Raw genomic sequence first — 57,183 nt, 5'->3', positions numbered from 1 at the left:
TCGCAGATGGTCATCACATGAGCGCCTGCATCCGATGCACCGAGGACGGTGGCGGGATGCTCGATCATCGGCTTGAGTTTATCCAGACCGCCGCCGACGTAATTGTTGATTGCAAGCAGCAGGCGCGGATGACGGCTGGTCTTCAGCATCATGTCGTACACGTATGACTGCGCAGTGGTGCCCGCAGCAGCGGCGAGGCCGGTGACGTTTACGCTGGCATCGGGTTCGTAGTTGGCCGTTTCCCCCAGATCGAAACAATTGTTCCAGTGCTGATTGAGGAACGCGCCGAAGGTACCTTCCGGGTCGGTCTCGCGCAGGATGCGCGCCTTGACCTGTGGGTCGGCAAGCGCTCCCAGCCACTTGTCGCGCGACAGGGTATCCTTCACCTCGCGAAAGCCCGGGCGCTCCATGAACGGGTGCGTGCCGAAGAAGCTGAGCAGCGCGCCGATACTGCGTCCGCTGACTTGCCCGAAAACGCGCGAGTGTCCGCCCGCGTTGATGCGGGCAGCCCAGTCGAGCTGTTCCTGCCAGTAGTCCGGATCGAGGTTGGGTTGCAGCAACAGCATGTGCAGGTCGACGCCGGTTTCCGCGACGATCCTGTCGAACATCGCCATCTCGGCTCGCAGGCCCTGTGGATCTTCACCGACTACGCCTGAGGGCGCGAACTCCATGACACCGCGATGCTGGGCGACGACACGGGCAATCGCCGTCAATTCCTCACGGTCTGCCTCGAAGTCGGGAGTCATGTCACCGTGTATGGTGCGGTGGACTGAAGTGCGCGAGCTGGATACCCCGAAGGCGCCGGCTTCCATTGCCTGGTCAACAAGTCCGGCCATGCGCGCGATCTCATCGGCATCGGCCTTGCGTCCGCAGCCAACCTTGTCGCCCAGCACGTATAGCCGCAGCGGCCCATGAGGCAGATAGCAGCCGATATCGAAACTGCGTGGCCTGGAGTCCAGAACGTCCAGATATTCGGGGAAGCTGGACCAATTCCACGCCAGACCGGCGTGGAGGGCACCTCCGGGTATTTCCTCCACTCCGTCCATGAGATCGATCAGGCGCCCCTCATCTCCTCGCGCGACCGGTGCGAAGCCGACACCGCAATTGCCCAGGATCGCGGTTGTCACGCCCGAACTGAATGACGGGTCGAGCAGCATGTCCCATGTAGCCTGGCCGTCGTAATGCGTGTGGATGTCCACCCAACCAGGGGTGACGAGCAGGCCAGTAGCGTCAATGGTCCGCCGGGCGGGGTCGGACACCTCTCCCACTGCGACGATGCGACCATCGACAATGCCAATGTCCGCCTCAAAACGCGGCCGCCCCGTACCGTCGACGACTTCGCCGCCCTTGATGAGTACGTCGAGCATAATCACATCTCCCGATTTTTTGAGGATCGTATGGCCTCTTGCCAGCCTGTCGCCCTATGCAAAGGGATAGTGACGCAGCGTGCAAACATGGCAGTCGTGACCTGGAATTGCGCCGATTGCCGCACATAGACGCCAGCGATCCGCAGCGGCGCGTTACCCAAGCCGCACGGCCGCAAGGCCCAGGAAGTCCTTCAGGCACATCTGACCGCGAACCAGGTTGAGAGCGATGGTTGCCATTTGTCGGAGTATTTGCTCTACAAACAGGTGCGAAATCAAATATGGAAAGATGAGGCATTCATGCCCGCAACCGATTTTTCAGGGCATTCGCGCCGCGATCTGCTCGTCAGCACAGGTCTTGCGGGGGCGACTGCGGGCCTTGCCACGATCCTGCCTGCGACAGCTCTTGCGGCGCAGAAGGCGGGAACGCAGGTCAAGCCCGCGCGGTTGGAACCGTTCGACCTGTCGGATGTGACCCTGGAGGAAGGGCCTTTCCTCCACGCCCAGCGCCTGACCGAAGCCTATCTGCTTCGCCTCCAGCCCGACCGGTTGCTGCATAATTTCAGAGTCAATGCGGGGCTTGCGCCAAGGGCAGCGGTCTACGGCGGATGGGAATCGGACGAGATCTGGGCCGACATCAACTGTCATGGCCATACCCTGGGGCATTACCTGTCGGCCTGCGCGCTGGCCTTTCGCTCGACGAACGACAGGCGCTTCAAACAGCGTGTCGATTATATTGCGAATGAGTTGGCCGCATGCCAGAAAGCGACCGGCTCGGGGCTTGTCTGCGCATTCCCGGATGGCCCGGCGCTTCTGGCAGCACACCTTCGTGGAGACAAGATCACCGGGGTCCCCTGGTACACGTTACACAAGGTTTACGCGGGCTTGCGCGACGGCGCGCTGCTTGCCGACAGCACGGTTTCCCGCGAGGTACTGATCCGACTGGCGGACTGGGGCGTGGTGGCCACACGGCCACTGACCGATGCGCAGTTCGAGACGATGCTGGCAACCGAACATGGCGGCATGAACGAAGTCTACGCCGATCTTTATGCCATGACCGGCAACGAGGATTACCGGGAACTGTCGCAGCGCTTCTCGCACAAGGCGGTCATGGACCCGCTAGTCCAGGGCCGTGACCTGCTCGACGGGATGCACGCCAACACACAAGTGCCCAAGATCGTCGGATTCCAGCGCGTCTACGAGATAACGGGCGACGACCGCTACGCGCAGGCGGCCAACTTCTTCTTCCGCACGGTAGCGCATACCCGCTCCTTCGCGACGGGCGGACATGGCGATAACGAGCATTTCTTCGCGATGGCCGATTTCGACAGGCACGTCTTCTCGGCCAAGGGCTCCGAAACGTGCTGCCAACATAACATGCTGAAGCTGGCGCGGCTGTTGTTCATGCAGGATCCGAACGCCGATTACGCAGACTATTACGAACGCACGCTTTACAACGGCATCCTTGCCTCGCAGGATCCGGACAGCGGCATGGTCACCTATTTCCAGGGCGCGCGGCCAGGCTACATGAAGCTCTATCACACGCCAGAGCACAGCTTCTGGTGCTGCACCGGAACGGGCATGGAGAACCATGTCAAATACCGGGACTCTATCTATTTCCACGACGAACGCTCGCTCTACGTGAACCTGTTCGTACCGTCCTCCGTCGCCTGGAAGGAGAAGGGTGCGGAACTGATCCAGCGCACGGCCTTCCCCGAAAAACCGACGACCGGCCTGCAATGGAAATTGCGCGCGCCTGCCAAGATCGCCTTGCAGTTGCGGCACCCGCGCTGGAGCCGAACGGCGGTGGTGCTGGTAAACGGGCAGGAGGTCGCGCGGTCGGCAACCGCAGGCAGCTATGTCGAGGTCGCGCGGACCTGGAAAGATGGCGACCGGGTCGAGCTGCAGCTGGAAATGGAGCCCACAGTGGAAAGCGCGCCGGCCGCGCCGGACATTGTCGCCTTTACATACGGCCCGATCGTGCTCGCGGGCGCACTGGGCCGCGAAGGATTGGCGCCGGAAGCTGACATCATCGTCAACGAGCGCAAGATCGGCGAATACAACAAGAGCGATGTGGCCGTCCCCATCATTGCAGGCGATCCCCACCTGGTGGCGCAGCGGCTGAGACCAGGAGCCGCGCCTCTCGAGTTCGCAATTGCGGCAGAGGATGGTTCGCCGATCCGGCTGATTCCCTATCACCGCATCGCGCACGAGCGTTATGCCACCTATTGGCGCGTGAAGCCTGCAGAGGCTTAGACTCCATGTTCGCCTGAGCTGACCCGCGCCTCCTGGGACCTTCTGCATTCGAGAGGGGCAACAGCACTGGCTGATTCCCCCATCAGGAATGGAAGACAGGCCGCATGCGCGCGAGCATGCCTGCCAACGGCTCCTCGCGTCAATTCAGGCGCTCCATCATGGTCAGTTGGTCTTGCGATAGTGAAGGGGATAGAGAGGCCGTTCGCTGTCGGCAGGCGTGCCGGGTCGCTGTGCCACGACCGCATCCATTGAGGAGGGAAGCTCGAACGGCAACGTGCCTTGCGCCTTGGTACGCCCGGCAAGAACGTCAAAAAGCGCGTCATCGCGAGCGCCGAAATCAGCGAGAAGCAGATTGGCCCTGCGCTTGAGCGGCGTCACGATGGCCGGCCGGTCCAGATAGATCGAAACGGCCAGCGGCAAACCTGGCGGAAGCGCCTCGATCGCGGCAATGTCCGGATCGCCCGGCGCGAAGGCAAGACTGCCTTCATGCTGCATCGAACCGAAGAAATAACCGGAATGAAGCATTTCGTGCGGTGCTGCCGTGCGCACCACCGCAAAGTCGGCCTTTGCCGGATCCGAGACCACCTCGTACCCGGCAGCCTTGGCAGCGGCCGGATCGACATTGCGCAGCCAAACGCGTCCGGAAGTTCTGCCCGCGATGTGACCGTCATCCTCCAGTCGCACCATCGCACGGCCCTGGGCGATGCGCGCAAGCTGCTTGTCATGCGGCGTTCCGGCGATCCTTTCGGCCTCTGCCGGATCTACGAAAGGGGCCTCGAACAGGCCCAGACGAAAGCTCTGGCGCAGAATGCGGCCCACGGCAGCGTCGACCTGAGACGGCGTGACAAGGCCGCTGCGAATGGCTTCGAGTAGCGGCCCGGTATCCATTACGCCACCGAACTGGTCGACCCCTACAGAGATCGCCCGCGCGAAGCGCTCGGGGCGGCTCAGGTCCTCTACGCCCCAGGCCATCGATATGCCTTCGAAGGTGGGGCGCTCACCCTTGGGAAATCCGTTACGGCAGATCTCGCCGCAGTCCGCAGTCACGCCCCAGTCGGTCAACACGACGCCGTCGAACCCGTAGCGGGTGCGCAGCAGATCATGGACCAGCACCTTGCTGTAAGCGGCACCGACCGGTTCTACCGCCTGCCCGTCTACCGTCAGTCCTTGCGCAATCGTATAGGCAGGCATCACCGCAGAGGGGTGCACCGCAAATGCCGCCTCGAACGGCTTGAGATGCTCTTTGAGTTCGGCTTCATCGACCGAAGCGAAACGCCCATAACGGTTATGCGCATCCCAACCGTCCCTGGCTGCCGCATAGCCGACGAAGTGCTTTGCCACGGTTGCGACGCCATCCCGGGTGAGACCGTCCGCGCTGCCTTGCAGGCCCTCCACCAGCACTGCCGCAAGCGGCGCCGCACTGGCCGGGCTCTCGCCAAGCGATCCGCTGATCCGCGCCCAGCGCGGCTCCGTTGCCAAATCAAGCTGCGGCCCCAGGAGCATTGAAATGCCCGTCGCGCGCAGATCCCGGCGAACGGTCGACGCAAACTGACTGGCAAGGGTCATATCGCCCAGACCGGCGAAGCCGGTCGTATCGGGCCATTCGCTGAAGCCGCCGCTTTGCACACCTGCGCCAATGGTGCTGGCAATATGATGGCGCGGATCAGTGGCGATGACGGCAGGAACACCGAGCCTGCCCTGTTCGGCCTCTTCCTGTATCGCGTTATTCGCCTGGGCGAACTGCGCCAGCGGCAGAACCAGCATCGAGTTGAGATGGGTAATACCCTGGGCGCGAACCATGTTCGTTACCATGCCCATGTCGTAACCGCTGGCCGGCTGCCCGAACGGTGCGTTCGAGAAAGCATTGGCGACTACCATCTGCCCGGCCTTCTCCTCGACGGTCATGCGTGACAAAAGATCGGCAGCACGCTCATCAGGCGAAAGACGCCAGTCTTCGTAAGCCGTGAGCACCCCGTTCCGGTCGAGATCGCGGAATTGCAGACCGTCCACCTCGATGACCGGAATGGACCGCGAGACGATCCGGGGCTGCGCGATCCGTTGCGCGCCAACAACTGGATGCTCGGCCACTGCAGCACAAGCTGCAAGGCTCAGTGCGACGCTGCATGAAATCGCCAAACTGGTAACGAAACGACGCAAGACTTTCATCTCCCGATCTTTCGGGAGAGTGGATCTCCCAACGTATTGCAATGCGACCCACGCGGCGAGCTGGCCGCGCGAGATGGAACAGGAACCCATACTGGCCATCTGCCATTTTCCAAACGCTTAGTTGTGATGGGTTCGGATCGGAAAAAGTTATAGTTGGGCAGCCAAGCCGGATGGCTGAACCCTCGCGGGACCGGCCTGCGCGCGGGCGAGAACGAGGCGAAGGCCCCCTCCGCCCTCCTGGTCGATCTTCGAGCAGGCGATGGCGAACCGGTCACCGCCATCCGCGAACGCGGTCAGGCGTATGTCATCGATCCTCGCTGCAAGTCTGCGATTTCCGGACATCCCTAGGCCATGATCCTGAGCTCTGCCCCGCTGGAGAAGCGCGTGCGATATTCACCGGGCGTAAGTCCCTGGATACGGCTGAAGATGCGGCGGAACGCGGCGGGGTCCTCATAACCTACCGACCAGGCGATCTGGTCGACTGTCCTGCGGGTGAACTCGAGCAGTTCGCGCGCCTTTCCCACGCGCAGGTGCTGGACATATTCGATCGGCTTGAGGCCGGTCGCGGACTTGAAGCGGCGCTGGAACGTACGCTCCTCAAGCTGGGCTTGGGCTGCCATGTCCGCCAGCGTCAGATGACGCACCGCCCGCGCTTGCAGCCAATGCTGGACCTTGAGGATCGGTTCGTCTCCGTGCGTCAGGCGGGGTGAGAAGCTGCTGAAGTGCCGCTGCTCGCGGCCAGCCGGGTCGATCAGCCAGAACTTGCCCGTCTCCACCATGATTGTGGGGCCGAGTACGCGGTCGATAAGGCGCAGCCCGAGGTCGGTCCAGGCCATGAGACCGGCTGCGGTGATGATGTCGCCGTCCTCGATCACGATCTTGTCGGCATCGACCAGGATTTCGGGGAAGCGGTCCCGTAACTGGTCGGCGAACAGCCAGTGTGTCGTAGCCCGCCGCCCCGAAAGCAGACCGGTCGCTGCCAGCAGGATGGCGCCGCCGCAATTCGAAGCCAGCGTGGTGCCCTGCGCATGGCGGTCGAGCAGCCAGCGCGCATAGGGCGCAGACTCGTCCGCATCGGGCGGTCCGGTCAGGCGGCCGGGAACGACCAGGATCGCAGGCTTCCCCGGCAGAGCCTCATGCGTGTCGAAGGTGCGCGAAAAGGTTCCATCGCGTGCTTTCGACCAGTGGCTGATCCGGATGATCGGCCCTCCGCGATCAGCGGAGAACGTCGAAGCCACGCCGAGCAGATCGGTCATCCCATGGACCATCGCGGCCTGGCAATGCTCGTAGAGTACGAGGCCGATTTCAGCTGCCACAGCATGAGCCACCATACGCCTTGCCCCTCGTCAGCTTCCACATGTCGGTTTCGGCCCCCTTTATGTCGCAACTGCCGATCCCGGGGGACAAGCGGTCAATCTATCTCCGAAGTCACGGCACGCAAAGAGCCGCGACACGAAACAACGCAAAGCCACGGAGCAGCACGATGACCACTATCACCACCGGCGACGGAACCCGGATTTTCTTCAAGGATTGGGGCGACAAGAACGCTCAGCCGATCGTCTTTTCCCATGGCTGGCCACTGTCGGCCGACGCCTGGGACGCACAGATGGTCTTTTTCGCCCAAGAAGGTTTCCGCACCATCGCTCACGATCGGCGCAGCCATGGCCGTTCAGACCAGGTCTGGGACGGAAACACGATGGACCAGTACGCCGACGACCTTGCGGAATTGATCGAGACGCTGGACCTGCACGACGTCATCCTCGTCGGTCATTCGACCGGTGGCGGCGAAGTCACCCGTTACATCGGCCGCCACGGAACGGGACGCGTGGCGAAAATCGCTCTGATCGGAGCGGTCCCGCCACTTATGCTGAAGACCGAGGCGAACCCTGGCGGGCTTCCCATCGCGGCCTTCGATGCAATCCGCGAGGGCACTTACGCAAATCGCAGCCAGTTCTTCCTGGACCTTACGGCGCCATTTTATGGTTTCAACCGCGAAGGCAAGACGATCAACGAGGGACTGCGTCAGGAATTCTGGCGCGAAGGCATGATGGGCGGGCTCAAGGGGCAGCTCGATTCGATCCGGGCTTTCTCCGCGAGCGACTTCCACGAAGACCTGGCCAGGTTCGACCGCCCAACCTTGGTAATCCATGGTGAAGACGACCAGATCGTCCCGATCGGCGCATCCGCGCTCGAGACGATCAAGATCGTCAAGGACGCCGTTCTCAAGCTCTACGAGGGCGCAGATCACGGTCTTGCCCAGACTCATCAGGACCGGTTCAACGCCGATCTCCTTGCCTTCATCCGCAACTGACGGGGCGCGGCGGCGAGCGGCCACCACGCCATCCCAACACGAAGGATCACGAACATGAACAAGGGTACTTATCTCATCACCGGAGCCTCCGACGGCATTGGCGCTGTTTATGCCGATCGCCTTGCACGGCGCGGACACGACCTCGTACTTGTCGCACGCCGCGGTGACAGGCTTGCCGACCTCGCCTCTCGCTTGAGTGCGAAGACCGGAATCCATGTCGAAATCATCGCCGCCGATCTGGCAGATCCCGATGGCCTAGCAACGGTGGAGGCGCGACTGCGCGATGACGAGACCATCATCGGGCTGGTCAACAATGCGGGAATTGCAGGCGAAACAACGCTGGTCGATGCCGATCCGGCTCATCTGACTTCGCTGGTGAACCTCAATGTCCTTGCCGTAACCCGGCTGACTGCGGCCATCGCACCGCGCCTATCAAGCGGGAAGTCGGGGACCATCATCAACATCACCTCCGTGACAGCGCTGATGCCCGACGGCTTTACGGCAGCCTATCCCGCCAGCAAGGCCTATGTGCTCGCCTTTACAGAGGCAGTTGCGGCAGAATTGACCCCAAAGGGCGTCCGGGTCCAGGCGGTGCTGCCCGGAATCACCCGCACGGCCATCTGGAGCGACGAGCAGATGGCGCATGTCGATCCCGAAATGGTGATGGACGTCGATGACATGGTCGATGCCGCTCTTGCCGGTCTCGACCTCGGCGAACGGATCACGATCCCGGCGTTACCCGACAATTCCGGCCTCGAGGCTTTCCTCGCTGCGCGGGGTGCACTGCGCCCGGGTCTTTCCCTGCGCGAGCCTGCCCCCCGCTACCGGCTCTGAACACCCCCAACAGGAGACATTGCCATGGGTACCTCCAAGCCGACCGGAACGATCGTACTCATCCACGGCGCCTGGCTGAATTCGCACAGCTGGGAAAGGGTGAAGACCCGTTACGAAGCCAAGGGCTTTACCGTCATTGCACCCGACTGGCCATTGGACGACCGCTCCCCGGAAGAACTTCGCGCGGCGCCATCCCCCGGGCTCGCCGAGCTAGGCCAGCGCCAGATCGTTGACCACTACGAGCGCATCATCAAGACTTTACCGGAGGCACCGATCCTGATCGGCCACTCGCTGGGCGGGGTCTTCGTGCAACATCTGCTCGATCGCGGCCTTGGCTCTGCGGGCGTGGCCATCGACCCTGCGCCCACCCCCGGGGTGCCGATCCACCTGCGCGCACTCGTCTCGGCTCTTCCGGTTTTCCTCGATCCGTTCAGTCGTTCGAAGGTCAAGACGATGTCCCGCCGGTTCTTTCGCAATCGGTTCGCGCAGACCGTAACTGCCGACAATGCAGACGCACTCTACGATCGCTACATCGTGCCGACCCCGGGGCGCGTCTACTGGGACGGGATCGTCAATCCGATGAGGATCGACTGGACCAACCCGGCAAGGCCCCCGTTGCTACTGATCAGCGGCGGCAAGGATCTCATCGCCGACGCCTCGATGACCCGGGCGATCTATCGCAAGCAACGCCGTGCACCGTCGCGAACGGAGTATGTGGAATTTCCCTTTCGGTCGCACTGGACGCTGCTCGACGAAGGATGGGAAGAGGTCGCCGATGCGGCGCTTGCCTGGGCGACGACAGCTTGATGCGCTGCCTGCAACCGCCCGATTGTCAGATACTTAGCGAAGCGTCATCAAGCGTGATTGCGACTGGTTTGTCCGGGTCATTTTCATAGTCATGCGTACACCGCCAGACCAATGGGCATGTTGCGCGTCGCTCGATGAGAGCAGGTCTCCCTCAAAGCCTCGCACGCAGGTCTGCTTCGGTGACGATCTCGATGCCAGCGCCAGCGTCGCGCAGCTTTTCGGCTTTGCGATGCTCAGCTTGCGCCGCTTCCCAGCGGCCGAAAGGCTGGTGCGTACTAATAACAAGCATCGTGGTGGTCGTTCCGACGCTGGAGACCACACGCGCACCATGGGCCGCCAGGAACTGTGCCAGAGCTTCGTCTCGCCGTTCTCCCAGGATCGCGATGCGATGACCTTTCAGCGGGCCGGTTTCAGCGGCGCGCGGCGCCTTTCCCGGCTTTGCGGGCTTGGCCAGCCAACCTGACAGGTCGATGCCGGTTTCCGCGATGGCCCTGACGATCACAGCGCCGGCCGCCCGCGCATCGCTGAGAGCATCGTGATGGCGGTGGCGGATTTTCAAATAGTCGGCGAGCGTATTCAGACGGTGATTGGGAAGCTGCGGCCACGCCTTCTTGGCCACGCGAACACTATCCAGCCACGTCGTTTCGATGAAAGGCAGATTGCCGATCCGGCAGGCAGCAGACAAGGCGCCCTTGTCAAACCCCGAATGGGCAACCGTCACACGGCCGGTCAGGTGCGCCGCGACGATCCCATGGATTGCACTGAAGGTCGGTTTCCCCGCCACATGTTCCGGTGAAATGCCATGAATGCCGACATTGAACGGAGAGAATTCATCTTTTGGATCGATCAGCGTTTCGTAAGCAAACACCTCGTTCCCGTCCCGAAAACCGACGATGCCGATCTGGCAGACACTGCTGACCCGCGCGCACGCTGTCTCGACGTCGACCACGACGAAGTCCGGCCTTTCGCCAGCGGAGCCAACCGGGACCGCATCCTGGCCGAAACCGTTCACGCGCGAGTAAACCGCCAGTTGTCTGCGCCGCTCGCCTCGGCATCAAAGCGGTAACCGTCGCTATCGAATCCGCGCATGTCATCGATGTTGGTGACGTGATGCTCGCACATCCAGCGTGCCATCATGCCCCGCGCGCGCTTGGCGCTGAAGCTGACGAAGCGGGGTCCATCCGGTCCCGGCTCACGGAAATCGACATCGATGACCCGAAGCCCCTTGAGCTTGCCCTTCACTGCCGCAAAGTATTCCTGGCTCGCAAGATTGAGCACCTCGCCGGATCCTTCCCGATTCACTTGCTCACAAAGCAGTTCGGCGATGCGATCGCCCCACCAGTCGGTCAGGCTCTTTCGACGCGGAGCCCAGCGTGTCCCCATTTCCAGGCGATAGGGCCGGATCGCATCCAGCGGCCGAAGGAGGCCATAGAGACCGGAGAGCATGCGCACGTGGTCCTGCGCAAAGATAACACCTGCTTCGTCAAGCGTGTGCGCTTCGAAGCCCGTGTAGACATCTCCGGCAAAGGCAAAGAGCGCCGGTCGCTCGGGCAGCGTTTCGAAGTTGTTGAAGCGATCCGCGTTCAGCTTGGCGAGGCGCGGCGAGATATGCATCAACTCGCTCAATCGCTTTTGCGACAGGTTGGCGGCTGACTTGGCGAGGCTGCCGGCTTCCTCGAGAAAATGCGGTTTCGTGGCACTCAATGGCGGCAGCGCACGCTCGAAATCGAGAGTTTTGGCGGGGGAGAGCAAGGCAATCATGCTGCGGTCCGTAACGCCTGCTTGGCGCCGCGTCAAAACGATGGTTCTCGACAGGTTTCCAGCCGCTCAAGGTTCAAGCCGGGGCAGTCAAAGGAATTACCGCCTCTGGCTGACGGTGCGCTCGGCACCGCTCCGTCAGCCAGTCGTCTTCGCAGCGTCGAAATCAGATACGGTTCAGCCCCATTTCGAGGTCTGCAATGATATCGTCGATATGCTCTATGCCGATCGATATGCGCACGACGTCAGGTCCCGCTCCTGCAGCTATGAGTTCGTCACCTTCAAGCTGGCTGTGTGTCGTCGAGGCCGGGTGGATGATGAGCGAGCGCGTATCGCCGATATTGGCGAGATGGCTGAAGAGCTTGACGCTGGAAACCAGTTTTACACCCGCCTCGAAGCCGCCTTTCAGCCCGAAGGTAAAGACCGCCCCTCCCCTGCCGCCGAGGTACTTGTCGGCAAGGGACTTGTAGCGATTGCCCTCCAGCGCTGCATAGGAAACCCATTCGACCTTTTCGTGCTGATCGAGCCATTTCGCGACCGCCAGGGCGTTATCACAGTGTCGCTCCATGCGCAGCGCCAGCGTCTCCATGCCGGTGAGCGCAAGCCACGCGTTCTGCGGCGCCAATGCAGGCCCCAAGTCGCGTAATCCAAGAACCCGGCAGGCGATTATGAAGGCAATCGGGCCGACCGGCGCCAGTGCATCGACGAGGATCGCCCCGTGATACGAGCCGTTCGGCTGCGTCAGGCTGGGAAACTTGTGCGCCTGCGCTTTCCAGTCGAACCGGCCGGAGTCGACGATCACGCCGCCCACGGAATTGCCATGGCCGTTGAGGAACTTGGTCGTCGAGTGGGTAACAATGTCCGCCCCATGTTCGAATGGACGGCACAGGATCGGACTGGCCATCGTATTGTCGACGATCAGGGGAACGCCGCCTTCATGGGCGATGTCTGCTATGGCCGCGATGTCGGTGACTACGCCGCCGGGATTGGCAAGGCTCTCGATGAAGACGCAGCGTGTCTTTTCGTCGATCGCTGCACGGACATTCTCGGGATCGTCGACATCGACGAAGCGGGTTTCCCAGCCGAACTTGCGAAATGCCTCGCCCATCTGGTTGAGCGAACCACCATAAAGCTTACGCGCGGCGACGATATTGCACCCCGGCTCCATCAAGGTGTGAAAGGCCACCAACTGCGCGGCGTGGCCGCTTGCCACGCCGAGCGCGCCGACACCACCCTCGAGTGCCGCGATCTTCTTCTCCAGCGCGTCGTTCGTGGGATTCATGATCCTCGAATAGATGTTGCCGAACTGCTTCAGCGCGAACAGATCCGCGGCATGCTCGGCACTGTCGAACACATAGCTTGCCGTCTGATAGATGGGCGTGATGCGAGCATTGGTCGTAGGATCGGGTTCGCACCCGGCATGCACGGTCATCGTTTCGAGCTTCAGGTCGGCCATCGCGTATCCAATCCGGTGTGTCATCGAGAAAGGCAGTAGCAGTTATCACGCCGCACTGACCACATCCATCTTTGGCATGCGTGGATGGGAGCTGGACAGATTCGAACCGAGGTTCCCGGAAAATCTGATCCGAGATCGTTGGCCTGAAGCCCGGCCCTTCAATAGTACTTGAGTGTCCCCCTCGAGTTGGCAGCACTTAGCATGCTCACCGATCCCGTTCGATTTTCGGCCGTGATCCGATCTCATCAAAAGCGGCTCTAACAGTGCAACGCGGCACGGTTGGCGCGGCTGCTCAGGCGGTTAGAAATCCGCTTGGCCCGTTGCCGCCGCCTCAGCGGCGCCAACGAGAGCCGGCTCGTCTTCGGGAACTTTAATTGAGTTCGCAGCTTATTCGTGAATAATCATAATTAGCGGAGAAGTGTGATGATCTGGACTATTGCTGTAATTCTCTTTGTCCTTTGGCTTCTGGGCTTCCTCGCATTCCATGTCGGTGGTGGGCTTATTCACATTCTGTTGGTCTTGGCCTTGATCGTTGTGGTCTATCAGCTTGTGACCGGACGGCGAGGGATCTAGTCGGCTCAATCCGACTTGCGGAATCCGTATCTCGTAGGTTCAGCGTGTGACCTCCGCAAGCCCAGGCGAACCTAGGCCCGCTTGGGCTTTTGCGTGGCAGCATTCAGCGCCACCGCTTCCCTGACCAGCGCCTTGAATGCCGAGCCGTCGACCACCGCTCCTTCGTGCAGGTCGATGGCCCGGCGCGTTGCGCCGTTGAATCCGGCATTGAACAATCCGGCGGGATCCTCAAGCGCCGCGCCCCGCGCGAAGGTCAGCTTGACGTAACTCTTGTAGACTTCGCCCGTGCAAATCAGCCCTGAATGTTCCCAGGTCGGCACACCCGAAGGGTTCGTTGGCTTGATCCACTTTACGGCTTCGACCACCTCGGGATCGGCCTCATGGATCAGTTTACGAACCCGTGCCAACATGTCGCCTCGCCAGTCACCGAGGCTCTCGAGTTTCGCGTCGATCATCGCCGATGACGAATTCCGGTCGCTCATGCACTCTCCTCCGTTGTCTTCCAGAACTGCTATGGTCTGGCCCGGGCGGTGGGCCGCGGCAAGATAGCCCGGCAGGGCGCATGACCCCGCCCCTGCACTACGATCCTTCGTTTTCAAGCGATGCGCCGAGCATGGCGGAAACGCGCATAGCGATTCAACAGATCGTTGATCAGCTGATCCTGCGTGAAGCCCGTTACGTCATGCGGTTGGTCCCCTTCCGATGTGTGTGCCATCGCCCGGTAGTGTCGCGGTTCCTTTTCATGAGCCTTGCGGGTTTCCGCCCAGACGAAACTCGGCAACAGGAAAGGACGATTGCGGATGGTATAACGAAAGGCGCCGCGTTCTCCGTGCGGAACCGTCAGTACCAGTTGTTCAGGGCTTTCGGCCACGTCGGGCACAAACCCGTTCTCCTGCATCTGCTCGGCGACGGCATTTAACGCGGGGCGGGCGGTCTCGCTCAGGAAGCGCCGGATATCCTCCGGAGGATAGTGGTGCATGATGGATGACAGGCGCTGCTGCCAACCAAGTTCCGCACGGGGCGCATTGGGTTCGGCCAGACTTAGATCGATGGATGTGCCCATCTGCTCCATCTGGAGCGCCCGAAAAAGCCCATAGCAGATGAATATCATGACCACCGCGAACGGCAGTGCGCTGGCGATTGCGGCGGTCTGGAGCGCCTGCAATCCGCCGGCAACCAGTAGAACGGCTGCGACACCTCCTGCACAAACCGCCCAGAATATCCGCTGCCAAACCGGAGGATTTTCTGCTGCGCCCGAGGTGATCATGTCGATCACCAGCGCGCCCGAATCCGCGGAAGTAACGAAAAAGGTGATTACCAACAGGGTCGCGAGAAAGGAGGTTATCGTGGATAGCGGCATCTGCGCGAGCGTCTCGAACAACGCCACCGGCAGGTTGTCGTTCACCGTTCGGGCGATCGGCGCCAGCCCGCCCATATCGAGCGCAATGGCGGTGTTGCCGAAAACGGTCATCCAGAGGAAGGTGAACAGCACGGGCACCAGCAAAACGCCGGTGGTAAATTCGCGAATCGTGCGACCGCGCGAAATCCGCGCAATGAACATTCCGACGAATGGCGACCATGCGATCCACCAACCCCAGTAGAACAGCGTCCAGTCGCCCAGCCACGGGTTCGGCTCATAAGCGTACATTCGGAATGTCCGCTGGACGACCGCACCGAGATAGGCGCCGAGGTTCTGGACGAAGGCCTGGAGGAGAAACACGGTCGATCCGGCGACAAGCACGAATCCAAGCAACAGCACCGCCAACACGATGTTGAGTTCGGACAAGCGCTTCACTCCCTTGTCCAATCCAAGCACGACCGACATCGTCGCTAGACCGGTAATCACCGCGATCAGCAGCAGCTGCACCGTCGTTGAAACCTGCAGGCCGAAAAGATAGCTGAAGCCGGCGTTCACCTGCAGGACGCCGAGGCCAAGTGATGTCGCCACGCCGAACATGGTGCCGAGCACGGCGAAAATGTCGATCGCATGCCCGATCGGTCCATAAATTCGGTTTCCAATGAGTGGGTAGAGTGCCGAACGGATGGTCAGCGGCAAGCCACGGCGGAAGGAGAAATACGCCAGCGCCAAGCCAACGACGATGTAGATCGCCCAAGCGTGCAGCCCCCAGTGGAAGAATGTCAGCACCAATGCCTGCTTCGCGGATTCGACGGTGCCCCCTTCGCCGATCGGCGGGTTGGCATAATGCTGAATCGGTTCGGCGACCCCGAAGAAGATCAATCCGATACCCATGCCCGCGCTGAATAGCATCGCGAACCACGACAGGTAGCTGTACTCCGGCTCGCTCTCGTCCGGGCCAAGCTTTACGTCGCCATGCCGGCTGACCATGAGGAAAATGACGAATATCAGAAAGCCGGCGACAGAGGCGATGTAGAACCATCCGAAGTCTTCGACGATGAAAGCCTGCACCGAGCCGAATACCTTGCCCGCCGCTTTGGGAAACAGTGCGCCGACGAGCGCAAACGCCAGGATAAGCACGGCGGAAATGTAGAAAACAGGTGCGTTGACTTCCAACCTTAGCTTCTTCGGCGGGGTTGCCGTCTCGAAGACCGGATCAGACAAGATGTTTTCCCCTTTTGAGTCGATGGCTCCCCCGCCAGTAACGCTGAGTTCCTGCGGAGGTTGCAAGATTGTCTGGATTTCTTGGCTGCGCAGGGTAGCAGCATCGTGATCGAGGTCCAACCGACTGTGAGCTGGCCTGTGGACCGGCCGCCGTGCAATGGCTCGACGTACTATGGCTCAGACAGCGATTGTTCCAGATGCCAGTGTCCGGGTATTGCCGCTTATCCAGACCTGCCCTTCCCCGTCGCGCTCCACCCCGATCCGCCCCTTGCGTCCCAGGGCAGTCCCTTGTGCAGCGGTGTGGGGCGCGTGGACCTGTCCACTGGCCAGCAGCCATTGCGCGAGGGAGGCATTGAGACTGCCGGTCACCGGATCTTCGATCAGGCCGCCAAACTTATCGCTGAAGATCGCGCGGACTTCGTACGCGACCGAGGCGCCCGGTGGATAAAAGCCGACAACACCGATATCGATGCGCTTGCCGTGGGATCGTGCCGGTTTGAGCGCCAGTACATCATCTGCTGACGCCAGCATGGCCGCAACCCAGCCCGGACCATTGTCCACCCACTGCGCGTCAACGATGGCGCTGCGGTCGACCCCCAGGACACCGGCAACCTCGGTCAGCGTAGCCTCGTCCACTTCGCCAGCTCGCACCGTGGGCGGGGCCGCAAAGGCCAGCGTGTCACCATCGCGGCGCAAGGCGACCAGGCCGGCACCACATTCCTGCACCACGATATCACTGGTCCTTGGCATACCGCCTGCCGTCAGCCAGGCATGGCACGTGCCAAGCGTCGGGTGGCCGGCAAATGGCAATTCGCGCTCCAGCGTGAAAATTCTGACCCGGTAGTCGGCCTGCTTGTTGGTCGGCGGAAGAAGGAACGTCGTCTCCGACAGGTTCAGCCAGCGCGTGATCTGTTGCATCTCGGCGGCATCGAGGGCGTAATCGGTAGTGACTACGGCAAGCGGGTTGCCGGTAAATGGCTCTTGGCCAAACACGTCGACAAGCTGGAAACTGGCGGTCATGACTGGGTACTCCGTATCGAGAGGTGCCGTGCGCCGATGACGCAAGCAAGAACAGCAAGCATGGCTACGACCATGCCCGGCGCGATCCGTTCACGCAGCAAGACCGCGACAAGCGCCAGCGCGGCAAAAGGCTGGAGAAGCTGCATTTGTCCCACCGCAGCGATCCCGCCCAGCGCCAGCCCGCGATACCAGCACATGAAGCCGATCAGCATGCTGAACAGCGTGACATAGCCCAGCCCCAGCCAAGCCGCCGTGCCGACCATAGTCCAGTCTGGCACCCGTGTTATCGCAACCGCGACAAGCGATACAGGGAGTGTCAGGACCAGCGCCCAGCAGATCACTTGCCACCCACCCAAACGGCGCGACAGCACACCTCCTTCGGCATAGCCCAGCCCGCAGATGGCTATGGCGGCCAGCATCAGGCCATCGCCCAAGAGGTTGGCGCCCGGCTGCAAGATCAGCGCATAGCCTGCCACCACACCGCCGCCTGTCAACGCCAACAGCCAGAAGCGTGGATCGGGCCTTTCACCTGCGCGCAGGACTCCGAAGCCAGCGGTGGCCAGTGGCAAGAGGCCCGTAAACAAGATGGAATGGGCCGTATCGATGTGGCGCAGTGCCAGCGCGGTCAACAATGGAAAGCCCACGATCACGCCAAGCGACACCACGGCCAGCGGCGCATAATCTCGCCGCGCAGGCCAAGGCTGGCGCAGCCCGATCAGCAGGGCAAGGCCGATCACCCCGGCAATCGCAGCGCGGGCCGCTGTCAGAAACCACGGGTCAATGCTGATGACAGCAAGTCGCGTTGCCGGAAGCGACCCGCTGAAGATCAGTATGCCCAATGCCCCCCATATCCATCCTTCGCTCGTCCGGTTCATTCTCTGCTCCTTTGTCACAGCCTGTTGACGCCGGAACGCAGCTGGGCAACAGAGACAGTCCGGTAAGGTTTGACCAAACTGTACTGCATAACCTGACGGTACAGCTTCTTGCGGAGTCGTTGATGGAACACCACCCAACGCTGGTTTCGCGCGTGATGGCCGACGTGCGCCGGCGCATAACGGCACGCAGTCTGGGGCCGGGGGCGAAATTACCCTCGATAAGGCAAATGGCGGAGGCCTCCGGCGTATCGAAATCCACCGTGGTCGAAGCCTATGAGCGACTGGTCGCCGAGGGGGCAATCGTATCCAGGCGCGGATCGGGGTTTTTCGTGACCTCGCACTCTGAACCGCTGTCTCTGGCCGATATTGCCCCCCGGCTTGACCGCGCCATCGATCCGTTCTGGGTGTCACGCCAGTCGCTGGAAAGCGGGGCGCAGATGCTCAAGCCCGGCTGTGGCTGGCTACCGCCGGACTGGCTGCCACAGGACGATGTCCGGCGCGCCTTGCGGGCGCTGGCGCGTGACAATCAAGCCAGCCTGTCGGATTATGGCACCCCGCTCGGCCTGCCAGCGCTTCGGCAATTGTTGGCCCGGCGGATGGCAGAGCGGGGCATCGATTCAGCGCCCGATCAGATACTGCTGACCGAAAGTGGCACCCAGGCGATTGACCTGCTGTGCCGCTTGCTGATCAACCCGGGCGATACGGTGCTGGTCGATGATCCGTGCTATTTCAATTTCCACGCCCTGCTGCACGCCCATCGCGCCAACATTGTCAGCGTGCCGATGACGCCGGAAGGAATCGATATCGCTGCATTCGAGCAGGCACTGATCGGCCATGCGCCCAAGCTCTACATCACCAATTCCGGCGTCCATAACCCGACCGGGGCAAGTCCCAGTCTGCAAACTGCACACCGACTGCTGAAACTGGCCGATGCCCATGACCTGACAATCATCGAGGATGACATCTTCGCCGATTTCGAAGACGAGCCCGCTCCGCGTCTTGCCGCTCTGGATGGTTTGGAGCGAGTGATCCACATTGGCAGCTTTTCCAAGACGCTGTCAGCATCGGTCCGCTGCGGCTATATTGCCATCCGCCGGGATTGGCTCGACCGATTGGTGGATCTGTCGATCGCCATCTCGTTCGGAGCGAGCCGGTTATCGAGCGAGGTCGTGCTGCGCGTCTTGCAGGATGGGGGCTACAGACGGCATCTCCAGAGCTTGCGCGGCCGCCTCGGACGGGCACGCACCGATGTCGCAGCGCGGTTGAACGACATGGGCATTGAGCCATGGCTGAAGCCGAGAGCGGGAATTTTCCTCTGGTGCCAGTTACCTGAAGGCATTGACGCCGCCGAGCTTGCCCGGGCGGGACTCGAGCGCGGCATTCTGCTGGCGCCGGGCAATGTATTCAGCCTGTCGCGCACCGCCGGGCGTTACATGCGCGTCAATGTCGCACAGACAGGTGATCCCGAGATCTTCGACTGGTTACGCGCGGCGACCATGCCCAGCGATCGACGCCCGGCACAATCGCCCCCGCACACCACTCAACTCGCGACATGAAGGCGGGTCAGATCGCTCGATAGGATGCACAGCAGGCGCGAGTGCGAAGCTCGCAATGCCTTAGTTCACTGCACTCTATCCCCAAGTCCTCATCGACATCTTACTGACCGACACGCTCGTCGATGTGGCGGCGGCGGTGCGAGCGTCCCCGCGCGCATCCGCGCCTTCGTGGATTTCCTCGCTGCGCATCTCAGCTGATCGAAGCGACATGGCACGGTGCCTGCAACGTCAGGAGTGCATGCCCGGTCGCACATAAATTGGGCACAGCGCGCGATTTTCTGTAAAGGGCCCTTTTTCCCCGGCGACCAACGACGAAAGAGAGAGACAGATTTGATGCGAGGATTCAAGGAACCGAGCTTTAATGAGCGGGTGGCTGCCGCAAACAGCGCCAAGGCCAAGGCCCTGGAAATGCTGAAGAACAAGCCCAAGCCCAGCGCGGCCGAACTCGCCGAGCGTGCCGAGCGCCGACGCGCCAAGGAAGCCGCCCAGGCGGAAATGCGCGCTGCCGCCAAAGCGGCTCGCGAAGCCGAGAAGGCCGCGAAGGAGCAGGCGGAACGCGACGCTGCCGAAGCCGCGGCGGCCGCTGCCGAAGAGGCTCGTGCTGCCGCTGCAGCTGCCCGGCCGAAGGTGCCGACCGCCGAAGAACTCAAGGCTGCACGCGACGCCCGTTATGCAGCCCGCAAAGCGCGCAAGCGATAGGATAGGGACCCGGTGACCCGGCACCTGCGCAGGTGCCGGGTCACCGGAGAGCGGTTGCGAAGTCGCTGGCCGAGAAGCCCGCATTGCCTCTACCGCAAGACGAGCTATGATCCCCCAGATGCAAGATCGACAGGATCATTTCGCCTACTGTGTCCAACTGTTTGGTGGCACGACGGCTTTTTCGCGGCGGCTCAGGATCGATGAGCGAGCCATCCGGCGGTTCATCAATGGGGAACGCCCCATCAGCGACGGTCTGCTTCGGGATACCGCAAAGGCATTGCGCGACCTCGCCTCAGAAGCCGGCGCGGCCGCAGAAACAATCTCCGCCGGTTTGACATCCCAACCAAGCGATCAGTGACCGGCGACGCCCAAACCTTCCATCGCACCTTGTAGGTGGGCGCGCGTAGCGGCTGGATATTTACCCGCCGCCCGCGCTGTCTTTCATTTCCACATAAGCCTTCTCTCGTGCGTCCGGCAGCAATGACAGAAGGTAGCGGCTTGCCTGCTTGTAAGTCAGAAACGACTGGCCATCGACGATGATGGGGACCGTGCGGCCGTTGTAGATCCTGCGCAGCAATCGCCGCTGCGGCCTACCCAGTGACTGATCGCATTCTTCGGTGATGGCGGTGTCCTGTCCTGGAGAGTTTCTGTTCGCTGTTACCATGGCCGGTTCAGGTAGGCGAGCTTGCTTCGATCACGCCCCCGACATGTGGTGTAAGTTTTGACGGCAGTGCTGCTGGTTGGCCACGCGCTTTCCATCTAGGCGGAGGCGCGGCAGGATGCCGGATCGCCCAGAAAGATGCCGACACAGCGTCGCGCATGGTCGCGCACCTGCCCGGGCGTAGGCAGCGGCAGGCCGACCAGCATGGCATTGTGCAGCGGCGACAGCGCCATGGCCACGAACAGCATCGTGCGTTCCAGTGCACCGTCCTCTTCCAGCCCGTGGCCGCGCAGGAAGACGGCGAGCGGCTCGATCATGTAATCGAGGTGTCCGCGCAGGATCGCTTCGCGCATTTCGGGAAATTCGCGGGCTTCGCCCGCCGCCAGAAGGCCCATGCCATAACTGTCGGCGCGCGACAGTTCGTCATGCAGGTCGAAGACATAGCGCTCCAGCCCCGAGCGCAGATCACCGCCCGCATCCGGAGCCAGCTTGGGAAACCTCTCAGCCCCGGCAATAACGCAGGCTTGGAACAGCGCCTGCTTGTCGGCGTGCCAAGCGTAGAGCGTGCGCTTGGTCACGCCGGCGGCCGCGGCCACTTCGTCCATGGTCGTGGCGCGATAGCCCTGCCGGACGAACATGCCGCGGGCCACGTCCAACAGATAAGCCATGCGGCGCCGGGTGGTCTCGGCCGAGGGCCGGCCGCGCCGGCCTCCTGCCGGGACCTTAGCCTCTCCACTCAGATGGTCTTGTGGCGCGTTCATCCGCTTTCTCTGCCGCGTTCGGCGCGCGGCGTAAATGGTGATTGCTAAATATACTCGACAGTATACCATAGCAAGAGACCGGCGAGTCAGAATGTCGGCAGATGGAGAGTTTGCCCATGCTTCCCCCAACGATGTCCTTGGCCCGCGTGCACGGACCGGGTGACGTACGGCTCGATACGGTGCCCGTGCCTACCTGCAGCCCCGGCGAGGTATTGGTTCGCATCGCCGCCTGCGGCGTTTGCGGCAGCGATCTTGGCTATATCGCGCAAGGCGGGCTGGGCGGCGGAGAGCCGCTGACCGCGCCGCTGCCGCTCGGTCATGAATTTGCCGGAACAGTGGTAACGGTCGGCCCCGGCGTGACCGGGATTGCGCCCGGTCTGCGCGTGGCGGTCAACCCGGATCGCGCGTTCATCGGTGGCGGCGGACCAGACGGCGCGATGGCGCCCTATGTCCGCGTATCGGGCGCTGAACTGGGCGAAACGCTGTTCCCCCTGCCCGACCACCTGCCCTTTGACGAAGCCGCGCTGGCCGAGCCGCTCTCAGTCGCGTTGCACGGGTTGCGCGTGGCGCGGGTGAAAGCGCCGGACAAGGTAGCAATTCTGGGCGCAGGGCCGATCGGCCTGTGCGCGCTGGTCATGTTGACCCATCTGGGCCTGCGCGACGTGGCTATCTTCGACCGCGTGGACGAACGGCTCGACCGCGCACTCGCGCTAGGCGCAGGGCTTGCGATCAACGTGCGTGTCGAATCCCTGACCGATGCGCTTGCACGTTTCCATGGCGGCGGCAAACGCTTCGGCAGCCGCTATGTCGATACCGACATCTTCGTCGATTGCGCCGGCTCCGCGCCGGCACTCGCCGAAGCGCTGGCGGTGGCAAAATACCGCGCCCGCGTAAGCGTGATCGCGCTACATCACAAACCGCTACCGCTCGATCTGTGGCGCCTGATGGCCAACGAGATCACCCTGTCCGGTTCTATCGCAGATGCCCGCGCGGCCGAATTCGGCGAAGCCGTAGCGATGCTGGCGCAAGCACGGCAGGAGCTATCCCCGCTGATCAGCCATCGCATCGATTTCGCCGGCTTTCACGAAGCCCTTGCCACTGCCGCCGACGCTGCCCGCGCGGCCAAGGTAGTGCTCACCTTTCCGGAGGCTGCATGACTCCTTTGCCCGCCATGATCCGCATAGACGACATGGCCGATCCGGTACTCACCCCCGCGCTCGTCGCCGCGCGCCAGGGCCCGGACGACCTGCCCGATTTTCCCACCGCTGCCGCGATTCTGGACCTCGCCATGGCGCAGACCGGCCTCACTGATTTCGGCGCGGACACCGGCTTTCGCGAACGGCTGACAGTCTTCCTGCAATCGCTTTACGAGGACCATGGCCTCAGTCGTGGCGGCAGGCTCAGCATTGTCGCTCAGGCAATTCGCGTAATGGCCAACCGGCTGCGGATCGAGGATCTCGTCAGGCGTCATCCCGAAATTACCGACGTGCCTGTCGAAAGGCCGATCTTCATCGCCGGGCTGCCGCGATCGGGCACCACTCACCTCGTCAACTGGCTGTCGCGCGATGACCGGCTCAATTCGCTGACGCTATGGGAAGCGGAAGAGCCGGTGCCCGCCGCCCCGGTCGCGCCGGGCGAAACCGACCCACGCATCCTGCGCTCGGCCGGGGTGTGGGCGGCCTTTGGCGCGATGCTTCCGCACATGTCGGCCATGCATGAAATGGCCGCCAACGACATCCACGAGGACAACGAACTGATGTTCATGGACCTCAACTGCTACAACTGGGAATTCCAGGCCAGGTTACCCCGCTGGATCGACCACTACCTCGCGCACGACCGCACCGAATCCTATGCCTATGAAAAGAAAGTACTTCAGGTCATCGCCTGGCATCGCGGGGGGCAGCCCGGCCAGCCCGGTCGTCGCCGCTGGCTGCTGAAATCGCCGCAACACATGGAAAACCTGTCCGCCATCAGGGCGGTGTTTCCCGACGCCACGATGGTCATCACCCACCGCGATCCGGTGAACGTGCTGCGCTCGCTGACAACCATGCTCGGCTACTCCGACCGCATCCGGCGCGAAAGCATCGATCCTCCCGCGCTGGCGCGGCTGTGGGCAGACCGCATCGAACGCCTCCTGCGTGCCTGTGTGGCACAGCGCAAAAGCTGGGGACCGGCCCAGTCGCTGGACGTTCCGTTCCACGACTACATGGCCGACCAGCAGGGCATGGCTCGCCGCATCTATGCACTGGCCGGCCTGGACCTGCCGGCCGAAACCGAGGCGCGGCTGACGAGCTACCTCTCCGAGAACCCGCGCCATGCCCACGGAAAGGTTCACTACGATCTCGAAGGCGTGTTCGGCATGGACGAGGCTGCGCTGCGCCAGCGCTTCGCCTTTTACTACGACCGCTTTCCGGTCCGACAGGAGAACTGATCATGGCCGCATCCGAAAAGGCTCGCGCGAGGCTCGTTTCCGGGCAGGCGTGGGACGATTTTTGCGACACGCTGAAGCTGGCGGGCCGCCATATCGCCGCGTTCGACGGGCCGCTGTCCGACCTAGACCGCGCCGAATGGTATCGCTTCATGACCCGGCTCACGCGGTCGAGCATGGAGCGGCTGATCGAGAACGCCGAACCCACCCGCCCGCGCCTGCGCGACATGGTGTGGCGGCAATCGATCAACGTGCAGACGGTGGATCAGGACCACCTCATGTGCCAATTCGACATGGCGCGCGATTACCGTATCACCGGCACGCGCGGCACGATCCCTTATTTCGTGATGGCAGTGCTGACCTGCCCCGCACCCGCAGCGCCAGGGGCGGTGGACTGGGCCGCGCAAGGGATCGAGGGGCTCAAGCGGTTCGATCCCTCCAACCTCAAGACCACCGGATTTCTCGCCAGCCAGCAACTGCACATCGAGCCCGACGGCACCTTCGAACTGATTCTGTCGCAGAACGATCCGGGCGACGGTCACAACTGGCTGCGCCTAACCCCTGAAACGAACTGCATCATGATACGTCTGGTGTGGAGCAACCGCGCCCGCGAAGTGGCCCCCGCGATAACCATCGAGCGCATCGACCATGCCGCGCCTGAACCAGTCACGCCCGCCCTGATCGCCGATGGACTGGCGTGGACCGGGCAAGCGGTGCTCGGATATGCCGAACTGGTACGCAACTGGTGGCAGGGCGCGCAGGGCAACTTTGCCGCGCGGCTCAACCGGCTCGACTACAGCCGCGCGCAATACCTTTCCAACGGCGGCGTACCCGACCGGCACGTCGCATTCGGCGGCTGGGAAAAACGCACGGACGAGGCGCTGGTGCTGGAATTCACCCCGCCGCCCTGCGAATACTGGAACTTCCAGTTGTGTAACATCTGGCAGGAAAACCTCGATACCTTCGAGGACGGCAACGGCTGGATCAACAACACGCGGCACTTGGTCGAACCCGATGGCACCGTGCGCGTCGTGATTGCCGAAGCCGATCCCGGCGTCGGCGGCAACTGGATTAACAGCTATGGCCACGAACGCGGCATCTGGGGCCTGCGCTTCGTGCAGACGCAGGCGACCGCCCAGGTACGTCTGTGGCGCGTACCGCTCACCGCCCTCGCGGACAGGGGGCTTGCCGCACTCGAGCCCGCCGAGGCTGTCGCCACCGGCCAGTTCGTCGATTGATTGCGCCATGAAAACGATCACAGATCTCGTGTTCTGTTCCCCGGCCTTGCCGGACGTGCCGCTGCTCGATCGCCTCGCCCCGGTCGCGGCGGCGGGGTTCACTGCACTGTCGCTGATGCCGGGCGATATCTGGACACTGGAAGAGGCCGGCATGGCCGCGCCTGAAATTGCTGCGCGCATTGCCGATGCCGGTCTCAAGGTGGCTGAACTGGACTGCACCGCCTGCTGGATGCCACGCCAGCGCACGCAGGGTGACAGCGACCCGCTTGCGCAGTTTCTGCGCGGGCTGACTCCGGACAAGGTCGTCGCCACCGCCGCCCGTATCGGCGCCGCCTCGCTTGTCGCCGTGGACTTGTCCAATACCCCTGCCCCGCTCGACGAAGCGGCTCAGAGCTTTGCCGAATTGTGCGATCATGCGGCGGAGCATGACCTGCCTGTGCAGATCGAATTCCTGCCCGTGGGCGGCATCCGCACTCTGTCGGAAGCATGGGCCATAGTCGAGGCGGCGGGCCGCGCCAACGGCGGCCTGACCATCGATGCATGGCACTTCTTCCGCAGCGGCTCGACACTTGACCAGCTGGCCAAGATCCCCAGCGATCGAATCCACACCGTGCAGTTGTGCGATGCCCCCGTGTTGCCGCAGGGCGACTTGTGGACCGAACTGATGACTGCACGCCTGCTTCCGGGCGAAGGCGCTCTGGACCTCGCCGGACTGGTCCGCACGCTAGATGCCATCGGCTCCTCAGCGCCGATGGGCGTGGAAGTTTTCAACATCCGCCAGAACAACCAGTCTTGCGCGCAAGTGGCGCGCGACTGGGCCAATGCCGCGCGCAGCGTTCTCGCCAAGGCAAGAGGAATTGCATGACCACTGACAAGTTCGGCGCCGCCGTCGTCGGCACGGGATTTGGCTTGTTCACCCACGTACGCGCCTTGCGAGACGCGGGGCTCGAAGTGCGCGCTATCATTGGCCGCGATCTTGAAAAGACCCGCACCCGCGCCGCGCCGCTGGACATTCCGCTGGCCGCCAACGACCTGCGTCGCGTGCTGGCCGATGACCCGGCAATCCGCCTCGTCACTGTCGCCACGCCGCCCCTGGCGCACTTCACACCGGTGATGCAGGCCATCGCCGCGGGCCGTGCGGTCGTCTGCGAAAAGCCTTTCGCGCGGGATCTGGCGCAGGCGCGCGAGATGCTCGCCGCTGCCGAACAGGCGGGCGTGATCCACGCGCTCGGCGCGGAATTCCGCTTCGATAGCGCGCAGGCCCTGCTGCGCCGCGTGGTACAATCGGGCACCATCGGGCAGCCGCTGATGTTCCATCGCATCTATCAGCAGCCCGGCGGCGATCCTGACGAGCCCCTGGCCGAGTGGTGGCTCGATGCCACCCAGGGTGGCGGCTTCTTGGGCGCGTTCGGCACGCACATGATCGACCAGGCACGCGGAACGGTAGGCGAGATCGCGCGCGTCAGCGCGGTGCTGCGCAAGCTCTCTCCCGGCCGCCCCACTCAGACCTCGGACGATTACTACACGATCCAGTTTCAAACTGCTTCGGGCTGCATGGGTCTGATCGAGGCGGCACTGGCCTTTCCCGGCCCCTTCGTCATGTCCACCAAGGTTGCCGGCACCGCCGGCACCGCGTGGATCCAGTCGGGCGCCGCGTTTGGCGAACCTGAGCAGGTCTGGCTCCAGGATGCGCAAGGTGCACGCCAGGTGTCGATGCCCGACGAACTCGTCAATGCCCCGCCCGAACCGTTCCCCATCGACGAACTGGTGCAGACCGAAATGGACCGCTGGCACAGTCAGGGTTTCGACGTCGCGCCTTATGCCAAGCTGTTCGCGCAAGTGAAGGCACGGCTCGAGGGGCGCGATCCGCCGCTGCCCGATCCTGCGGGCGATTTCCGCGATGCCGCCGCCAACCAGGCCATTCTCGATGCTGCGCAACGTTCGGACGCGGAGCGCCGCTGGATCGACGTGGAGGCAATCTGATGGGACCGCGACACGACTTCTCCGGCGCGCACGTACTCATCACCGGGGGCACCAGTGGCATCGGCGCCGCCTGCGCCGCACTGCTGCGCGATGCCGGGGCGGAAGTGACGATCACCGGAACGCGCGGCGGCCCCGGCGACTACGACACCGACCTATCCGGCTACCGCTATCTGCAACTCGACATCGAGGACAAGACGAACATCGACGCGGTGGCCGCATCGCTCCCCCGGCTCGACGTGCTTGTCAACAATGCCGGCATCGCCCTGCCCTCGCTAGGGCTGGACGAATGGGAACCCGATGTATTCAACCGCGCCGTGGCCATGCTGCTCAACGGCGCGTTCCGCATGGCGCAGCGTACAGTGGATCTTCTCGCACAAAGCGTGATCCCCGGCGGCGGATCGGTAATCGCCATCGCCTCGATGAGCAGCTTCTTCGGCATACCGGTGGTGCCCGGCTATGGCGCGGCCAAGACCGGTCTTGTCGGCTTGACGCGCACGATGGCGGCGCACTGGGGGCCGCGCGGCGTGCGCGCCAACGCGGTGGCTGCCGGCCTGACCCGCAGCCGCATGACCGCCGACACATTCGCGCAGGAGGCATGGACTGCCCCCACACTCGCCCGCACCCCGCTGGGCCGACTGGGAGAAGCCGGCGACATCGCGCAGGCCATCGCCTTCCTCGCCAGCCCGGCGGCCAGCTGGATCACCGGCCAGACCCTTGCCGTCGATGGCGGCTACACAATTTCCGGCTAAGCCGGACCCGAAGTGATTCCGCAGTGATTGCCCACCTACTTCGACCCGCCCGGAATGCGTGGCAAGAAGGTCGCTGCGCCATCAGGCTTCAACACGCGCGGCGGCGCCAAACATTGCGCGATGGCCCGGATCGTTGGCGCCTCCGGGCCGTAACCGTGGGTTTTCACGTCGCTTGCCAATACCGTCGCTCGCCTGCGCAGAAGGCTTTTGGCAGGGTCAAGATGAAACGATCCCGCCCATAAGGACGGGATCGTCGTGTCTTTCGGTACTGACCTAGTGCGATCAGAAGCGAGTCTGCACCGAAGTGTAGAAGAACCGGCCTTCCGCGCTCGCCAGACTTGCATCGTAGCCATAAGTCGCATCGAGGAAGGGCGGCTTGGAATCGAGCAGGTTGCGGACGCCGAAGCGGACGCGGGTTCCCTCCATCGGGCCATCCAAGAAGGTATGCTGGAGGTAGAGGTTCATCGTGAACCAGTCGTCCACCTTCCAGTATTCACCGGTATCATCCTGCACGACGCCTGTGTCGTAGTAGGAACTCACATAACGGCCGAAAAGACCCGCGCCCCAGCCACCGCTTTTCCAGGTGATCGTTCCCGATGCCTGCCACTTGGGACGCCCGTCCTTCTCGATCAGATCGCCGACCGCTTCGAGTGGAACGGCATCGCCAAGGGTCGAGCGGATGAGCGCTGCCTGATCAGACAGACCCTGGTAGGCCTTTTCGAGATAAGAGGCGTTGAACTTGAAGTTGAAGCTGCCCAGCGGGGTTTCCGGCGGCTGGTAGTACAGGCCGAAATCGATCCCGGCGCTGGTCCGCGTGTCGAGATTGGTGAAGATGTCGTCGATCTGCACCATCTCGCCGATCGGATCGAGACCGCTTCCCTGGTAGAAGGCAATATCGTCCGCCGTCGGATCGGCGCGCAGCACGCCGCTCACGCCCGATCCGCCCTGGAGCCGCGAGACATAGTCGAGCGCAGCGATGTTCTCTGCACCGAAAATGCCGACCAGATTGCGCTGCTTGATGTGCCAGTAATCCACGGTGAAGGTCAGCTCTCGCGTGGGCGTGAAGACCGCACCGACAGAATAGCTCGCGTTCTTCTCAGGCTTGAGTTGCCTGTTGCCGAAGCGGCGTTCCTCGACGCGGTCATTGCCCGAGCAGGCACCGAGGCTGGCGACGTCGCCCTTGTTCACGCTTGCCTGGCAGCGATAGTAGTCGATGACCGTGCTGACGCGAGTGGTCACTTCCGTGTTGAGTTGCTCGAGGTTCGGCGCGCGGAAACCTTCGGCATAGGAAACGCGAAGCTGGAGCTGGTCCACCGGATACCAGGACGCTGCGAACTTGGGCCGGAAAACACTGCCGACGTCGGAATAGTGTTCGAAACGTCCAGCCAGCTGCAGGTTGAGCGCGCGCACCAGCGGCACTTCCATGTCACGGCTGACCAATGGAACGGCGAGTTCGGAGAAGGCCGAGAAGACATTGCGCGAACCGCGGGAATCGGACGCAACACTCGATCCCATGATGTCCGAGGCATTGACCAGGTCGCCGGTCACAGCATCGATGTAGTTGGTCGTCCCGTCAAGCCGGTCGTCGTAGTCCTCACGATAGCTGGTCCGGCGCCATTCACCGCCCAGCGCAATACCGACATCGCCCGCGGGCAGCGAGAGGAGGCTGCCGTTCGACACCTTGAAATCCGCCAGGGCGAGCGTCGTCTTGCCGAACCGTGCCACGTCGACCAGAAAGCTGTCGATCGTCGCCTGCGGGTTGGCCGTGGCATCGCCCCAGTTGGGATCGGCCAGGCTGCCGCCGTTGAAGGGATTGTAGGCGCTGGAGTCGGTGCGGTTCAGGGCCTCGCTGAATAGCGTGTTGCTGACGCGGTCGAAGGTGATGTCCTTCGTCGTGGCTTCGGAATAGAGCGCTGCGGTATCCCAGTCCCAATTGCCCAGCGAGCCGCGGAACCCGCCCAGCAGGCGATAGGATTCGTTGTCGACCTGAATGTGTCGCAAGCCCGCATCAACGACGCGGTAATTGGTAAGCGTGAGATCCAGGCCTTCGTCGGGAATGGCAAAGCCGCTGATCCGGTTGGGATTGCCCAGCGCGCCGAGCGGGTTCCAATAGGCATCCTTGGAAATGGTGAACTGGGCCGAACTGAGGATCGAGGATTCCCCGCGATATTCCTCTGTCCGCGCGCGGTAATAGCCAAGTTCCGAATAGAATTCGAAATCGCCGAAATCATGAGTGATGAAGGCAAAGGCGTTGCCGCGCTTGATGCTGGGAGACATCGTGCGGGACTGGTTGATATTGTAGCGCAAGTCGCGATCGAGACTGCCGTCATCGATGCACAGGCCACTGCCAAGGCCGGTGCGGCAGCCCGATACCATGTCCGGCTGGATGTGGAAGACGCCGCCCGAACTGGTGAGACCGGAGATCGCCTGCGAGGCAGTGAACTGGCCCCACGGCGTACTGCTCGAACGGTTGTCGAAGCTGGTATCGCCCGCGAAGTCGGTGTCCTCGACGAAGGGACGCCGGTCGCTGGCGCCCGAATAGTCGAGTTCCCGCGCCCAGACTTTCGACGACTGGTAGTAGCTCAGCGAGAGCGAAACGTGCGTGCGGCCCTCGTTGAACGTCCAGCCTCCCTGCAGATCACCGCTGAACTTCATCTTGTCGGTGTTCTCGGCAAAGCCCATCTCGCCTGTCGCGCGCAGGCCTTCGAACTTGTCGTCCAGCACGGTGTTGATCACGCCGGCCACGGCATCGGAGCCGTAGATCGCCGAGGCGCCGTCATGCAGGACTTCCATCCGCTCGATCCCGCTGATCGGCAGCGCGTTCATGTTGACGGTGGAGACGGGAACCGAATCCTCGGTCTGGGTACCCGGGTGCTGCACGAGCCGGCGGCCGTTGAGCAGGACCAGGGTATTGCCCGAACCAATGCTGCGCAGGTTGACCGAAGCGACGTCGCCGCGCGCGGAATGGACACCGTTCCCCACGGTGTCGGTGCCGTTGAAATCCATTGTCCCGTTGGCGGGAAGCGCCTGAAGCAGGTCGGAGGCCGAAGTCGGTGCGATCGCGCCGATGTCCTCGCTGCTGACCACGGAGACCGGCAATTCGCCCGCGACCTTCGAATTCTTGATCTGCGAGCCAACCACGACAATCTCGCTGACCGGCTGCTCGTCCGGGGCGACAGTCTGCGCTTGCGTGGCCGGTACGCCTGCAAAGCAGGTTGTGAGCAGGAAAGAGGCCTTGAGGTAATTCAATCGCGTGCACGCCGTCATTGTCGATGTCCCCCTGATGGTGGTTTTCGCCAGACCGCCGGGATCGGGGCCTGAAACAAATCTGCAATGTTGATCCGGGATTCGTTTCCGTGCGTCCAATTCCGGTAGTTCCGCAGGACATAACCTTGGGCTATGATCAAGGCGGTCACATAAAATCGGAGCGGGACATGCGCTTACGACACATCGAGGTATTCCACGCCGTTTACGAGCACGGATCGATCAGCGAGGCGGCGCGCGCGCTCAATGTCTCGCAACCTTCGGTCAGCAAGGTTCTTCGCCATGCCGAGGACCAGCTCGGATATGAACTGTTCCAGCGCACCAAGGGTCGATTGATTGCCACCGAACCGGCACACGAACTGTTCGCCGAGGTTTCGGAAGTCTACACCCGACTCGGCCGCCTGACGCGCACGGCCAAGAACATCGGCAATCGCAAGGGCGGTCATTTGCGGGTTGCCGTGCTTCCCTCGATCGGTCTTGCCATCGCCCCGCGCGCGATCGCCCTTTTTCGCGAGCGCAATCCTGACGTGACATTCGAGATCACGACCCTGCACAGCCGCGAAGTGGAGAGGTTCCTTTACGAACGCGAATGCGACGTTGCCATCGGCTATCGTATTTCCCGGCAGGTCCACATGCGCCAGACGGCGCTGGGAAGCGCGGGCCTCGTGCTGGTTTCACCGCGCGCAGCCTTTGGAGACGAAAGCCGTGCCGTCCCGATCGAGGTGCTCGACGGACTGGATTTCGTAGGCCTGAGGGACAGCGGCCCACTTGCGGACGTGTTCGTCAATGAACTGACGCGGCTTGGCATCGCCCCGCGCGAGATTGTGACCTCGCACACCTATTACACCGCGCTCGCCCTGGTGCGCCAGGGTGTGGGCGTGACGGTTGCCGATGCCTTCACCGCGGCGGCCATGGCCGCGCCCGACCTGTCCTGCTACCGCCTCGCCCCCGACGTATCTGCGCCGATCGGCGCGGTCGCCCTGGAAAGCGCAGCGGCAGGTGAACTGATCGACCGTTTCATAGAGACGGTTCGGGAAGTCATCGAGGACGCGGCAGGTCACCATGAAGCGACCCTGGCAGGCCGACCCTCATAGACTAAGGTTATGCCCTCGCAAAGAACTGCTCATTGTCTTGCCTGCGCATCGGCCACAAACCTGATCTTCCTTCGCGGCAGCCCGGCAGATCCATCTTCCCGTGGTCGCCATGCCCAGTCGCACAAACCAGCGGAAGAGATCGCAGCTTGAGTGCCCTTGCCAGAATCTGTCGCTCCCCAAGCCATCTGCTTGCAGGCGGACTTGCGCTGATGCTGGCATCCATGCCAGGCATGGCCTGCGCGCAATCGCGCGAAGCCGCGATACGCGCTACCCTTGTCGATCCCGATCACAGTGTCGCCCCCGGCTGCGTGGCAGGTGTCTTTCAGAACGGCAATCTGCGCCAATCTGCCGCATCGGGATTTGCCGATCTGGCTTCGCAGCGTCCACTCGACACCACAACGCTGTTCTACGGCGCTTCGCTTTCCAAGCAGTTTACCGCACTCGCGGCGGCAACGTTGATCGCGCAAGGCAAGCTTGGCCTCGAAGACAACGTACGTAGCTACCTTCCAGAATTGCCCGCGTATGCGCGGCCAGTGACGGTAGAGATGCTCATGCACCACACTTCAGGCATCCGCGATTCCCTGGGACTGCTGCGCCTGGCCGGAATGGCCGATGTCGGCCGAGCCTCGAAGGAGCAGACGTTGGACCTGCTATTCAGGCAGACAGATACGGCCTTTGTCCCGGGAACGCAGTACAGCTACTCAAACGGCGGCTACCTGCTGCTCGCGGAAATCGTCGCGCGCGTTTCTGGTCAGCCCTTCGCGCAATATGCCCGCCAGGTGCTGTTCGATCCGATGGGCATGAAGCACGCCTATTTCCTTGACGACGGCAGTCCCCGGCCCGGCACTTTCGCCCATGGCTATGTGCCTGAAGGCGACGCCTTCGCCGCGCGCGACACTTTCCCGCGTTTCAGCGGATCGGGCGGACTGATGCTGTCGCTGGAAGACCTCGCCCGCTACGAACGGGATATCGAACACCGCCACCGGGTCTGGACCGAGGCGGTCGCGAAGATCATGCTGACACCGGGCAGGCTCGCCGATGGCACGCCGATCGACGACGGCAAGGGCCTCGCCTATGGCGGCGGCCTGCATATGGGCCGGCTCGGCGGGGAAAGCATCGTGCGCCACGGGGGATCGGCCGAAGCGTTCAAGCACGCCTACGTGCGCCTGCCCGAGCGGCACGCGGCCTTCGCGGTCCTGTGCAACCGGGGCGACTGGAAGGCCGCCGAGAAGCTGGATGAGGTCATGGCTGCGGCCGGAACCAGTCCGCCCGGCTACCCCAGGACCTATCCCTCGGGTCGTTTCCATTCCAAAGAGCTTGATAGCGATTACACGCTCGTAAGAGAGGGCTCTGCTCTGCTCGCCCGGATTACGTCTCCACTAGTTGCGGCGCCCCGCACGGTCCGCTTCGAGCCCGGCGAAGATGGCGCATTCCATGCAGGAGCCATGAGCCTGTGGCCCGGCACAAGTCCTGACAAAATCAGCGTAAGCCGCGGCCAGTCGGGCCGGATCCCCCTTACCCGCCGCACCGGATTGGAAGTCCCATGATCGCGAACAAGTCAACTCTTTGCGCGCTGGCGATACTCGCGGCAGCGGGCGTTCCTGCCCCTGCCCTGTCGCATGACGCCCCTGAAGAAACGACCGTCATCCGGGGCGGGACGATCTACGATGGTACTTCCGAGACCCCGATCGTCGGCGACGTCGTCATCGCGCGCGAGCAGATCGTCTACGTAGGCCCCAGCCGCAAACCTGCCGCAGGCGCACGGATTGTGGATGCCAAGGGAATGATCGTCGCCCCGGGCTTCATCGATCCGCATACCCACGCCCAACGCTTCCTTGACAGCGAGGATGGCGAGGGGCGGCTGAACCTGCCTTGGCTGATGCAGGGTGTGACGACGATCTTCTCTGGGGTGGACGGCGGAGGAACGCCCGAGGTCGCGGCATTTCTGGATGACATGGAGGCCCGCACTTTCGCCACGAACGTCGCGACTTATGTCGGCTTCGGGCCGGTCCGCCGCGCTGTCCTGGGTAACGCTGCGCGCTCGCCGAACGAGGCGGAATTGCAGGCGATGAAGGATCTGGTCGCACAAGGCATGTGCGAAGGCGCATTGGGGCTCTCCACCGGCCTGTTTTACGCGCCGCAAAGCTTCGCCAGGACCGCGGAGGTCACGGCTCTTGCCCGCGAGGCAGCGCGGCGCGGCGGCGTCTACGACACTCACCAGCGCGACGAAGCGACTTACACGATTGGCGTCGCTGCATCGGTGAACGAAGCGCTCACCATCGGCCGCGAAGCCGGACTTCCGGTCCATTTTGCACATATCAAGGTTCTGGGCGTCGACGTTCAGGGCAAGTCCGGCGAGATCATCGAGCAGATCGAAAAGGCTCGCGCCGCAGGCCAGGACGTCACTGCGGACCAGTACCCCTGGGACGCCTCGGGCACCAGCCTCCAGGCTGCACTGCTCCCCGGCTGGGCGCAGGATGGAGGGCGATCCGCGCTGCTCGGGCGCATTGACGATCCGGCCACGCGCGGGAAGATCGAAGCGGCGATGACGGAAAACATGCGGCGGCGTGGCGGACCCCATGCGCTGCTTCTGACCGATCCCGGCCACGAATGGACCTCGATGCGGCTCGACGAGATCGCCGCGAGGTGGAAAGTCGACCCCATCGCGGCCGCCTTGCGCATCATCCGCAACGGTGATCGCAGCGGCAAACTCGTATCGTTCAACATGGCCGAGAAGGACATTGCCGCCTTCATGCGCCGCCCCTGGGTGGTCACCAGTTCGGACGGATCGGAAGGCCATCCGCGCATGTATGCGAACTTTCCCCGCAAGTACGCCAAGTATGTTAAGCAGGACAAGGTGATCGACCTCGCCACCTTCATCAACAGCAGTACCGGGCGCACCGCGGACATGTTCGGCCTTGCTGACAGGGGGCACCTGAAGCCGGGCTACAAGGCCGACGTGGTGGTGTTCGATCCGGAAGGCTATCGCCCGGTGGCGACATACACCGCGCCGCGCGAACTTTCAGAAGGCGTGCGCGATCTGTTCGTGAACGGGCAGGCGGCGATCCTCGATGGCAAGTTGACGGGCCTCGCTCCGGGGCAGGCAATCCGTCATCGGCCGCCGCCGGGCACCTGCCCCTCCTGAATTCAGGCACACGCCGCCCGCCTGCCTGACTCGTTTCCAGGCGCCTTGAAGGTTCGGGCGGACGCAAACCGTAGTACAAGAGGAATACGATGAAACATTCGCAACCAGCGAAGGGCGAGGCGCGACCGTTGCCTCCGGGGTCAGGTGCCCCGGAGGTCGATGCACTTGTCCTCGGCGCGGGTGTAGTCGGCATGTGTACCGCCTATGCGCTGGCGCGCCGAGGCCTTTCGGTCGCTCTGGTCGATGCGGCTTCTGGCCCTGCGCAGGGCACTTCGTTCGCGAACGGGGCGCAGCTCAGTTACGCCTATACCGACGCGCTGGCACAGCCTTCGCTGCTGCGCAAGATCCCCGCCATGATCGCAGGTCTGGACCCCGCCTTTCGAGTCAGGCTTTCGGCCGATCCCGCCTTTCTGCGTTGGGGCCTCTCTTTCCTGCGCAATTGCAGCGATGCCCGTTTTTCGGCCAACACTCTGGCCGCGCTGCAACTCGGCCTGGAATCCCGGGCCGCGATGGCGGATTTGCAAGCGCGACATGCCTTCGATTTTGCCCACGCCACGACGGGCAAACTGCATATCTTTCGCGATGCCGAAGCTCTGGAGAGGGCAAAACGCGTCGCTGTCATGAAGCAGGTCGCTGGCGCCGAGCAGTTCATCCTGACGCGACAAGAGGCCATCGATGTCGAACCGGCGCTTATCGATACGCAAGGCTTCGACGGTGCGCTTTGGACACCTTCGGAAGAGGTGGGCGACCCCCATCGCTTCTGCCTTGGCCTGCTCGAAGTTTTGCGCAAGCAATATGCCGTCCGCGACCATTTCAATTTCTCGATAGCGAAGCTGGAGCGGTGCGGCGATCGGATGCTGGTCCACGATAACCAGGGGCGCAGCCTGGCAGGCCGCAGCGCCGTGGTCTGCCTCGGCGCCGATGCACCGCGTTTTCTCGGCAGGCTGGGCATTCGTGCCCCGATACGGCCGATGAAGGGCTACAGCTTTACCGTACCGCCGGGAAGCAATGCTCCTTCGGTCAGCCTCACCGACACCGGACGCAAGATCGTCTTCTGTCGCCTGGGTTCCTCGATGCGCATTGCCGGGCTCGCTGAACTCGACAACCGCGATCTGCGCGTGGAACCGGCACGGTTGAGCGCGCTGGTGGAAGGCGCAAGGCAGTCCATGCCGCTGGCCGCCGACTACGAAGCGATCGGCGAGGGTTGGGCGGGCCTGCGTCCGATGACGCCTGACTCCCGCCCGATCATCCGGCAGGCCGCGCCGGGTCTTTTCCTCAATATCGGGCACGGCATGCTGGGGTGGACTTTCGCTGCGGGTTCGGCCGAGCGGGTCGCCGCGCTGGTCAATGCCGCCCGGGCCAGGACCCCTCACTTCGAAACCGTATAGGCGCGAAAGGCCCAAATCATGACCACCAAGTCCTCTCCCCCGCTCAGTCGTTTCCGCCGCGCCGGGGATCTCGTCTTCACCTCCGGGCAGCTTCCGCGCGGTGCGGACGGCGCCATTGTTCCCGGAGACATCCGCGTGCAGACGCGCCAGGCTCTGGCCAACCTCGAGGCGGTTCTTTCCGAAGCCGGCGCGCGTCTCGACCAAGTGACCAAAGTAACCGCCTGGCTCACCGACGCGGCTCACATGGCTGGTTTCAACGAAGTCTATCGCGAAGTTTTCGCACAGCCCTATCCTGCCCGCTCGACGGTGATCTCCGGCCTCGTTGCCGGGGACGTCGAGATCGAGGCGGTAGCCTGCCTGGCCTGACCCCACATTCCCCCCAGCCGGGCAGAAGCGGAAAAGGGGCGCAGCGCTATACGCGCGGCGCCCCTTTTCTCATGCAGCTTGTCGGCCCTGACAGGCCGCGAGGCTCAAACGTCGTCAGCCGAAATATATTCCTCGACGTCGATCTCGCCTGCCATCCGGCCCACGGCCACCGCGACCGTCGCGTCACCGGTGACATTGGTCATCGTGCGGGCCATGTCGAGCAGGTGGTTGATCCCGGCGACGAAGGCGATGGTTTCCAGCGGCACCCCGATCGAGGACAGGACGAGGCTCATCATCACCAACCCCGAACCCGGAACGCCCGCAGCGCCAATTGCGCCCAGGGTGGATGTCAGGGCGATGAGAACGTAGGAAAACCAGTTCAGTTCGATGCCATAGGCCTGCGCACCGAACAGCGCGATGACACCCAGGTACATGGCCGTGCCATTCATGTTGATCGTGGCGCCAAGGGCCACCGTGAAGCTGGCAATCGAGTTGGACACGCCCAGGTTTCGCTCGACGCAGCGCAGGGTCACCGGTAGCGCCGCATTGGAGGAGGCGGTGGAGAAGGCCACCGCCTGCGCATCGACCACGCCGCGATAGAAATCGATGATCGGCAGGCGCGCAATAAGCCGCAGGATCAGCGGGTAGACGATGCCCAGGATGATGGCGCAGCCAACATAGTTGAGCGCAACCAGCTTGCTCAACGGAATAAGCGCGTCGAAACCGAAAGTCCCGGCCACCCAGGCGATCAGCGCGAAGACGCCAAAAGGCGTCAGTTCCATCACGTAGATCGTCATGTTCTGCATCACCGTCGAACCCGCGTTCATCGCGCGTGCCAGCGGTGCGCCTTCCTCACCCGACGCCAAAATCGCTACGCCGAAAAGGACGGCGAAGATAATGACCGGCAAGATCGCGCCCTGCGCCATCGCCATGATCGGGTTTTCCGGGACCAGGCCGATGATCATCGCGACCAACGATTGGTCCGGAGGAGGCGGCACCGCGCTCCCGGTCGGTAATGTGATGGTGAGCCCTGCTCCCGGCTGGACAAGCGCTGCCAGTCCCATGCCGAGTGACACGGCTATGAAAGCCGTCAGCATGAACAGGGCCAGGGCACGACCACCCACTTTACCGAGCCGACCGACATCGCCGACCGCGGTGATTCCCGATACCAGCGAGAAGAAGATGAGCGGGACGACCAGCATCTTGATAGCGCGAATGAACAGATCGCCGATCCATTTGATCGACTGCGCCTGCTCACCCAGCAGCACGCCCGCAGCTATGCCCAATACCAATGCTGCAAGGACGCGCTTCCACAGCGCAATCCTGAACCATCCACGAATCATCTGCGACCCTGCCCCTCAGTGGTTTTGCTATAAGGATGGCAACCGATAGCAGGTGGAAGAGAGCAGTTGTCTACGAAGAATTGCGAGGCCTATAGCCCAAGGCCATGACTCGGGAGAAACTGGGTTAGCGGCCAAACCATGGAAATCTCAGCTCGGCGACACCGAATGCCCTGCAAATCGGCTCCTCGATCGGCTGTTTCCCGCTTATAAACGTTTCACTATCCGTTGCGTCCAGTCGCAGGCGCCCGCGGGGCCGGTCCGACCGGTGTCTGGCCGGAATACCGGAGTTCGGCCGTTCCGCCAGACGATCAGCTGCCCTTGGCGTGGCCATTGCTGGCTCATTCGGAGCTCAGGCCACAAGCGACAGCCTAGCCTTGCGGGCAGCACTGTCACGCCCGCCTCCCACGAGCTTTTGCAGATCGAACAAGGCGCGGACCAGACCGATACCGGGAGGCCCCGCGATATAGCTTGAATCCCAGCACGGCAGGAACTTTTCCTTGTAAGCGCGCAAACCTTCAAATCCGTATTGGGCCTCGCCATGCTTATAAAGGAGATGGCCCAACCGTGCCCATACGGGCGCCAGCCGCCCCGCCTCTATCCCCGACAAGGGTGCAAGGCCGAGGTTGAACCAGCGATAACCGTTTTGACGGCCCCACAGCATGAGGTGGATGAACAGGAAGTCCATGGTCCCATAGGGCATCTCATCTGCATGACGCATCAGATCGACGGAGAGTTCCCCGCGGTCGTCTGTCTTCCAGATATTGGCGAAGGCCACGATGCGCCCTTCCTGCCGCACGACGGCGCAATCGAATTTGGACATGTATTGCCGGTCAAAGGCCCCGATGCTGAACGCCTTTTCGGCTTGGCCCTTGGCGCGCAGCCACGCTTTCGAGACGATTTCCAGATCCCCCAGGATCGACGGGACTTGCGCTGCGGGAACGATTTCGAAAATCGCGCCTTCGCGCCTTGCCCTGCGTTCGGAGTAACGCAGGCTCCTGGCCTCGGATACATCGAGGCTGAAACGGTCGAGGTCGACCCTCGCGTCTTCGCCGTACTTGATCAGTTGCAGGCCCAGATCGATGGCGAGAGGCAAGGCCCGGTCGCTCAACTGATAGAGCAGCAGGCGCCCCTGGGACCGGTCGCACAGGTCCCGCAGGCGCCAGAGCAGGTCGGACCAACTATCCCGGTTACCGACCGGGTCGCCCATCACGATCCAGCTTTGTCCCTGCACCTGGTACATGACGAATGCATCGCCCTCGGACGAGACGAGAAACCGCTTGTCACCGCAATAAGCGAGCGCCGCGTATGTGCGGTCCGACAGCGCCATGGGTTCGGTCGCTTCAGGCAAGGCGCGCAAGGAAGCCTCGTCCACGACCTCGCGGGTTCTGAACAGCCAGTGCAGCGCAGCGGCCGTCAGCAGGACCGAAGACGCAAAACTGGCGCGAAGGAAACGCGGCGCATTACCTCTCCATGCAAAATCCCACCACAGTTCGCTTTGATAAGCGACATGCTTGTAGGCAAATAGCCCGATCCAGAACGAAAGGCCGAGGGCGAGAGCAACGGCGACGAGCCAGTCGCGTGAGAGGCTGGCGCTGGTCAGCGAACTGCGCCGATAGAACGCGGCCCGGGTCCACTGCAGCAGCCCGGCAATCACCAGCAAGACTGTCGCCTCCTCGTAGTCCAGGCCCTTCAGAAGACTGAAAGCGGCGCCGGCGAGAAGAATTATCCTGGCCAGGTGAAAGGCGCCGTCCTGTCTTTGATATAGCCCCGGCGCCAACAGCAACAATGCGGTGCCCGAGAGACTGGCGGCGATGTGCGATGCCTCGGTGAATGGCAGGGGAAGTACCCGGCGCAGGATCTGGAGGCGATCGTGCAGCCCCGGCAACGCCCCCGACACAAGCAGCATGGCGCCGCCGCCGAAAGTGAGCATCGACAGGAGGATCGGCGAAAGGCTGGTCGCCACGACCTGCGAATGCCCCAGGATCGATCCGACGGACCCGCGCCACTGGCGGTGCTCCTGAATGGCCAGAACCGCAGCAGCAAGGACAAGGGGCAGCAGGTAATAAATGACGCGGTAGGCTATCAAGGCGCCAAGCAGTTCGGGCCTTTCGACCTGGGGCAAGAGGGCAAGGATCACCGCTTCGAAAACGCCGATGCCCCCCGGAACATGGCTGATAAGCGCGATGACGACGGCCAGCACATAGGCCAGGAACAGGACCGGAAAGAGAGATAGCCCAATGCCCGGCACCAGCACGAAAAGCGCGGCGCTCGCGGCGGCCATGTCGCAGCAGGCAACGACGATCTGGCCAAGCGCCTGACGCGCCGAAGGCATCGGCATGGTCCATCCGGCCACACTGATGACCCGGCCCGAATGCCTTACGGCAAAAAGCGCCGCCGCAACGGCTGCAAGGACCGCAAAACCAAGCCCGCGCACGAGGAAGCCCGGAAGCGGTAGCCCTCCCAGTTCAGGGGCATCGGGGTTCGCCGCAAGGGCCAGACCCGTCATCACGACGAGCCCCAGCCAGAACGTCATCCCGGCAAGCCCGATGATCCGCGCGACATCGGCGCCGCCCACCCCGCCGGAAGAATAAATGCGGTACCGCGCGGTCCCGCCGGTGAGCAGACCCAGCCCGAGATTGTGGCTGAGCGCATAACTGGTGAAGGAGGCAAGTCCCGCCGTCCGGTAAGGAACGCGCCGCCCCACGATCCGCAGCGCAGTGACATCGTAGAGCGTCAGGAAAAGATAGCTCAGGGCAGTCAGGCCGATGGCCGTACCGAGGCGCCAGGCCGGAATGCCATGGAATGCGGCCCTGGCCTCGCGAAAACTGATCTCACCCAGCAGCTTGTGCAAGGCGAACAGTCCCAGGCAACCCAGTATCAGGGTCAGGACGGCGCCCAAGGGCTTGTGCCAGCGGGACAGTGCCATGCCGTATCGACGCAAGGTTATCTGCGCTGTCCTCAAGCGCGGCGCCAGACCTGGCTCTTGCACAGCAGCCCGTGAAGCAGGCAACCGCTGATCCGGATGGAATCCCCGTCGATCTCGCGAATGTTCGAGAAGAAGGTCGCGCCGTGATCGGGAACGAAGACGTTACCCTGCCATGTGCCCGGCGCAACACGGTCGTATTCGCTGAGCACCCGTGTTCCCAGCAAGTGCTCGGTTCCACCCTCGCGCGCGTCATCGATGGCATCGGGCGAGGCCCAGACCACCCAACCGCAGAGCCGGTCGGCACAGGTGCCCGTTTCCACTTTCACGGTGCCACTGGGATTAACCCAGACGCCGTGCAGTGAAGGGGGCACTTGCGCGAAAGCGGCATTCGGCTGGCTAAACAGACCCACTGCCAGAAATGCGAGGCTTGCGAGCAGAGGCAGCATCATTCTTTTCGGCAACCCTATGTTCTCCCTCCCGGCATCGCTTCGCAGCCAGGCTTGAGCCGATCGCATGCGATAGAGGCGCATTAACCTCGTGCCTTCACCGAAGCTACGCGAGCCGAGCTGATTGCATCCGATATCACCCGATGCAGGGCATCGACATCGCCGTTCAGATAGTGACCGCCCGGCAGTTTCACATGCACGACATTGGGCTGGTCCATGTACGGGCACAGGCTCGTGGTTTCCCTGGCGCCCGAAACGCAGACGACCGGAATCCAGGTAAGCCTGCGCGCGCCGGGGATGGCGTCAGCATCGGGATTTGACCAGTTGAACATCTCGGACGGCGATGCGCGCAGGAACAGCGTGTCGGTAGGCACGACCATGATGACCTTGGCGATCTTCGCGCGCACCGGGCCGGGCATGGCGGATAGCGCAACCGGGATCATATCCGATCCAAAGGATTGACCGACGAGGACCACACGGTCTGCATGGCCGAACTCCAGCGCCTTTTCGATGGCGGCCGCAACCAGATTGCGAACTTCCAGCGGTGAACGCCGATGGCGGAAATAGACGAGCGAATTGACGCCGATGACAGGGATGCCGTCCGCGGCCAAGCGCGCGGCGATCTTAGGCCCCATTCCCATCCTGAAGCCCATGTCACCGGACAGGACGACCGCAGCCAGCCCCGCTGCGGGGTTCCCGGCCTGCGGTTTTGCAGCGACCGGCACGAAAGTCTCGCCGCCAAAATACCCGATGTAGCCCAGAAATCCGGCACCCGCGGCCAGCACTACCGCCAGTGCGATAAGCAGCTTCTTCATGACAGCGCGCTTCCTCCGACGCCATTCATGGCGTCCTAGACTTGATCCTGCACTGGTAGGACAGCCGGCTTGGCCTGCCCATGGATCTTTGATTACAGTTTCGTAACCATCGTGACGCCCCCGCCTCGCAAACCTGCAGGAAACGGACGAGGCGGGGAGCACCTGACATGACGAAAGCGTAACGTGACACCCGCCCATCACAGTCGCATCTTTCTTTCATGTCCGTCAGACTGCCCATCAACCGCCACCCTCACCGGCCATCATCGCCTCCCCGATCGCCATGAGCCGGACTGTGCGAGCTTCCCTGCGTCGCCTGTGCATGGCAGGTGTCATGCTCTCGCTTGCAGCCGTCACCTTGGGCCTGTTCTTCGGCGCACAGAAGCTCGCCGTCCATGGGATCATCCGTCCCGCGCATCGCGATGCCCTGCCCGGCTTCACCATCGCCAGGGCAACGCCCCGATCCGGCGGGCTTGTTGTCACTAGCGTGCGGACGGATAGCGAGGCGCAGGCCTTGGGGATGGCGGCGGGCGACCGCCTGGTCGCCGTCGACGACAAATCCGTGAAGTCCGTCAGCGATGCCCGCCGCGATGTCGCGAATGCCAAAGGGCCACGACTGCATCTCGACTTGGTGCGCGATCACATTCGTCGTACGCTGATCCTCCAACACAAGACCGATCGGCATAATGAGCCATAAGATTCTGCTCGTCGAAGACGATGAGGCCACGGCAGCCTACATATGCAAGGGCTTGAACGAGGCGGGGTTTACCGTCGATCATGCCACGGACGGCAGGGACGGCTTTTTCCAGGCGAGCGACGGAACCTATCAGACGATCATCCTCGACAGGATGCTGCCGGGATTGGACGGTCTGGCAGTGCTCAATGCCCTGCGCGCAGCGGGAATCGAAACGCCGGTCATCTTCCTTTCCGCGCTTGGGACTTCGGACGACAGGGTGGAAGGGCTGCTGGCAGGCTCTGACGACTATCTGGCCAAGCCCTTCGCGTTCGCCGAACTGCTCGCCCGGCTTCGCCTGCTCTTGCGCAAGGGGAGCGCACCGCAGGCGGAAACGAAACTGACGTGCCGGGATCTCGAAGTCGACCTGCTGTCACGCAAGGTACGCCGCGCAGGCGTGCCGGTCGATCTGCAGCCCCGCGAATTTCGCCTGCTGGAATACCTGATGCGCCACGCCAACCAGGTGGTAACGCGCACGATGCTGCTGGAAGGCGTGTGGGATTACCATTTCGATCCGGGCACCAACGTCGTCGATGTCCACATCAGTCGCCTGCGCAAGAAGATCGACAACGCCTCTGGTGAACCCCTGCTTCATACCGTACGCGGCGCGGGATACCTGCTCGGCGCCGAGCGCTGAGGTTTGCGCCGGTTATTCTTCCTGCCCCGCTCGACTATCGCGCGTCTGGTCGCGATGCTGGTCGTGGCCCAATTCGCCGCAACGGCCGGGATCCTCTATTTCGTACGCCTTTCCACGCAGGAAACGCTCCTGAGCGAGCAGAAAGCCGTCGTGGCAGAGCTTCGCGACGGATTGCTTGCGGAATACCGAAAGGAGGGCAAGCCTGCCCTTGTCGCTGCCATTCGCGACCGGCTGCAGTTCCCGCAGTCGGGCATACCCGTGATACTGCTCCTTAATGCGGACGGCTCCGTCGCGGCGGGCAATCTGGACAACTGGCCACCGGTTATCGGGGAAACGACCGAGTGGACGACGCTGACCCTGTACCGAAAGGACGCCACCGCGCCCGAAGCCATGGCATTTTCTGCCAGCACACTCTCGGACGGGTCGCATCTTCTGACCGGGCACGTCATCGAGAACGGCCTGCAGTTGCAGAAGATCAACGATGAAGCCCTTCTCGCCGCGACCTTGCTCGCGTTCCCCATCTCGCTGCTGATCGCGCTTCAGGTCGGGCGAAGCATCGCCAGGCGGATTGCCTCGATCGCGAGAACGGCCGAGGCAATCGGAGCCGGCGACCTTTCCCATCGGGTTCCTCTCAACGGCACCCACGACGCCTTCGACCAGATGGGATCGGGCATCAACGAAATGCTGGAACGGATAGAACTGCTGGTCGAGGAGCTCAGAATGGTGACCGACAGCCTTGCCCATGACCTGCGCTCCCCGGTGACGCGCCTCAAGTCGCACATCGAACAGGCCTTCGCCGACACCCGCGATGCCGACGATCTCGCCGTCCTCGAGAAGATTTCCGCCGAAGCCGATACCTTGCTGCGCATGCTGACAACAGCATTGCAGATCAGCCGCGCCGAAGCCGGAATAGGCCGGGAACGCTTCGAAACCGTCACCTTGGGCGATCTCCTTCAGGATCTCGCCGAAATCTACGGACCCTTGGCCGAAGACTGCGGCTTCAGCCTTGAAACAACGGTTGCGGCCCCCATCGCGATAACCCTCCACCGCGATCTCATCAGCCAGGCACTCGGCAATCTGATCGAGAACGCCTGCAAATATGCCCGCGGCGGAACCTCCATCCGCCTTGAGGCACGCAGGGACGAGAACGCCGTTGTTCTGGTGGTAGCGGACGACGGCGTCGGCATTCCTGCCGAGCTTCGCGAAGTTGCCCTGCGGCGTTTCGGCCGCCTCGATCCTGCTCGACACAAACCCGGAGCCGGCCTTGGCCTGGCCCTCGTCGCATCCACGGCCCGATTGCATGGCGGGATCTTCAATCTGGAAGACAACCGGCCCGGACTACGCGCCGTGATCAGGTTGCCCGGGCAAGACGGGGAGCGCGAAACGGTGCCCCCAGCCAACATGACGAAGATGTAATCTGCAGGAAATGCTGCGGACGGGATGCGGGGCCTATGAAAGTTTGCGACAGGCAATGACGCCACGTCGAAACTGGAGTTCAAGACATGCTGACCCGTTCATTCGTCACTGGTATCGTTGGTGCCCTGCTGCTCGCCGCCCCGGGTCTTGCCGTTGCTGCGACCGCAAGCACGGCGAGCCACACCAAGGCCGCCACCGCAAGCTGCAAGGGCCTCACCGGCAAGGCGCTGAAGACCTGCAAGGCGAACATGACTCACATGACCTCGACGAAGCAGTCCGCGCCCAAGTCGACCGCAAGGTAATCCCAGCTCAACGGAGCACGATCGTCGCAGAGCGACCCCGCTCCACGAAGCCCTGACGCAAGCCCCCGATTGACAGGCCTTCGAACGACTTTCGTGCTCCGCTGCCATCCCTGGGCCAGATTGCCCCCACTCATCGCCAAACCGCTTCGAGCCGCCAGAGAGCCGGGCGGCAAGTATCGCGCACTGCCTGAACTGCGGTAGCGCAAGCAACGAAGCGCTCAAGAACCTTGGCTTTAACCAGGACGATCTGGCAAATCCGCGCAGCCGTCGTATTATCGACCGACTGGTTAAGTAGATAGCGGACCCTAATGGATAGAGCTGATGCTGTCGTAGTTGGCGCCGGAGTCGTTGGCCTGGCCATTGCCGAGACGCTGGCTCGAAACGGCTCGGCAGCGCTGATCCTCGATGGCGAACCCCATTTCGGCTCATGGACCAGCAGCCGGAACAGCGAAGTCATTCATGCCGGGATCTATTACCCCGAAGATTCGCTCAAGGCGCGCCTCTGCGTGGAAGGACGCGACAGGCTCTATGCATTCTGCCAAAGCGCCGGGATTCCGCACAAGCGCCTGGGCAAGATCATCTTCGCGCATTCGCCGGACCAATCAGGCAAGCTCGATGCCATCGTGCGGGCTGCGGATGCCGCCGGTGCGGGCAAGCTGGAACGCCTGACGAGGTCTCAGGCAAAGCGCCTCGAGCCCGAACTGGAAGTGGCGGACGCCCTGCTCTCACCGCAGACGGGGATCATCGATGCCCATGCCTACATGCAGGCGTTGATTGGCTCGGCAGAGACCCATGGCGCGCGTCTGGTCTGCTCGACGAAGGTGACGCGCGCCGTTCGCCGTAACGAAATGTGGCAGATCTGGATCGAAGGCATGAACGAGCCCGTGCTGGAAACGCCGATCCTGGTCAATTCCGGTGGACTTGCCGCGCAAGTGCTTGCGCGCTCCATCGAAGACCTGCCTGCGAGCCGAGTGCCTCCGCTGCATTTCGCGCGGGGCGTTTACTTCACATACAGCGGCCGTACGCCTTTCAGCCATCTCATCTACCCGGTGCCCGAACCCGGTGGTCTTGGCACGCACCTCACGCTCGACCTTGCGGGACAGGCTCGGTTCGGCCCCGATGTCGAGTGGATCGACAACATCGACTATAGCGTCGACCCCGCCCGCAAGGACAAGTTCGCAAGGTCAGCCATGCGGATCTGGCCCAAGCTCGATCCCACTCGCCTCCAGCCCGGCTACGCGGGCATTCGACCGAAGATTTCAGCCCCCGGCGAAACGGCAGCTGACTTCATGATCGAGGGACCGCAGGATCACGGCTTGCCCGGTCTCGTCAATCTTTTCGGCATCGAATCTCCTGGCCTGACAGCGTCCATGGCGATCGGAGAATGGGTGGCCCGCAAACTGGAATGAACGGTTCGGGAGCGATGGGGGGCAGGAGGCGCAGAACAACTGATTGAAATCATGCGAAGCGGCCGCGAATTGAGCTTTCGCTGCAACTCGCAGCCATCTCCTGCGTTTTTGTACCACACGCTTAATAAGGAGCATGGGGCATGGCCTTAGAATGTGTCGCCTATCGCGATTCCAAGGGAGGACTGCACGCCAGCCTCGAAAAAGCCACTCTCGAAGACCTTGCAGCCGTTCTGGGCCGCGTGGGTGACGAAGGCGGCATGACGGCCGGCGTAGCGAAGCTCATTTTCGAAAAGCGCGCGGATATCGAGCGCGTATTTGCAGAACACGACAAACTGGCCCTGCGCGGCGAGCACGAAGCGACCGTGGAACGACTTCACGCGGTCTGACTCTTTTCACGTCACGCTTCGAAGACCGACGAAAGACTTGTCACGCGGGCCCTGTTCCTGCCTTTGTACGGCGTAGGACAGACACAGAGAGACTCGATGACACAGAACGCGTTACGGATCGTCATCTGCCCGGCTTGCGCAACAGCCAACCGGATTCCGGTGGCCAAGTTGGGCGCCGGAGGCAAATGCGGAAAGTGCGGTTCCCCGCTCTTCGAAGGAGCGCCCCTTACGCTGACCTCTGCAAATTTCGATGCCCATGCGTCCCGCAGCGACATTCCGCTGCTGATCGACTTCTGGGCATCGTGGTGCGGCCCCTGCCGACAGATGGCGCCTGCCTTCGCCGCCGCTGCACCGCAGCTCGAACCCTACATGCGTCTCGGCAAGCTGGATACCGAAGCGGAGCGGGCCATTGCCTCTCGATACGCGATCCAGTCCATCCCGACCCTTGCCGTCATTTCCAAAGGCCGCGAAGTGGCGCGGCAGGCGGGCGCCATGCCGGCCAACGCCATCGTCGCATGGGCAAGGCGCGCGACCGGCCAATAATTCGAATTCTCGGGGCCAAACAGACTGCAGTTCCTTGCCTGTTACCGTTTCCCGCGACTAGAACCGCGTTCGCCTCAAGCCGCATAAGTGGCGCCAGGCTTTGACTTTCTAGTTTCGGAGAAGGATCGCCCATGGCATTGGCACCGGGTGCGGCTAGCAGCACTGACCCTCAAGTCGGCGACGAGGGCCCCAGCCCGCACATCGATGCGCCAGAGCTGCGCCTCTTCGTGATGGCGCTGTTCTTCATCTTCGGCGGCATCACCTCGCTCAACGACGTGCTGATCCCGAAGCTGAAGGAACTCTTCACCCTCAACTACATGCAGGCAATGCTGGTGCAGACCGCATTTTTTGCCGCCTATGCCATCATCTCGATCCCGGGTGCGGCGCTCGTCAAGCGCGTGGGCTACATGCGCGGCGCGGCGATCGGCCTTCTGACCATGATGGCCGGCTGCCTGCTGTTTATCCCGGCCTCCGCCAGCGCAACCTTCGGCGTGTTCCTCTTCGCCCTGTTCATTCTTGCGGCAGGCGTCACCATCGTCCAGGTCGTCGCCAACCCGCTCATCTCGCTGCTGGGCCCGGTCAAGACGACCCACTCGCGCCTGACGTTCGCACAGGCATTCAACTCGCTGGGCACGACGATCTTCCCTTATGTGGGCACGATCATCATGCTGGGCGGCCTCGCCGCGGTCAGCGCCGCAGACCTCTCGGGTGCCGAATTGGCGGCCTATCGGGTAGCGGAAACGGCTGCGATCGAACGCGCCTACCTCGGCCTTGCCGCAGCGTTGGCCGTGATCGCCGGCGTCGTGTGGTTCAACCGCAACCGCCTCAAGGGAGAAAAGCACGAGGGTGGATCGATCCTCAAGAGCTTCGACCTCATGCGCCGCCTGCGTTTCGGCTTCGGCGCCAGTTGCATCTTCCTCTACGTCGGCGCGGAAGTCGCGATCGGCTCGTTCATCGTCAATTATATGATGCAGGAAAACGTACTGGGTCTGACCGAACAGGCTGCGGGCAAGCTTATCCCCTTCTACTGGGGCGGCGCGCTCGTTGGCCGCTTCATCGGCTCGGCGCTGTTGCGCATGGTCAGCCCGGGCAAGATCCTCAGTTTCAATGCCGCCTGCGCGATCGGCCTGATCCTGATTTCCACGCACACCACCGGCATGGTCTCGGGCTATACCTATCTCGCCATCGGCCTGATGAACTCGATCATGTTCCCCACCATCTTCAGCCTTGCCTGCGAAGGCCTGGGCAAGCGTGCCGCCGACGGTTCGGGCGTGATCTGCGTGATGATCGTGGGGGGCGCGGTGATCCCGCCGCTGACCGGCCATCTCGCCGACGTCACCGGTAGCCTCGAGCTGGCGCTTGCGCTACCGGCGCTGTGCTACGCCATCATCGCCCTGTTCGGCTGGTACGCGAGGAAGCCCGTCGGCGTCTGACGGACAGAATCGCCGGGCAATATCCCGACCTGCCAGGACGGGATATTGTGGAGGCTGCGCGCAGCCCCTATCTCCGGGCACAAAAGCAGCCACGCGGGGATCGCCGGTACGTCATGAGCAGCACCAAGCGCCTGCTGGCATCGATCCACGATGTCGGGCCGCGGTTCGAGGCTGAAGTCGAACATCTGGCCGATCTGCTGGAGAGCCGGCTTGGCAAGGGCCACTTCGCCATGCTGGTCGTGCCCGACCACTGGGGAGCGGCCCCGCTGCGTGAAGACAGGGCATTTCAGTCCCGCCTGCGCGCATGGTCGGAGCGCGGGATCGAGATGTTCGTGCATGGCTGGTTTCACCGCGACACCGTCCAGCATAGCGGTGCGGCCAGCTTCAAGGCGCGCCACCTGACTGCGGGCGAAGGCGAATTCCTCGGCCTCGACGAGGCGACCGCGCTGCGCCTCATGCGGGAAGGAAAGGCATTGGTCGAGGACGTGATCGGCCGCGAAGTCGCGGGCTTCATCGCCCCGGCCTGGCTTTACGGCGAGGGCTCGCTGTCCGCACTCAGGCAATCCGGCTTTGCCCTTGCCGAGGACCACTGGAAAGTCTGGAACGCGAGTGACCAGAGGGTGCTCGCCAGGGGGCCGGTCATCACCTGGGCAAGCAGAAGCACGGCGCGCACGGCATCCTCACTCGCATTCGCGGCCCTCGCCCGCACGGTCCTCCCTCATGCGCTGGACACCGTGCGCATCGCCGTACATCCCGGCGACGTCACCAAGCCGTCGATACTCTCCAGCATCGATTCCACGCTCAGCCGTTTTGCCCGCAGTCATCGCCCGGCACGCTACACTGAACTGACCTGATTCTCGCTGTTGGCGACAGCGATGTCCAATGACAGATCGGCGTCGGAATTCGATCCTTTGCATGACATCCTGAGCCGCCGTCACAAACCGGAAATCTGGCGCTCATAGGAGCACGCCCGCAACCGAAAAAACCTTGTCCCGCAACTGCGGACGGGGTCGAGTGGCGGCGTCAGGGTGGACATGCACGGCTCTCTCAGAATCGCAGTTCCGATTCACAGTCTCAAACCGGGCGGCGTGGAGCGCGTGGCGCTTGGCCTGGCCAGCGAGTGGGACCGTGCCGGCCACAGGGTCACGGTCGTACTCGGCCGGTCTGGCTGCGCGAACCTGTGTAGTGCCCCGGCGCTCGATTACTGGAAGATTCCGACGCGGCTGCCCACGGCTTCTTGGGAAACGCCATGGATGGTGCACAGCCTCTACAGTTTCCTTGTCGAAAACCGCGTCGATGTCCTGTTCTGCCCGGGCAACACTTATGCCGTCGTCGCAGCAGCGGTGAAATTGTTGATGGGCGATTATGCACCACCGATGATCCTCAAGGTAAGCAACGCGCTCGACCGTCCGGACATGCCACCCCTGTTGCGCCGGGGCTACGATTCCTGGCTCCGCCTGCAGGGAACCGTCTTCGATCGTTTCGTCGCACTGTCCGAGCCGATGCAGCGCGAAATCCGTGAGCGCACGCTCGCCCTTCCCCAGCAGTTGGCGACGATCGCCAACCCGCTTTTGCCTCGCACGCGTCTCGATGCGCTGTCCCGGTTGAAGCGCCGCCGCGCCACGGCCTGGAGTACCCGGTACCTGACAGCCGGACGCCTCGTCCCACAGAAGAACTTCCCGTTGCTGCTGCGTGCCTTTGCCCGGGCAGCCCGGCCCGACGATACGCTCACCATCGCCGGCGAGGGTCCGGAACTGGACGCGCTGGTCCGGCTTGCGACGGAACTGGGGATCGCCGAGCGGGTCCGCTTTCCCGGATACCTGGCAAGCATCGACCCGCTGCTGGCTGACGCCGATGCCTTCTTGCTCAGCTCGGATTACGAAGGGCTGCCCGGCGTTATCGTCGAGGCTCTTGCGGCCGGATTGCCGGTGCTCGCCACCGATTGCTGCGTAAGCATGTCCTGCCTGCTCGACAACGGCCGAACCGGAGTTCTGGTCCCGACCCGGTGCGAAGAGAGCTTCGCCGAGGGACTTGTCGAAATCCGGCAGTTCCGCACCGATCCGGAAAAGGCCCGGCAGATAGCTTCCGGCTATGAATTGGAAGGCGCGGCCAGGCGCTACATCGAACTCATGAGCGACCTCATCCGGCAAAAGGAATGCGATCGCAAACGCAAGCTCGAGATGAGCTGCATCTCACCCCAGAACCATGGCCCGCGCCTGAGCTGACCAGCCCCTAATCGGAGAACTTCGTGTCCGAACCCGCTGCCATTCTGGCAAATGACACAGCAGCCATCGAACTGACGCCATTGGACCGAAAGTCCAACCGTGGCCGTAATGCCTTGTTCTCTGTCGTGTTGTCGCTGGCCGTCATTGCCACCGTCTTCCACGAATTGAGCCGGCTCGACATCCATCACGTACTGGGCATGATCCCGATTTCGCCGGGCTTCTGGATCGTCTTTGCCGCTGCTTATTTCGTTACACCTGCCAGCGAGTGGGTGATCTTCCGCCGTCTGTGGACCATTCCCCCGGCCGGCATTCTCGCCCTGCTGCGAAAGAAGGTCTACAACGAGCTGCTACTGGGCTACCTCGGCGAGGCCTACTTCTACACCTGGGCGCGGCGCCGCGTCTCACTCGATGCTGCACCATTCGGCGCGGTCAAGGATGTCGCGATCCTCTCTGCCATGGCCGGCAACGGCGTCACCGTCCTGCTCCTGGTCGTGATGTTGCCCATGATCGGATCGACCCAGCTCGGGCTCGATGCACACATGCTCACCCTTTCGCTGGGCGTGATCCTCATGATTTCCGTGGCAGCGACGATCTGGCGGCGACGCGTCTTCACCCTGCCGCGCGCCGAACTGTCGATGATCATGCAGGTACACCTTGCCCGCATCGGCCTTTCCACCGTGCTCTCGGCCCTGCTCTGGCACATCGTCCTGCCCGACGTCCCGCTTTCGTGGTGGCTCTATCTTGCCACCCTGCGCCAGCTCGTATCGCGCCTGCCGCTCGTGCCCAACAAGGATCTTCTCTTCGCTGGCGTCGCCGTCGTGGCCTTGGGCCATGAGCGCGATATCGGGGCGCTCATGGCGCTGATGGCCGGCCTGATCCTCGCTGCCCATCTCGTGCTGGGCAGCCTGCTCGCGATCAACGACCTCGCCAATCCGGAGAAACCGGCGTGACTGCCCTGGCTCTTGCCATGCCGGTGCTTGCCGCGGCCGCGATCCCCTCGACACCCGATCTGGGGCAGGCTGAAGGGCGCTGCCGCCCGGGGGAGCGTGGTCCCTCGTTCCTGGTCAGGGTCGACGGTCTCAAGGACCGCAAGGGCAATCTCAAGCTCGAGGTCTATCCGGACAACAACAGGGACTTCCTTGAGGACGACAACATCCTCATCAACGAGGGCAAGACCTTCCGCCGCGTCGTGGCACCGGTTCCGGCGACAGGAACGCCTGTCCTGTGCATCCGCCTGCCCGGTCCCGGAACCTACGCGGTGAGCCTGCTTCACGATCGCGACGAGAACCGTAGGTTCGGATGGCGCACGGACGGCATCGGCTTTGCCGGGAATCCGCGCCTGGGCTGGGGCAAGCCCAAGGCCGCCAAGGCCAGCGCGCAGGCCGGGGGCGGCCCCACGCCCATCACCATCGTCCTCAATTACCAGCATGGCCTCGGCGTCGCGCCACTCGATCGCAGCCGCTAGAAAGGATCGTTACCCGATGAAGATCGTCGATGTCTGCGCTTTCTATTCGCCCATGGGCGGCGGCGTACGCACTTATGTCGAGCAGAAGTTGCAGATCGGCCCCCGCTTGGGCCACGAGATCGTGATCATAGCCCCGGGCGACGAGGACGCGGTGATCGAGCGCGGACCCGGCGCCCGCATCGTCACCGTCAAGAGCCCGCGCTTTCCGCTCGACCGCAAGTACTGGTACTTTCCGGCCGCCGACCCCCTTTATGCCGCGCTCGACGCCGAAGCGCCGGACTTCGTCGAGGCAACCTCACCCTGGCGCAGTGCCGGCCTTGTCGCCGAGTGGCCGGGCGCCGCACCGCGCAGCCTGATCATGCATGCCGACCCCCTGTCGGCCTATGCCTACCGATGGTTCGGGCAGGTCTTCTCTCGCAAGACCATCGACTGGCAGTTCTCGGTATTCTGGGAGCACCTGCGCAAACACAGCCGCAAGTTCGATCACGTCGTCAGCGCCAACAGCGATCTCACCCGGCGCCTGCACGAAGGCGGCGTTGCCAATACGACGACGATCGCCATGGGCGTGGAGCCGGGATGCTTTTCGCCCGAGCATCGCGATCCCGGCCTGCGCGCAAGGCTTCTGGCCGATTGCGACCTGCCGGAAAGCGCCGTCCTGCTTCTCGGCGTTGGCCGGCTTGCCCCCGAAAAGCGCTGGCCGATGGTCATCGACGCCGTGAATGCCGCAAGCCAATGGGCGCCGATCGGCCTTGTCATGCTGGGTGAGGGGCGCGAGGAGCGCACGATCCTCAAGCACATCTCGGGCAACCCGCATATCCGCCTGTTCCAGCCCGAGCGCAACCGGAAGACCTTCGCGCGCCTCATGGCGAGCGCAGATGCGCTGGTCCACGGCTGCGAAGCGGAAACCTTCTGCATGGCGGCGGCCGAGGCCCGCGCCAGCGGCACACCGGTCATCGTTCCGGATAGCGGCGGCGCGGCCGACCACGCCGCCGGCGGAGCCGGCCGTACTTACATATCCGGCAATGCCGCAAGTTGCGCCCTTGCCATTCGTGACGTAGCCATGAACCGCCCGCGCCCGGCCCTGCGTGCCCGTTCCATGGACGAGCATTTCGCCGACCTGTTCAGCACTTACGAAGCGACGACGGCCGGCACCCGCAGCGCCGCCTGAAATCCGGTCAGATGGGCAATTCGGTCGTGGACTTGATCTGCGAGAGTGCGACAGTGGAGATCACTTCCTGCACCCCGGGAAGCTGCGAGAGTTCCTCGAAGAAGAAACGCTCGTAGGCATTGATGTCCTTGGCCACGACGCGGATCATGAAATCGACCGCGCCCATCAGGACATAACAGTCGAGCACTTCCGGAAACTCGCGGATCTTGCTGGCGAATTCGTCGAGGTTGGCGCGGCCATGCGCCGTCAGCTTGACCTGCACGAAGACGTGGGCATTGAGGCCCACCTTCTCGCGGTCGACAAGGGCCACCCGCCGCTTGATCACGCCTTCACGTTCAAGCCGGTCAATCCGCCGCCAACAAGGGGATGCGGACAAGCCCACACGTTCGGCAATCTCGGCTGTCGTTTGATTCGCGTCACGCTGAAGTTCGCGGAGAATCTTTTTCTCATAGGCATCAAGTTCGATCATTTTGACCTGATATCCTCAAAATTCGGGTGCGTCCTTCCCATATTGATAGCAGCCAAGCTCCAATGAGGCGAGAATTCCCTCCTCACCTGCGCGATAATCGGGACGACACCAACCGGAGCCTTGAGAGATGACTGCCGCTGCCAGCCACGAATTGCCGCCTGTGGAATACATCCGCCTGATCGACGAGGCTGCGCGCCTCGACGGCGTGATCGCCATTCATTCCACCGCACGCGGTCCTGCAGCCGGTGGTTGCCGCCTCTGGACTTATCCCGATGCGCAGACTATGCTCGCCGATGCCGCCCGTCTTGCCGAGGGCATGAGCTACAAGAACGCCATGGCCGAACTGCCGTTCGGCGGGGGCAAGTCCGTACTGCGGCGCCCGGACGGGGATTTCGACCGCCGTGCGCTGTTCGAGGCGTTCGGACGCGAAGTCGAGAAGCTGGGCGGGCGCTACGTCACCGCCGAGGACGTCGGCACCGGCGTCGAGGACATGGAATTCGCCGCGCTTCACACCAGCCACGTTGCCGGTCGCAGCGCAAGGCCGGGCTTCGCTGGCGGCGACCCCTCACCCTGGACCGCACTGGGCGTGTTCGAGGGTATGAAGGCAGCCGCCTTGTTCGCCTATGGCACCTCGCTATCCGGCATGACCGTTGCGGTTCAGGGACTGGGTAGCGTCGGTGCCGAATTGTGCCATATGCTCTCGAAGACGGGCGCAAAGCTTGTCGTGGCGGATATCGTCGTGGAACGCGCCGCCGCGCTGGCCGACAAACTCGGGGCCAAGGTGGCCTCGGTCGAGGAGATCGCCGGGGTGGATGCACAAGTCTTCGCGCCCTGCGCGCTTGGCGGGGCACTCAACGATGCCGCGCTCGACGTACTCAAGGCCAAGGTGATCTGCGGCGCTGCGAACAACCAGCTTGCCGCCCCGCATATCGCCGGTCGCCTGCTGGCCATGGATGTCACGTACGCGCCCGACTACGTCGTCAATGCCGGTGGAATCATCAATGTATCGGCGGAATACCTCCACGAGGACGAAAATCAGGTCCGCGCCCGCGTCATGCAGATCGGGCCGCGCACGGCAGACGTCCTGGAACAGGCTGGCGAACTTCACCTGCCTACCTCACAGGTGGCCAATCGCATTGCCGAACAGCTGATGGCGCAGCCCGTCCAGGCCGACAGCTGATCCTGCGTGGGTCTTCGCGCTGCGCCTTAGCCCGTCAGCGCGAAGACGGCTGCGAAGGCGATCGCCATGAAGACAAGCAGGCCCAGCAGGATGCCCAGCCATTTGCGATAGGGCAGTTCGTCGGCAACGATCAGGTGATCGGGCAGATCCGGCATCCGCTGGCCGAGTTCGGGCAGGTCGGGCAAATCTTCCGCCGTTTCGCGCCCGCCATTCCACGCAGGGTGGCGCGATACGAGGTTGGGCCCGCTCACCGCGCTCACCAGAGCGAGTTTCTCGAAGGCAATCGCCATGTTCTGCTCATCGACGTGGCGCGACAGCGCCTGCATGTCCGGATCGTCGTTGGCATGGCCCGGCAACCGCCGCACGAGCTGGCTGATCTGCGTATCGAGCGCATGGAGCCTGTCGATGGCCTCGAGCGTACTGCGCCTGTCACCGCTCTTGAGCGCAAGCTGCAATCGGGTAAGCGATAGCGTATTGGCACGGCACAGTTGCAGGCCGAGATGCAGATCCTTGCCCAAGGCCTCGGCCTTGGGGCTCGCCTGACCCTCGGCCATTTCGCTGTCGCCGCTTCGTTTCGGGCAGGTGCTCACGCTCTTGTCTCCACTTCGTCCATGCCCCGGCGCAAGCGCATAGGCCTCCGGTACTTCGCTTAGGAAGCCCGCTTGAGATTGGGCGAGAACCGCGCGGGTTGTGCTGACGTCGATCGATCAGGGCGGGGGCGGGGGCATGGACCGCCGCCGCCCTCGGCAAAACCACTTGGGCAAAGACGCATGACTGCGGCTCCCGCGCTCGGCGAGACCTTATCGCTTCTGGAAAAACAAGGCGCGCCGTCAGGCGCCGATGCGCCAGACCTGCCCGGTATCGCGGCGGATCGTGCAGAGCTTGCGCGCGCCTTCCCACAGTTCTGCATTACGGTGAGGAGCTTCCGAATAGGCCACTATCAATGCGCCGCTGGCA

At 63.0% G+C, this 57,183-nt stretch carries 53 protein-coding genes (2 of these 53 cut by a window edge); 33 read left to right on the top strand and 20 right to left on the bottom strand.

Features of this window, described 5'->3' with window-relative positions; genetic code table 11:
- A protein-coding gene (locus J3474_RS09355; RefSeq protein ID WP_207093909.1) for an amidohydrolase family protein crosses the window boundary here: on the bottom strand, nt 1–1,367 show its 5' portion. The gene continues 415 nt to the left of window position 1, outside the view; 1,367 of the gene's 1,782 nt are visible here — the first part of the coding sequence; it begins with the start codon at nt 1,365–1,367; the stop codon falls past the left edge of the window.
- Between the two features lie 297 nt (nt 1,368–1,664).
- Here J3474_RS09355 and J3474_RS09350 point away from each other — a divergent pair, with 297 nt between their 5' ends.
- Complete coding sequence (locus tag J3474_RS09350) at nt 1,665–3,620, top strand: glycoside hydrolase family 127 protein (RefSeq protein ID WP_207093908.1); 1,956 nt, start codon at nt 1,665–1,667, stop codon at nt 3,618–3,620.
- A gap of 162 nt (nt 3,621–3,782) precedes the next feature.
- Here J3474_RS09350 and J3474_RS09345 read toward each other — a convergent pair whose 3' ends face one another.
- Nucleotides 3,783–5,708: a glycoside hydrolase family 3 protein gene (locus tag J3474_RS09345; RefSeq protein WP_242528308.1), complete on the bottom strand. Its 1,926-nt coding sequence runs from the start codon at nt 5,706–5,708 to the stop codon at nt 3,783–3,785.
- A 422-nt stretch (nt 5,709–6,130) separates the two neighbouring features.
- Complete coding sequence (locus tag J3474_RS09340; RefSeq protein WP_242528307.1) at nt 6,131–7,102, bottom strand: GlxA family transcriptional regulator; 972 nt, start codon at nt 7,100–7,102, stop codon at nt 6,131–6,133.
- A gap of 167 nt (nt 7,103–7,269) precedes the next feature.
- Between J3474_RS09340 and J3474_RS09335 the strand changes: the two genes are divergently transcribed.
- Genes J3474_RS09335 through J3474_RS09325 form a run of 3 tightly spaced genes read left to right on the top strand, consistent with a single transcriptional unit; the run spans nt 7,270 to nt 9,738 of the window.
- A complete protein-coding gene (locus tag J3474_RS09335; RefSeq protein WP_207093905.1) occupies nt 7,270–8,097 on the top strand; it encodes an alpha/beta fold hydrolase in 828 nt (275 codons plus the stop codon).
- Nucleotides 8,098–8,151: 54 nt separating this feature from the next.
- Complete coding sequence (locus J3474_RS09330) at nt 8,152–8,931, top strand: SDR family oxidoreductase (protein ID WP_207093904.1); 780 nt, start codon at nt 8,152–8,154, stop codon at nt 8,929–8,931.
- Between the two features lie 24 nt (nt 8,932–8,955).
- Nucleotides 8,956–9,738, top strand: a complete 783-nt coding sequence (locus J3474_RS09325) for an alpha/beta hydrolase (RefSeq protein WP_207093903.1) — start codon at nt 8,956–8,958, stop codon at nt 9,736–9,738.
- A gap of 151 nt (nt 9,739–9,889) precedes the next feature.
- Here the strand turns inward: J3474_RS09325 and J3474_RS09320 are convergent, their stop codons facing one another.
- From J3474_RS09320 to J3474_RS09310, 3 genes are all read right to left on the bottom strand, one after another.
- Complete coding sequence (locus tag J3474_RS09320) at nt 9,890–10,750, bottom strand: exonuclease domain-containing protein (RefSeq protein ID WP_207093902.1); 861 nt, start codon at nt 10,748–10,750, stop codon at nt 9,890–9,892.
- Nucleotides 10,747–11,499: a peroxide stress protein YaaA gene (gene yaaA / locus J3474_RS09315; RefSeq protein ID WP_013836382.1), complete on the bottom strand. Its 753-nt coding sequence runs from the start codon at nt 11,497–11,499 to the stop codon at nt 10,747–10,749. Before yaaA ends, J3474_RS09320 begins: the two co-directional genes overlap by 4 nt.
- Before the next feature lie 163 nt (nt 11,500–11,662).
- Entirely contained in the window at nt 11,663–12,952 is a 1,290-nt protein-coding gene (locus J3474_RS09310; protein WP_013836383.1) for an O-acetylhomoserine aminocarboxypropyltransferase, read from the bottom strand.
- A 423-nt stretch (nt 12,953–13,375) separates the two neighbouring features.
- Between J3474_RS09310 and J3474_RS09305 the strand changes: the two genes are divergently transcribed.
- Complete coding sequence (locus J3474_RS09305; protein ID WP_148274784.1) at nt 13,376–13,525, top strand: lmo0937 family membrane protein; 150 nt, start codon at nt 13,376–13,378, stop codon at nt 13,523–13,525.
- 71 nt (nt 13,526–13,596) lie between these two features.
- On the opposite strand, the gene J3474_RS09300 is transcribed toward J3474_RS09305, so the two are convergent.
- From J3474_RS09300 to J3474_RS09285, 4 genes are all read right to left on the bottom strand, one after another.
- Nucleotides 13,597–14,007 (bottom strand): DUF1801 domain-containing protein, encoded by a 411-nt coding sequence (locus J3474_RS09300; protein ID WP_013836384.1) that lies wholly within the window; start codon nt 14,005–14,007, stop codon nt 13,597–13,599.
- A 113-nt stretch (nt 14,008–14,120) separates the two neighbouring features.
- Nucleotides 14,121–16,106, bottom strand: a complete 1,986-nt coding sequence (locus J3474_RS09295; RefSeq protein WP_207093986.1) for a BCCT family transporter — start codon at nt 16,104–16,106, stop codon at nt 14,121–14,123.
- A 177-nt stretch (nt 16,107–16,283) separates the two neighbouring features.
- Nucleotides 16,284–17,126, bottom strand: coding sequence for a PhzF family phenazine biosynthesis protein (locus tag J3474_RS09290; protein WP_207093901.1), 843 nt, complete (start codon nt 17,124–17,126; stop codon nt 16,284–16,286).
- Entirely contained in the window at nt 17,123–18,001 is an 879-nt protein-coding gene (locus J3474_RS09285) for a DMT family transporter (RefSeq protein ID WP_013836387.1), read from the bottom strand. Before J3474_RS09285 ends, J3474_RS09290 begins: the two co-directional genes overlap by 4 nt.
- 155 nt (nt 18,002–18,156) lie before the next feature.
- Here J3474_RS09285 and J3474_RS09280 point away from each other — a divergent pair, with 155 nt between their 5' ends.
- From J3474_RS09280 to J3474_RS09270, 3 genes are all read left to right on the top strand, one after another.
- Nucleotides 18,157–19,557, top strand: a complete 1,401-nt coding sequence (locus J3474_RS09280) for a PLP-dependent aminotransferase family protein (protein ID WP_242528306.1) — start codon at nt 18,157–18,159, stop codon at nt 19,555–19,557.
- A 333-nt stretch (nt 19,558–19,890) separates the two neighbouring features.
- Nucleotides 19,891–20,256: a DUF6481 family protein gene (locus J3474_RS09275; protein ID WP_041558202.1), complete on the top strand. Its 366-nt coding sequence runs from the start codon at nt 19,891–19,893 to the stop codon at nt 20,254–20,256.
- Nucleotides 20,257–20,374: 118 nt separating this feature from the next.
- Nucleotides 20,375–20,614 (top strand): hypothetical protein, encoded by a 240-nt coding sequence (locus J3474_RS09270; protein ID WP_232512304.1) that lies wholly within the window; start codon nt 20,375–20,377, stop codon nt 20,612–20,614.
- A gap of 60 nt (nt 20,615–20,674) precedes the next feature.
- Here the strand turns inward: J3474_RS09270 and J3474_RS09265 are convergent, their stop codons facing one another.
- Both J3474_RS09265 and J3474_RS09260 read right to left on the bottom strand, forming a co-directional pair.
- A complete protein-coding gene (locus J3474_RS09265) occupies nt 20,675–20,920 on the bottom strand; it encodes a hypothetical protein (protein ID WP_013836389.1) in 246 nt (81 codons plus the stop codon).
- Between the two features lie 95 nt (nt 20,921–21,015).
- A complete protein-coding gene (locus J3474_RS09260) occupies nt 21,016–21,678 on the bottom strand; it encodes a TetR/AcrR family transcriptional regulator (protein ID WP_207093899.1) in 663 nt (220 codons plus the stop codon).
- A 116-nt stretch (nt 21,679–21,794) separates the two neighbouring features.
- On the opposite strand from J3474_RS09260, the gene J3474_RS09255 reads away from it, so the two are divergent.
- From J3474_RS09255 to J3474_RS09230, 6 genes are read left to right on the top strand one after another with little or no spacing between them, the layout of a single operon-like run.
- Nucleotides 21,795–22,835 (top strand): zinc-binding dehydrogenase, encoded by a 1,041-nt coding sequence (locus tag J3474_RS09255; RefSeq protein WP_242528305.1) that lies wholly within the window; start codon nt 21,795–21,797, stop codon nt 22,833–22,835.
- A complete protein-coding gene (locus J3474_RS09250; protein WP_207093898.1) occupies nt 22,832–24,109 on the top strand; it encodes a sulfotransferase in 1,278 nt (425 codons plus the stop codon). The genes J3474_RS09255 and J3474_RS09250 overlap by 4 nt, the downstream gene beginning before the upstream one ends.
- 2 nt (nt 24,110–24,111) lie before the next feature.
- Nucleotides 24,112–25,344, top strand: a complete 1,233-nt coding sequence (locus tag J3474_RS09245; RefSeq protein ID WP_207093897.1) for a DUF1214 domain-containing protein — start codon at nt 24,112–24,114, stop codon at nt 25,342–25,344.
- 7 nt (nt 25,345–25,351) lie between these two features.
- Nucleotides 25,352–26,209, top strand: a complete 858-nt coding sequence (locus J3474_RS09240; protein ID WP_207093896.1) for a sugar phosphate isomerase/epimerase — start codon at nt 25,352–25,354, stop codon at nt 26,207–26,209.
- Entirely contained in the window at nt 26,206–27,327 is a 1,122-nt protein-coding gene (locus J3474_RS09235; RefSeq protein WP_207093895.1) for a Gfo/Idh/MocA family protein, read from the top strand. Before J3474_RS09240 ends, J3474_RS09235 begins: the two co-directional genes overlap by 4 nt.
- Nucleotides 27,327–28,076, top strand: a complete 750-nt coding sequence (locus tag J3474_RS09230; RefSeq protein ID WP_207093894.1) for an SDR family NAD(P)-dependent oxidoreductase — start codon at nt 27,327–27,329, stop codon at nt 28,074–28,076. The genes J3474_RS09235 and J3474_RS09230 overlap by 1 nt, the downstream gene beginning before the upstream one ends.
- Before the next feature lie 282 nt (nt 28,077–28,358).
- Here J3474_RS09230 and J3474_RS09225 read toward each other — a convergent pair whose 3' ends face one another.
- A complete protein-coding gene (locus J3474_RS09225; protein WP_207093893.1) occupies nt 28,359–31,343 on the bottom strand; it encodes a TonB-dependent receptor domain-containing protein in 2,985 nt (994 codons plus the stop codon).
- 167 nt (nt 31,344–31,510) lie between these two features.
- Here J3474_RS09225 and J3474_RS09220 point away from each other — a divergent pair, with 167 nt between their 5' ends.
- From J3474_RS09220 to J3474_RS09200, 5 genes are all read left to right on the top strand, one after another.
- Complete coding sequence (locus tag J3474_RS09220) at nt 31,511–32,434, top strand: LysR family transcriptional regulator (protein WP_207093892.1); 924 nt, start codon at nt 31,511–31,513, stop codon at nt 32,432–32,434.
- A 209-nt stretch (nt 32,435–32,643) separates the two neighbouring features.
- Complete coding sequence (locus tag J3474_RS09215; RefSeq protein WP_242528304.1) at nt 32,644–33,981, top strand: serine hydrolase; 1,338 nt, start codon at nt 32,644–32,646, stop codon at nt 33,979–33,981.
- Nucleotides 33,978–35,579 carry an amidohydrolase family protein gene (locus tag J3474_RS09210; protein ID WP_207093891.1) on the top strand — a complete coding sequence of 534 codons (1,602 nt, stop codon included), beginning with the start codon at nt 33,978–33,980 and terminating at the stop codon, nt 35,577–35,579. The genes J3474_RS09215 and J3474_RS09210 overlap by 4 nt, the downstream gene beginning before the upstream one ends.
- Before the next feature lie 89 nt (nt 35,580–35,668).
- Nucleotides 35,669–36,967, top strand: a complete 1,299-nt coding sequence (locus J3474_RS09205; RefSeq protein ID WP_256437834.1) for an FAD-dependent oxidoreductase — start codon at nt 35,669–35,671, stop codon at nt 36,965–36,967.
- An 18-nt stretch (nt 36,968–36,985) separates the two neighbouring features.
- Nucleotides 36,986–37,333 carry a RidA family protein gene (locus J3474_RS09200; RefSeq protein WP_013836402.1) on the top strand — a complete coding sequence of 116 codons (348 nt, stop codon included), beginning with the start codon at nt 36,986–36,988 and terminating at the stop codon, nt 37,331–37,333.
- Between the two features lie 104 nt (nt 37,334–37,437).
- On the opposite strand, the gene J3474_RS09195 is transcribed toward J3474_RS09200, so the two are convergent.
- The 4 genes from J3474_RS09195 to J3474_RS09180 form a co-directional block, all read right to left on the bottom strand.
- The gene (locus J3474_RS09195; protein ID WP_308632803.1) at nt 37,438–38,619 is read right to left on the bottom strand and encodes a dicarboxylate/amino acid:cation symporter; all 1,182 of its coding nucleotides are present in this window, start codon (nt 38,617–38,619) and stop codon (nt 37,438–37,440) included.
- A 406-nt stretch (nt 38,620–39,025) separates the two neighbouring features.
- Nucleotides 39,026–41,602 carry a bifunctional lysylphosphatidylglycerol flippase/synthetase MprF gene (gene mprF / locus J3474_RS09190; RefSeq protein ID WP_207093888.1) on the bottom strand — a complete coding sequence of 859 codons (2,577 nt, stop codon included), beginning with the start codon at nt 41,600–41,602 and terminating at the stop codon, nt 39,026–39,028.
- 32 nt (nt 41,603–41,634) lie between these two features.
- A complete protein-coding gene (locus J3474_RS09185; protein ID WP_242528303.1) occupies nt 41,635–42,051 on the bottom strand; it encodes a DUF2147 domain-containing protein in 417 nt (138 codons plus the stop codon).
- Nucleotides 42,052–42,131: 80 nt separating this feature from the next.
- On the bottom strand, nt 42,132–42,863 hold the full coding sequence (locus tag J3474_RS09180) for an AcvB/VirJ family lysyl-phosphatidylglycerol hydrolase (RefSeq protein ID WP_207093887.1): 732 nt from the start codon (nt 42,861–42,863) through the stop codon (nt 42,132–42,134).
- 280 nt (nt 42,864–43,143) lie between these two features.
- Here J3474_RS09180 and J3474_RS09175 point away from each other — a divergent pair, with 280 nt between their 5' ends.
- From J3474_RS09175 to J3474_RS09115, 13 genes are all read left to right on the top strand, one after another.
- Nucleotides 43,144–43,557: a PDZ domain-containing protein gene (locus J3474_RS09175; protein ID WP_242528302.1), complete on the top strand. Its 414-nt coding sequence runs from the start codon at nt 43,144–43,146 to the stop codon at nt 43,555–43,557.
- A complete protein-coding gene (locus J3474_RS09170) occupies nt 43,547–44,230 on the top strand; it encodes a response regulator transcription factor (RefSeq protein WP_013836408.1) in 684 nt (227 codons plus the stop codon). Before J3474_RS09175 ends, J3474_RS09170 begins: the two co-directional genes overlap by 11 nt.
- 3 nt (nt 44,231–44,233) lie before the next feature.
- On the top strand, nt 44,234–45,646 hold the full coding sequence (locus J3474_RS09165) for a HAMP domain-containing sensor histidine kinase (RefSeq protein ID WP_207093886.1): 1,413 nt from the start codon (nt 44,234–44,236) through the stop codon (nt 45,644–45,646).
- A gap of 86 nt (nt 45,647–45,732) precedes the next feature.
- Nucleotides 45,733–45,948, top strand: coding sequence for a hypothetical protein (locus J3474_RS09160; RefSeq protein WP_207093885.1), 216 nt, complete (start codon nt 45,733–45,735; stop codon nt 45,946–45,948).
- Nucleotides 45,949–46,256: 308 nt separating this feature from the next.
- Nucleotides 46,257–47,357, top strand: a complete 1,101-nt coding sequence (locus J3474_RS09155; RefSeq protein ID WP_207093884.1) for an NAD(P)/FAD-dependent oxidoreductase — start codon at nt 46,257–46,259, stop codon at nt 47,355–47,357.
- Between the two features lie 140 nt (nt 47,358–47,497).
- Entirely contained in the window at nt 47,498–47,743 is a 246-nt protein-coding gene (locus J3474_RS09150) for a hypothetical protein (protein ID WP_041558211.1), read from the top strand.
- Nucleotides 47,744–47,839: 96 nt separating this feature from the next.
- The gene (gene trxC, locus J3474_RS09145; protein WP_207093883.1) at nt 47,840–48,286 is read left to right on the top strand and encodes a thioredoxin TrxC; all 447 of its coding nucleotides are present in this window, start codon (nt 47,840–47,842) and stop codon (nt 48,284–48,286) included.
- A gap of 131 nt (nt 48,287–48,417) precedes the next feature.
- On the top strand, nt 48,418–49,719 hold the full coding sequence (locus J3474_RS09140; protein ID WP_207093882.1) for a sugar MFS transporter: 1,302 nt from the start codon (nt 48,418–48,420) through the stop codon (nt 49,717–49,719).
- Between the two features lie 113 nt (nt 49,720–49,832).
- A complete protein-coding gene (locus J3474_RS09135; RefSeq protein ID WP_207093881.1) occupies nt 49,833–50,573 on the top strand; it encodes a polysaccharide deacetylase family protein in 741 nt (246 codons plus the stop codon).
- Between the two features lie 234 nt (nt 50,574–50,807).
- Nucleotides 50,808–51,944, top strand: a complete 1,137-nt coding sequence (locus J3474_RS09130) for a glycosyltransferase (RefSeq protein ID WP_242528301.1) — start codon at nt 50,808–50,810, stop codon at nt 51,942–51,944.
- Between the two features lie 23 nt (nt 51,945–51,967).
- Nucleotides 51,968–52,894, top strand: coding sequence for a hypothetical protein (locus J3474_RS09125; RefSeq protein ID WP_207093879.1), 927 nt, complete (start codon nt 51,968–51,970; stop codon nt 52,892–52,894).
- Nucleotides 52,895–52,911: 17 nt separating this feature from the next.
- Nucleotides 52,912–53,409 carry a DUF2141 domain-containing protein gene (locus J3474_RS09120; RefSeq protein ID WP_013836416.1) on the top strand — a complete coding sequence of 166 codons (498 nt, stop codon included), beginning with the start codon at nt 52,912–52,914 and terminating at the stop codon, nt 53,407–53,409.
- A gap of 16 nt (nt 53,410–53,425) precedes the next feature.
- Complete coding sequence (locus J3474_RS09115) at nt 53,426–54,577, top strand: glycosyltransferase (RefSeq protein WP_207093878.1); 1,152 nt, start codon at nt 53,426–53,428, stop codon at nt 54,575–54,577.
- A 7-nt stretch (nt 54,578–54,584) separates the two neighbouring features.
- Here J3474_RS09115 and J3474_RS09110 read toward each other — a convergent pair whose 3' ends face one another.
- The gene (locus J3474_RS09110; protein ID WP_013836418.1) at nt 54,585–55,046 is read right to left on the bottom strand and encodes an Lrp/AsnC family transcriptional regulator; all 462 of its coding nucleotides are present in this window, start codon (nt 55,044–55,046) and stop codon (nt 54,585–54,587) included.
- A 127-nt stretch (nt 55,047–55,173) separates the two neighbouring features.
- On the opposite strand from J3474_RS09110, the gene J3474_RS09105 reads away from it, so the two are divergent.
- A complete protein-coding gene (locus J3474_RS09105; protein ID WP_207093877.1) occupies nt 55,174–56,226 on the top strand; it encodes a Glu/Leu/Phe/Val dehydrogenase in 1,053 nt (350 codons plus the stop codon).
- A 26-nt stretch (nt 56,227–56,252) separates the two neighbouring features.
- Here J3474_RS09105 and J3474_RS09100 read toward each other — a convergent pair whose 3' ends face one another.
- Together J3474_RS09100 and J3474_RS09095 are read right to left on the bottom strand one after the other, a co-directional pair.
- The gene (locus tag J3474_RS09100; protein ID WP_207093876.1) at nt 56,253–56,816 is read right to left on the bottom strand and encodes a hypothetical protein; all 564 of its coding nucleotides are present in this window, start codon (nt 56,814–56,816) and stop codon (nt 56,253–56,255) included.
- A 240-nt stretch (nt 56,817–57,056) separates the two neighbouring features.
- Nucleotides 57,057–57,183, bottom strand: partial view of a hypothetical protein gene (locus J3474_RS09095; RefSeq protein WP_148274788.1) — the 3' portion only. Its footprint extends 74 nt past the window's final position; the window shows 127 of its 201 coding nt (coding positions 75–201); its start codon lies beyond the right edge, outside the window — the gene reads right to left on this strand; its stop codon occupies nt 57,057–57,059.

The organism is Novosphingobium sp. PY1 (genome assembly GCF_017312445.1).
Taxonomy (GTDB): Bacteria; Pseudomonadota; Alphaproteobacteria; order Sphingomonadales; family Sphingomonadaceae; genus Novosphingobium.
Note: the sequence above shows the minus strand (reverse complement) of the source record. Positions and strands in the feature narration are given on the sequence as shown.

Excerpts from the sequence above, each read along its gene's own strand:
- J3474_RS09350 (WP_207093908.1), top strand. The coding sequence starts at position 1,665 with ATGCCCGCAACCGATTTTTCAGGGCATTCGCGCCGCGATCTGCTCGTC.
- J3474_RS09335 (WP_207093905.1), top strand. The coding sequence starts at position 7,270 with ATGACCACTATCACCACCGGCGACGGAACCCGGATTTTCTTCAAGGAT.
- J3474_RS09330 (WP_207093904.1), top strand. The coding sequence starts at position 8,152 with ATGAACAAGGGTACTTATCTCATCACCGGAGCCTCCGACGGCATTGGC.
- J3474_RS09325 (WP_207093903.1), top strand. The coding sequence starts at position 8,956 with ATGGGTACCTCCAAGCCGACCGGAACGATCGTACTCATCCACGGCGCC.
- yaaA (WP_013836382.1), bottom strand. The coding sequence starts at position 11,499 with ATGATTGCCTTGCTCTCCCCCGCCAAAACTCTCGATTTCGAGCGTGCG.
- J3474_RS09310 (WP_013836383.1), bottom strand. The coding sequence starts at position 12,952 with ATGGCCGACCTGAAGCTCGAAACGATGACCGTGCATGCCGGGTGCGAA.
- J3474_RS09305 (WP_148274784.1), top strand. The coding sequence starts at position 13,376 with ATGATCTGGACTATTGCTGTAATTCTCTTTGTCCTTTGGCTTCTGGGC.
- J3474_RS09300 (WP_013836384.1), bottom strand. The coding sequence starts at position 14,007 with ATGAGCGACCGGAATTCGTCATCGGCGATGATCGACGCGAAACTCGAG.
- J3474_RS09290 (WP_207093901.1), bottom strand. The coding sequence starts at position 17,126 with ATGACCGCCAGTTTCCAGCTTGTCGACGTGTTTGGCCAAGAGCCATTT.
- J3474_RS09285 (WP_013836387.1), bottom strand. The coding sequence starts at position 18,001 with ATGAACCGGACGAGCGAAGGATGGATATGGGGGGCATTGGGCATACTG.
- J3474_RS09280 (WP_242528306.1), top strand. The coding sequence starts at position 18,157 with ATGGCCGACGTGCGCCGGCGCATAACGGCACGCAGTCTGGGGCCGGGG.
- J3474_RS09275 (WP_041558202.1), top strand. The coding sequence starts at position 19,891 with ATGCGAGGATTCAAGGAACCGAGCTTTAATGAGCGGGTGGCTGCCGCA.
- J3474_RS09270 (WP_232512304.1), top strand. The coding sequence starts at position 20,375 with ATGCAAGATCGACAGGATCATTTCGCCTACTGTGTCCAACTGTTTGGT.
- J3474_RS09265 (WP_013836389.1), bottom strand. The coding sequence starts at position 20,920 with ATGGTAACAGCGAACAGAAACTCTCCAGGACAGGACACCGCCATCACC.
- J3474_RS09260 (WP_207093899.1), bottom strand. The coding sequence starts at position 21,678 with ATGAACGCGCCACAAGACCATCTGAGTGGAGAGGCTAAGGTCCCGGCA.
- J3474_RS09255 (WP_242528305.1), top strand. The coding sequence starts at position 21,795 with ATGCTTCCCCCAACGATGTCCTTGGCCCGCGTGCACGGACCGGGTGAC.
- J3474_RS09250 (WP_207093898.1), top strand. The coding sequence starts at position 22,832 with ATGACTCCTTTGCCCGCCATGATCCGCATAGACGACATGGCCGATCCG.
- J3474_RS09245 (WP_207093897.1), top strand. The coding sequence starts at position 24,112 with ATGGCCGCATCCGAAAAGGCTCGCGCGAGGCTCGTTTCCGGGCAGGCG.
- J3474_RS09240 (WP_207093896.1), top strand. The coding sequence starts at position 25,352 with ATGAAAACGATCACAGATCTCGTGTTCTGTTCCCCGGCCTTGCCGGAC.
- J3474_RS09235 (WP_207093895.1), top strand. The coding sequence starts at position 26,206 with ATGACCACTGACAAGTTCGGCGCCGCCGTCGTCGGCACGGGATTTGGC.
- J3474_RS09230 (WP_207093894.1), top strand. The coding sequence starts at position 27,327 with ATGGGACCGCGACACGACTTCTCCGGCGCGCACGTACTCATCACCGGG.
- J3474_RS09225 (WP_207093893.1), bottom strand. The coding sequence starts at position 31,343 with ATGACGGCGTGCACGCGATTGAATTACCTCAAGGCCTCTTTCCTGCTC.
- J3474_RS09220 (WP_207093892.1), top strand. The coding sequence starts at position 31,511 with ATGCGCTTACGACACATCGAGGTATTCCACGCCGTTTACGAGCACGGA.
- J3474_RS09215 (WP_242528304.1), top strand. The coding sequence starts at position 32,644 with ATGCTGGCATCCATGCCAGGCATGGCCTGCGCGCAATCGCGCGAAGCC.
- J3474_RS09210 (WP_207093891.1), top strand. The coding sequence starts at position 33,978 with ATGATCGCGAACAAGTCAACTCTTTGCGCGCTGGCGATACTCGCGGCA.
- J3474_RS09205 (WP_256437834.1), top strand. The coding sequence starts at position 35,669 with ATGAAACATTCGCAACCAGCGAAGGGCGAGGCGCGACCGTTGCCTCCG.
- J3474_RS09200 (WP_013836402.1), top strand. The coding sequence starts at position 36,986 with ATGACCACCAAGTCCTCTCCCCCGCTCAGTCGTTTCCGCCGCGCCGGG.
- mprF (WP_207093888.1), bottom strand. The coding sequence starts at position 41,602 with ATGGCACTGTCCCGCTGGCACAAGCCCTTGGGCGCCGTCCTGACCCTG.
- J3474_RS09185 (WP_242528303.1), bottom strand. The coding sequence starts at position 42,051 with ATGATGCTGCCTCTGCTCGCAAGCCTCGCATTTCTGGCAGTGGGTCTG.
- J3474_RS09180 (WP_207093887.1), bottom strand. The coding sequence starts at position 42,863 with ATGAAGAAGCTGCTTATCGCACTGGCGGTAGTGCTGGCCGCGGGTGCC.
- J3474_RS09175 (WP_242528302.1), top strand. The coding sequence starts at position 43,144 with ATGAGCCGGACTGTGCGAGCTTCCCTGCGTCGCCTGTGCATGGCAGGT.
- J3474_RS09170 (WP_013836408.1), top strand. The coding sequence starts at position 43,547 with ATGAGCCATAAGATTCTGCTCGTCGAAGACGATGAGGCCACGGCAGCC.
- J3474_RS09160 (WP_207093885.1), top strand. The coding sequence starts at position 45,733 with ATGCTGACCCGTTCATTCGTCACTGGTATCGTTGGTGCCCTGCTGCTC.
- J3474_RS09155 (WP_207093884.1), top strand. The coding sequence starts at position 46,257 with ATGGATAGAGCTGATGCTGTCGTAGTTGGCGCCGGAGTCGTTGGCCTG.
- J3474_RS09150 (WP_041558211.1), top strand. The coding sequence starts at position 47,498 with ATGGCCTTAGAATGTGTCGCCTATCGCGATTCCAAGGGAGGACTGCAC.
- trxC (WP_207093883.1), top strand. The coding sequence starts at position 47,840 with ATGACACAGAACGCGTTACGGATCGTCATCTGCCCGGCTTGCGCAACA.
- J3474_RS09140 (WP_207093882.1), top strand. The coding sequence starts at position 48,418 with ATGGCATTGGCACCGGGTGCGGCTAGCAGCACTGACCCTCAAGTCGGC.
- J3474_RS09135 (WP_207093881.1), top strand. The coding sequence starts at position 49,833 with ATGAGCAGCACCAAGCGCCTGCTGGCATCGATCCACGATGTCGGGCCG.
- J3474_RS09120 (WP_013836416.1), top strand. The coding sequence starts at position 52,912 with ATGCCGGTGCTTGCCGCGGCCGCGATCCCCTCGACACCCGATCTGGGG.
- J3474_RS09115 (WP_207093878.1), top strand. The coding sequence starts at position 53,426 with ATGAAGATCGTCGATGTCTGCGCTTTCTATTCGCCCATGGGCGGCGGC.
- J3474_RS09110 (WP_013836418.1), bottom strand. The coding sequence starts at position 55,046 with ATGATCGAACTTGATGCCTATGAGAAAAAGATTCTCCGCGAACTTCAG.
- J3474_RS09105 (WP_207093877.1), top strand. The coding sequence starts at position 55,174 with ATGACTGCCGCTGCCAGCCACGAATTGCCGCCTGTGGAATACATCCGC.